General features: G+C 43.3%; 37 protein-coding genes (2 of these 37 cut by a window edge). 33 read left to right on the plus strand and 4 right to left on the minus strand.

Translation table 11 applies throughout. From position 1 onward, the window contains the following. The 8 genes from purL to ablB form a co-directional block, all read left to right on the plus strand. Positions 1–793, plus strand: partial view of a phosphoribosylformylglycinamidine synthase subunit PurL gene (gene purL / locus ASE42_RS14130; protein ID WP_025092621.1) — the final stretch only. The gene continues 1,439 nt to the left of window position 1, outside the view; only the last 793 of its 2,232 coding nucleotides appear in the window; its start codon lies beyond the left edge, outside the window; the stop codon is at positions 791–793. Beyond that, entirely contained in the window at positions 769–2,199 is a 1,431-nt protein-coding gene (purF, locus tag ASE42_RS14135; RefSeq protein WP_024424615.1) for an amidophosphoribosyltransferase, read from the plus strand. The genes purL and purF overlap by 25 nt, the downstream gene beginning before the upstream one ends. A 96-nt stretch (positions 2,200–2,295) precedes the next feature. Continuing rightward, positions 2,296–3,336, plus strand: coding sequence for a phosphoribosylformylglycinamidine cyclo-ligase (gene purM / locus ASE42_RS14140; RefSeq protein WP_024424511.1), 1,041 nt, complete (start codon positions 2,296–2,298; stop codon positions 3,334–3,336). Next, positions 3,333–3,902 (plus strand): phosphoribosylglycinamide formyltransferase, encoded by a 570-nt coding sequence (purN, locus tag ASE42_RS14145; protein WP_041108687.1) that lies wholly within the window; start codon positions 3,333–3,335, stop codon positions 3,900–3,902. Before purM ends, purN begins: the two co-directional genes overlap by 4 nt. Positions 3,903–3,917: 15 nt before the next feature. Next, positions 3,918–5,456, plus strand: a complete 1,539-nt coding sequence (gene purH, locus ASE42_RS14150) for a bifunctional phosphoribosylaminoimidazolecarboxamide formyltransferase/IMP cyclohydrolase (RefSeq protein ID WP_056767531.1) — start codon at positions 3,918–3,920, stop codon at positions 5,454–5,456. A 12-nt stretch (positions 5,457–5,468) separates the two neighbouring features. Beyond that, positions 5,469–6,743 carry a phosphoribosylamine--glycine ligase gene (gene purD, locus ASE42_RS14155; protein WP_025092625.1) on the plus strand — a complete coding sequence of 425 codons (1,275 nt, stop codon included), beginning with the start codon at positions 5,469–5,471 and terminating at the stop codon, positions 6,741–6,743. Positions 6,744–6,854: 111 nt separating this feature from the next. Continuing rightward, positions 6,855–7,049: a hypothetical protein gene (locus ASE42_RS14160; RefSeq protein WP_024424515.1), complete on the plus strand. Its 195-nt coding sequence runs from the start codon at positions 6,855–6,857 to the stop codon at positions 7,047–7,049. 21 nt (positions 7,050–7,070) lie between these two features. After that, on the plus strand, positions 7,071–7,916 hold the full coding sequence (gene ablB, locus ASE42_RS14165) for a putative beta-lysine N-acetyltransferase (RefSeq protein ID WP_056767534.1): 846 nt from the start codon (positions 7,071–7,073) through the stop codon (positions 7,914–7,916). On the opposite strand, the gene ASE42_RS14170 is transcribed toward ablB, so the two are convergent. After that, positions 7,911–9,569 (minus strand): PucR family transcriptional regulator, encoded by a 1,659-nt coding sequence (locus ASE42_RS14170; RefSeq protein WP_056767537.1) that lies wholly within the window; start codon positions 9,567–9,569, stop codon positions 7,911–7,913. The two genes, ablB and ASE42_RS14170, sit on opposite strands and share 6 nt — an antisense overlap. A gap of 191 nt (positions 9,570–9,760) precedes the next feature. Here ASE42_RS14170 and ASE42_RS14175 point away from each other — a divergent pair, with 191 nt between their 5' ends. The 4 genes from ASE42_RS14175 to ASE42_RS14190 are packed head-to-tail and all read left to right on the plus strand — an operon-like array spanning position 9,761 to position 13,745. After that, positions 9,761–11,125 (plus strand): aspartate aminotransferase family protein, encoded by a 1,365-nt coding sequence (locus tag ASE42_RS14175; RefSeq protein ID WP_056767540.1) that lies wholly within the window; start codon positions 9,761–9,763, stop codon positions 11,123–11,125. A 12-nt stretch (positions 11,126–11,137) separates the two neighbouring features. Then, a complete protein-coding gene (locus ASE42_RS14180) occupies positions 11,138–11,824 on the plus strand; it encodes a CoA transferase subunit A (protein ID WP_034282829.1) in 687 nt (228 codons plus the stop codon). Beyond that, complete coding sequence (locus ASE42_RS14185) at positions 11,800–12,465, plus strand: 3-oxoacid CoA-transferase subunit B (RefSeq protein WP_056767543.1); 666 nt, start codon at positions 11,800–11,802, stop codon at positions 12,463–12,465. The genes ASE42_RS14180 and ASE42_RS14185 overlap by 25 nt, the downstream gene beginning before the upstream one ends. 14 nt (positions 12,466–12,479) lie before the next feature. Then, complete coding sequence (locus tag ASE42_RS14190) at positions 12,480–13,745, plus strand: peptidase (protein ID WP_056767546.1); 1,266 nt, start codon at positions 12,480–12,482, stop codon at positions 13,743–13,745. A gap of 32 nt (positions 13,746–13,777) precedes the next feature. Here the strand turns inward: ASE42_RS14190 and ASE42_RS14195 are convergent, their stop codons facing one another. Further along, on the minus strand, positions 13,778–13,999 hold the full coding sequence (locus ASE42_RS14195; RefSeq protein ID WP_024426689.1) for a DUF2892 domain-containing protein: 222 nt from the start codon (positions 13,997–13,999) through the stop codon (positions 13,778–13,780). Between the two features lie 125 nt (positions 14,000–14,124). Here ASE42_RS14195 and ASE42_RS14200 point away from each other — a divergent pair, with 125 nt between their 5' ends. After that, positions 14,125–15,867 (plus strand): adenine deaminase C-terminal domain-containing protein, encoded by a 1,743-nt coding sequence (locus tag ASE42_RS14200; protein WP_024426688.1) that lies wholly within the window; start codon positions 14,125–14,127, stop codon positions 15,865–15,867. Positions 15,868–16,427: 560 nt separating this feature from the next. Further along, positions 16,428–16,742 (plus strand): YerC/YecD family TrpR-related protein, encoded by a 315-nt coding sequence (locus ASE42_RS14205; protein WP_024424524.1) that lies wholly within the window; start codon positions 16,428–16,430, stop codon positions 16,740–16,742. Positions 16,743–16,990: 248 nt separating this feature from the next. Here ASE42_RS14205 and ASE42_RS14210 read toward each other — a convergent pair whose 3' ends face one another. Next, a complete protein-coding gene (locus ASE42_RS14210; RefSeq protein WP_056767548.1) occupies positions 16,991–18,571 on the minus strand; it encodes an FMN-binding glutamate synthase family protein in 1,581 nt (526 codons plus the stop codon). Between the two features lie 139 nt (positions 18,572–18,710). Here ASE42_RS14210 and ASE42_RS14215 point away from each other — a divergent pair, with 139 nt between their 5' ends. After that, complete coding sequence (locus ASE42_RS14215; protein WP_039176971.1) at positions 18,711–18,941, plus strand: hypothetical protein; 231 nt, start codon at positions 18,711–18,713, stop codon at positions 18,939–18,941. 47 nt (positions 18,942–18,988) lie between these two features. On the opposite strand, the gene ASE42_RS14220 is transcribed toward ASE42_RS14215, so the two are convergent. Continuing rightward, complete coding sequence (locus ASE42_RS14220; RefSeq protein WP_235566806.1) at positions 18,989–19,348, minus strand: DUF2283 domain-containing protein; 360 nt, start codon at positions 19,346–19,348, stop codon at positions 18,989–18,991. A gap of 556 nt (positions 19,349–19,904) precedes the next feature. Here ASE42_RS14220 and ASE42_RS14230 point away from each other — a divergent pair. The 18 genes from ASE42_RS14230 to ASE42_RS14315 form a co-directional block, all read left to right on the plus strand. Beyond that, positions 19,905–20,420, plus strand: coding sequence for a hypothetical protein (locus ASE42_RS14230; protein ID WP_125587219.1), 516 nt, complete (start codon positions 19,905–19,907; stop codon positions 20,418–20,420). Positions 20,421–20,607: 187 nt separating this feature from the next. Next, positions 20,608–21,300, plus strand: coding sequence for a heptaprenylglyceryl phosphate synthase (locus ASE42_RS14235; protein ID WP_056767551.1), 693 nt, complete (start codon positions 20,608–20,610; stop codon positions 21,298–21,300). 57 nt (positions 21,301–21,357) lie between these two features. Beyond that, the gene (gene pcrA, locus ASE42_RS14240) at positions 21,358–23,580 is read left to right on the plus strand and encodes a DNA helicase PcrA (RefSeq protein ID WP_044335898.1); all 2,223 of its coding nucleotides are present in this window, start codon (positions 21,358–21,360) and stop codon (positions 23,578–23,580) included. A 40-nt stretch (positions 23,581–23,620) separates the two neighbouring features. Next, positions 23,621–25,627, plus strand: a complete 2,007-nt coding sequence (gene ligA / locus ASE42_RS14245; protein ID WP_034623048.1) for an NAD-dependent DNA ligase LigA — start codon at positions 23,621–23,623, stop codon at positions 25,625–25,627. 15 nt (positions 25,628–25,642) lie between these two features. Further along, positions 25,643–26,839 (plus strand): CamS family sex pheromone protein, encoded by a 1,197-nt coding sequence (locus ASE42_RS14250; RefSeq protein ID WP_024426681.1) that lies wholly within the window; start codon positions 25,643–25,645, stop codon positions 26,837–26,839. A 133-nt stretch (positions 26,840–26,972) separates the two neighbouring features. Beyond that, on the plus strand, positions 26,973–28,172 hold the full coding sequence (locus ASE42_RS14255; RefSeq protein WP_056767553.1) for an MFS transporter: 1,200 nt from the start codon (positions 26,973–26,975) through the stop codon (positions 28,170–28,172). A 91-nt stretch (positions 28,173–28,263) separates the two neighbouring features. Continuing rightward, positions 28,264–32,733, plus strand: a complete 4,470-nt coding sequence (locus tag ASE42_RS14260) for a non-ribosomal peptide synthetase (protein WP_156403029.1) — start codon at positions 28,264–28,266, stop codon at positions 32,731–32,733. Continuing rightward, positions 32,730–34,271, plus strand: a complete 1,542-nt coding sequence (locus tag ASE42_RS14265; protein ID WP_056767557.1) for a serine hydrolase domain-containing protein — start codon at positions 32,730–32,732, stop codon at positions 34,269–34,271. Before ASE42_RS14260 ends, ASE42_RS14265 begins: the two co-directional genes overlap by 4 nt. Then, the gene (locus ASE42_RS14270; RefSeq protein WP_025092639.1) at positions 34,234–35,214 is read left to right on the plus strand and encodes a C39 family peptidase; all 981 of its coding nucleotides are present in this window, start codon (positions 34,234–34,236) and stop codon (positions 35,212–35,214) included. The genes ASE42_RS14265 and ASE42_RS14270 overlap by 38 nt, the downstream gene beginning before the upstream one ends. Further along, a complete protein-coding gene (locus tag ASE42_RS14275) occupies positions 35,211–35,921 on the plus strand; it encodes a thioesterase II family protein (protein WP_056767853.1) in 711 nt (236 codons plus the stop codon). The genes ASE42_RS14270 and ASE42_RS14275 overlap by 4 nt, the downstream gene beginning before the upstream one ends. Then, positions 35,918–36,775 (plus strand): 3-hydroxyacyl-CoA dehydrogenase family protein, encoded by an 858-nt coding sequence (locus tag ASE42_RS14280; RefSeq protein WP_024424537.1) that lies wholly within the window; start codon positions 35,918–35,920, stop codon positions 36,773–36,775. Before ASE42_RS14275 ends, ASE42_RS14280 begins: the two co-directional genes overlap by 4 nt. A 14-nt stretch (positions 36,776–36,789) precedes the next feature. Beyond that, the gene (locus ASE42_RS14285; RefSeq protein WP_025092642.1) at positions 36,790–37,842 is read left to right on the plus strand and encodes an HAD-IIIC family phosphatase; all 1,053 of its coding nucleotides are present in this window, start codon (positions 36,790–36,792) and stop codon (positions 37,840–37,842) included. Positions 37,843–37,869: 27 nt separating this feature from the next. Continuing rightward, positions 37,870–38,139 carry an acyl carrier protein gene (locus tag ASE42_RS14290; protein WP_024424539.1) on the plus strand — a complete coding sequence of 90 codons (270 nt, stop codon included), beginning with the start codon at positions 37,870–37,872 and terminating at the stop codon, positions 38,137–38,139. Next, positions 38,126–39,268 carry an acyl-CoA dehydrogenase family protein gene (locus ASE42_RS14295; RefSeq protein ID WP_034623054.1) on the plus strand — a complete coding sequence of 381 codons (1,143 nt, stop codon included), beginning with the start codon at positions 38,126–38,128 and terminating at the stop codon, positions 39,266–39,268. Before ASE42_RS14290 ends, ASE42_RS14295 begins: the two co-directional genes overlap by 14 nt. A 19-nt stretch (positions 39,269–39,287) precedes the next feature. After that, positions 39,288–48,377 (plus strand): hybrid non-ribosomal peptide synthetase/type I polyketide synthase, encoded by a 9,090-nt coding sequence (locus tag ASE42_RS14300; RefSeq protein ID WP_056767560.1) that lies wholly within the window; start codon positions 39,288–39,290, stop codon positions 48,375–48,377. Positions 48,378–48,397: 20 nt separating this feature from the next. Next, entirely contained in the window at positions 48,398–51,067 is a 2,670-nt protein-coding gene (locus ASE42_RS14305; RefSeq protein ID WP_056767563.1) for a non-ribosomal peptide synthetase, read from the plus strand. Next, the gene (locus ASE42_RS14310) at positions 51,060–55,562 is read left to right on the plus strand and encodes a type I polyketide synthase (RefSeq protein ID WP_056767565.1); all 4,503 of its coding nucleotides are present in this window, start codon (positions 51,060–51,062) and stop codon (positions 55,560–55,562) included. The genes ASE42_RS14305 and ASE42_RS14310 overlap by 8 nt, the downstream gene beginning before the upstream one ends. 18 nt (positions 55,563–55,580) lie before the next feature. Next, positions 55,581–57,671: the beginning of a type I polyketide synthase gene (locus ASE42_RS14315; protein ID WP_056767856.1), read on the plus strand. It continues 5,142 nt past the right edge of the window; 2,091 of the gene's 7,233 nt are visible here — the first part of the coding sequence; its start codon is at positions 55,581–55,583; its stop codon lies off the right edge, out of view.

The following is a 57,671-nucleotide window of genomic DNA, read 5'->3' on the forward strand; positions in this document are numbered from 1 at the left end:
AGTCGCAGAAGCAGCACGTAACATTGTGTGCTCAGGCGCTCGTCCGCTTGCAGTAACAGATAACCTGAACTTCGGTAACCCAGAAAAACCAGAAATTTTCTGGCAAATTGAAAAATCTGCTGACGGTATTAGTGAAGCGTGCCGCAAGCTAAGCACACCAGTTATCGGTGGTAACGTCTCTTTATATAACGAATCAAATGGAACAGCCATTTACCCAACACCAGTTATTGGGATGGTTGGTTTGGTGGAAGATACAGCTCATATTACGACGCAGTCATTCCAGCAGGCTGGCGATGTGATTTTCGTCATTGGTGAGACGAAGGAAGAATTCGCAGGCAGTGAGCTTCAAAAGATGACAGAAGGCCGTATTTACGGAAAAGCACCAGAAATTGATTTGGATGTAGAGCTCACTCGTCAGGAAGCCCTTCTTGCTGCGATTCAAAACGGACTTGTTCAATCAGCTCACGATGTGTCTGAAGGCGGTCTTGGTGTTGCACTTGCTGAAAGTACATTTGGAACAGACGGTCTTGGCGCTCATATCCAAATTGATCTAAACAGCGAAGCTTCATTATTCAGTGAAACACAGTCACGTTTTGTCGTCACAGTGAAACCAGAGCACCGCGAAGCGTTTGCTGCGGCTGTCAAAGATGCGAAAGAAGTTGGAACGGTCACAAATGATGGGGTATTCACTGTCAAAAATCAAGAAGGACAACAATGGATTCATGCAGCGGTCAACGAGCTTGAACGCGCATGGAAAGGAGCGATCCCATGCTTGCTGAAATCAGAGGCTTAAACGAAGAGTGTGGCGTCTTTGGGGTTTGGGGACACGAAGAAGCCCCGCAAATCACATATTACGGATTGCATAGCCTTCAGCACCGAGGACAAGAGGGTGCGGGAATCATTGCAACAGATGGTGAAAACCTGACGGCACATAAAGGCCTTGGACTGATTACGGAAGTCTTTCAAAACGGTGAGCTAAAGGATTTGAAAGGAAAAGGTGCGATCGGACACGTTCGGTATGCGACAGCAGGCGGAGGCGGCTTTGAAAATGTGCAGCCCCTCTTCTTCCGCTCGCAAAACAACGGCAGTCTTGCCCTTGCTCATAATGGGAACTTAGTGAATGCAACGCAATTAAAGCAGCAGCTAGAGAACCAGGGGAGTATATTCCAAACATCTTCTGACACTGAGGTGCTCGCTCATTTAATTAAGCGCAGCGGCTATGTTGAATTGAAAGAGCAGATCAAAAATGCCCTGTCCATGCTTAAAGGCGCATATGCTTTCTTAATTATGACGGAAACAGAAATGATTGTGGCTCTTGATCCGAACGGCTTACGTCCGCTTTCACTTGGTATGCTTGGGGACGCATATGTTGTTGCTTCTGAAACATGTGCATTTGATGTTGTCGGTGCCACGTATTTACGAGATGTGGAGCCTGGAGAAATGCTGATCATTAATGATGAAGGCCTGAAATCTGAACGCTTCTCCATGAACATTAACCGAAGCATGTGCAGCATGGAATACATTTATTTCTCAAGACCTGACAGCAATATCAATGGCATCAACGTGCATAGTGCGAGAAAGAACCTTGGCAAAAAGCTTGCCGAGGAAGCGCATGTCGAAGCAGATGTCGTGACAGGTGTACCAGATTCGAGTATTTCTGCAGCGATTGGATATGCCGAAGCAACAGGTATTCCATATGAGCTCGGTTTAATTAAAAACCGTTATGTCGGACGGACCTTTATCCAGCCGTCTCAAGCATTGCGTGAGCAGGGCGTGCGCATGAAGCTGTCTGCTGTGCGCGGGGTCGTCGAAGGAAAACGTGTCGTGATGGTCGATGATTCCATCGTACGCGGAACTACGAGCCGCCGTATTGTGACGATGCTAAGAGAAGCGGGTGCGACGGAAGTCCATGTACGCATTAGTTCACCGCCTATCGCACATCCATGTTTTTATGGAATTGATACGTCCACACATGAAGAGCTGATTGCTTCTTCTCATTCAGTGGAAGAAATTAGACAGGAAATCGGTGCAGACTCCATTGCATTTTTATCCGTAGACGGTTTAATGGACGGGATTGGCAGGAAGTATGATGATCCGCAGCGCGGTCAATGTTTAGCATGCTTTACTGGGAAATATCCGACTGAAATTTATGAAGATACTGTTCTTCCGCATGTGAAGGAAACAGCACTGACGAAATAATCGAATAAAGGAGCAGCAGTCAAGATGATTTGATATGCTGCTCTTTCATTCTGCTGAAAATAAATGGAAGAGAAGCAGCTAAAAGGAGTGAATGGGATGTCAGAAGCATATAAAAACGCCGGTGTCGACATCGAAGCAGGATACGAAGCCGTCAAACGAATGAAAACACACGTGGAACGTACAAAAAGAGCAGGCGTCATGGGTGCTCTAGGCGGATTTGGCGGTATGTTTGATTTATCTGAGCTGCCATACAAAAAGCCCGTTCTTGTCTCAGGAACAGATGGTGTCGGAACAAAATTAAAGCTTGCCTTTTTAATGGATCAACACGATACGATCGGTGTTGATGCCGTGGCAATGTGTGTGAACGATGTGCTGGCACAAGGGGCAGAGCCGCTCTTTTTCTTAGATTACTTAGCAGTTGGTAAAGCAGATCCGATAAAAATTGAATCAATCGTCAAAGGTGTGGCTGACGGCTGTGAGCAGTCTGGTTCAGCGCTTGTCGGCGGAGAAACAGCAGAGATGCCGGGTCTTTACACAGAAGATGAATATGATATTGCTGGTTTTTCAGTAGGCGTCGTTGAAAAGGATGAAATTGTGACAGGAGAGAGCATCAAAGAGGGGCACTTGCTTATTGGACTCAGCTCAAGCGGAATTCATAGCAATGGGTACTCTCTTGTTCGTAAAGTATTGCTGGAAGACGCTGGTCTGGATCTGCATCAAACGTATGAACCTTTTACAAGACCGCTTGGAGAAGAGCTTCTTGAACCGACCAAAATTTATGTGAAGCCTGTTCTTAAACAAGTGAAAGCCGGCAAGATTGACGGCATGGCACATGTGACAGGCGGCGGCTTTATTGAAAATTTACCGCGTATGCTGCCTGAAGGGCTTGGCGTTGAGATTGATAACGGCTCATGGCCAGTACCGCCAATTTTCTCCTTTATTCAAGAAAAAGGACAGTTAAAGGCAGAAGAAATGTTCAACGTGTTTAATATGGGCATTGGTTTTGTCTTAGCGGTAAAAGAAGATGACCTTGTCGAAGTGATCAGAGGACTTGAAGAAGACGGAGAGAAAGCATTTCTCATCGGCCGTGTTCAAAAAGGAGAAGGTGTCACATTCGGCGGTGGAAGCCTCTCATGAAGAAGTTTGCGATCTTCGCCTCTGGAAGCGGGACGAATTTTCAAGCCATTATGGATACATTAAAAAAAGAACAGTGGCAGGCAGAGGCCGCCATTGTGATTTGTGATAAACCGGGTGCAAAGGTGCTGGAGCGTGCTGAGAAAGAGGGCATTCCCTCCTTTGCCTTTACCCCGAAGGCTTTTCCGAATAAAGCCGCTTTTGAACAAACGATCATTGAACAGCTTAGGCTGCATGAAGTGGAATGGATTTTCCTTGCTGGGTATATGAGACTGATTGGTCCAACATTACTTGAAGCATTCAGAGGGAAAATTGTCAATATCCACCCGTCCTTGCTGCCAGCCTTCCCAGGGCTGGATGCCATTGGACAAGCCTATCAAGCAGGCGTCAAAGTGGCGGGTATCACCGTCCATTTTGTCGATGAAGGCATGGATACAGGTCCGATCATTGACCAAGCGTCGATTTACATCGAACAAGGGGAAGAGCTTGAATCGATTGAAAAAAGAATGCATGAACTAGAACACACACTATATCCAAAAGTGATCAAATCACTTTTAGAATTATCTTAATGAGGTGACGAAGGCATGACGATCAAACGCGCATTAATCAGTGTTTCCGATAAAACGAATCTTGTACCTTTTGTGAAAGAATTAACAGAACTTGGCGTTGAAGTGATTTCAACTGGAGGTACACATAAGCTTCTTCAAGAGAACGGCATTGATGTCATTGGAATTTCAGAAGTCACTGGATTCCCTGAAATCATGGACGGACGACTCAAAACACTTCACCCGAACATTCATGGCGGGCTTTTAGCAGTGAGAGAAAACGATGAGCATATGGCACAGATTGAGAAGCATGGCATTCAGCCGATTGATCTTGTTGTCGTGAATCTCTATCCATTCAAAGAGACGATCTCAAAAGACGATGTGACGTATGAAGAAGCGATTGAAAACATTGATATTGGCGGACCGGGAATGCTTCGTGCAGCATCAAAAAACCACCAAGACGTCACAGTGATTGTCGATCCTCGTGACTATGATACAGTCATCCAGCAAATCAAAGAAGGCGGCGTGTCACTCGAGAAAAAACGTGAGCTCGCTGCAAAGGTATTCCGTCATACGGCTGCTTACGATGCTCTGATTGCGGATTACTTAACAAACTTTGTGGGCGAAACAGAGCCAGAACAGTTCACTGTCACGTTTGAGAAAAAACAATCCCTTCGTTATGGAGAAAACCCGCACCAAGCGGCGACTTTCTATGAAAATGCTCTTCCAGCCAAAGGTTCTTTGGCTACTGCAAAGCAATTACATGGAAAAGAACTTTCCTACAACAATATCAAAGATGCAGATGCCGCTCTTCAAATTGTACGTGAATTCACGGAGCCAGCAGCTGTTGCTGTGAAGCATATGAACCCGTGCGGCGTTGGTACAGGAGAAACGATTGCAGAAGCATTTGACCGAGCATTCAAAGCAGATGAGACGTCTATTTTTGGCGGCATTGTGGCACTTAACCGTGAAGTAGACAAACAAACGGCTGAGGTGCTGCATACGATTTTCTTAGAAATTGTCATCGCCCCATCGTTCAGCCAAGAAGCACTTGACGTGTTAACAGCGAAAAAGAATCTTCGTCTATTAACATTAGATGTAGAAGCAGATCTTGGGAAAAAAGAAAAACAGCTGACAAGTGTTCATGGCGGACTGCTTGTTCAGCATATTGACACGTACGGCTTAGAGGAAGCAACGATTTCTATTCCAACGAAAAGAGAACCAACAGAAGACGAATGGAAAGACTTAAAGCTTGCTTGGAAAGTAGTCAAGCATGTGAAATCAAATGCTATTGTCCTTGCGAAAGATCAAATGACAGCAGGAATCGGTGCTGGTCAAATGAACCGCGTGGGCTCAGCTAACATTGCAATTGAGCAAGCTGGTGAAAAGGCAAAAGGAAGCGCACTAGGCTCTGATGCATTCTTCCCAATGGGCGATACAGTGGAAGCTGCTGCAAAGGCAGGCGTCACAGCGATCATTCAGCCAGGCGGATCTATTCGTGATGAAGAATCGATTCAAAAAGCAGATGAATACGGCATCGCCATGGTCTTCACTGGCGTTAGACATTTCAAACATTAAGGGGATGACAGTGTGAACGTATTAATTATCGGCAGAGGCGGAAGAGAGCATACCATCGCATGGAAAGTGAATCAAAGTGAACTTGTCAGCCAAGTATTTGTCGCACCCGGCAATGATGGAATGACAGATGCTGCGAAGCTTGTACCAATCGACGAAGGCGATCATGAGGCGTTAATTCGTTTTGCAAAAGAAAACGAAATCGGCTTAACCATTGTCGGTCCAGAGGTCCCTTTAATCGCAGGTATCGTTGATGCATTTGAAGAAGCAGGTCTAAAAGTATTTGGACCGAATGCAAAAGCTGCGGTCATTGAAGGCTCAAAGGAATTTGCAAAAGACTTAATGAAGAACTACGATATCCCAACAGCCGCTTACGCTGCTTTTACATCGTTTGAAGAAGCAAAAGCATATGTAGAAGAAAAGGGTGCGCCGATTGTCATTAAAGCAGACGGGCTTGCCGCAGGAAAAGGCGTCACAGTGGCCATGACGCTGGAAGAGGCCGTCGATTGTCTGCATGATTTCTTAGAGGATGAAAAGTTTGGCGATGCAAGTGCATCTGTTGTCATCGAAGAATTTTTAACAGGCGAAGAATTTTCACTCATGGCCTTTGTCAACGGAGAAAAGGTGTACCCGATGGTGATTGCGCAGGATCACAAACGGGCCTTTGAAGATGACAAAGGGCCGAACACTGGCGGAATGGGCGCTTATTCACCAGTTCCGCAAATTTCAGATGAAGTGGTTCAGAAAGCCGTGGAAGATGTTGTGAAACCGGCAGCTCGCGCGATGGTGCAGGAAGGGCGTCCATTTACAGGCATTTTATATGCAGGTTTAATGCTGACACCAGAAGGCTCAAAGGTGATTGAATTTAATGCACGCTTTGGCGACCCTGAAACGCAGGTGGTTCTCCCTCGTCTTGAATCAGATTTAGTCCAAGTATTCCTCGATATTCTTGATGGAAAAGATGTGGACTTACAGTGGAAAGACACTGCGGCTGTCAGTGTGGTTCTTGCATCAGAAGGATACCCAGAAGACTATGCAAAAGGCACACCGATCGGTGCCTTGCAAACGACTGTCTCTGATGTCGTGACCTTCCATGCAGGAACAAAAAAAGAAAACGATCAATTCGTCACAAATGGCGGACGTGTAGCGAATGTGACCGCATTTGACGACACATTTGAAGCGGCAAGATCAAGAGTGTATGAAGCGGTTGAAGAAATCATACAGCCAGGTCTATTTTATCGCCGTGACATCGGTGCCCGTGCACTGAAGGCTGCGGGGAAAAACGTTTAATCAAAACACCTTTCTATCTGATGAGATGGAAAGGTGTTTTTTGTTCATGAGAAGGGATGCCGGCGGAATATGAAGAAGTAGTATGGGATGACGAGTTTATGAGGAGGCAGCATGGTCATTCAAGGAATTATTCTATTTGCAATCGTGTTACTTATTTTATTTATACTGTTCTCAAATCTCATCATGTATGAAGCGAGAAAGCAAAACAAAGCCAAAAAAGGCTCAGCCATTCGGTATATGATCATGTCGATTTTTTCTGGTATCGTCATTGTTTCATTTTCCATTTGGATTTTTTTTATTAGCTGATTTATAAGAGAGGATGAGTATATGGTGCAATTGAAGGAACTTGCGAACAAGCGTTTTTCTGCCTCGATCTGTATTGATTCATTTAATGAGCGAATCCGTTTGGATGACTACAGCGGCAGGGTGCGGGATGTGATTCAGTCGGTTCTTCAGGAAGCGGCAGACTCCAAGGCTTCTAAGGTCATTGTGAAAGTCAGGCGTGAGCATATGCCTCTTTTTTTAGAAAAAGGCTTTCGGCTTGAAGGCGTGTTTTCTCATTATTTTCTTGGAAGTGATGCGTACGGCATGTCGCTCTTTCTGACGGAGGATCGAATGAACAGCCCGTATTGGCTGAAGGAAGATGAAATTGTTGCGTCTATTCAGGAAAAGCCTCTCAAAAAAGACCAAGGCACGTGGCAGGATGAGTATGTGATGCGGAAAGCGGATACGCAGGATATTCACAAGCTGGCAAAGCTCTATGATGCCGTTTTTGAAACGTATCCTACGCCAATGAATGAGCCAGATTACATCCAAAAGGTGATGGAGGAAGGGACCGTCTTTTATGCCGTTGAACATGACGGTCACATTGTGAGTGCAGCATCCGCTGAAATCAATGCGCCGTATGGTCATGCGGAATTAACAGATTGTGCGACCCTTCCATCATACAGAAAACTAGGATTCATGCATCATTTGATTCTAGCACTCGAAAAAGAACTTCAATCCATGCACATCTATGTCTTTTATTCTCTCGCACGTGCACTGTCCTATGGAATGAACCAAGTGTTTTATCAGCTCGGCTATACGTATACCGGGCGTTTCCAAAACAACTGCTATATTTTTGACAAAATTGAAGATATGAATCTATGGGTGAAAACGCCGAATGAATCATGAAATGGTTCTCATCTGATCAAGCAGACCAGATAGGCGGTACGCCATGATACTGAGCTGCAGCTTCATCCGATCATCTGTTGATTTGAGGCTGCAGCCTGTTCTCGTTTCAATTTGTTTCAGCCGGTAGCTTAATGTATGCCTGTGAATAAACAATTCTCCCGCAGATTTTTGAATATTTTCATTGTGTGCCAAATACACTTCGAGTGTATGGATCAGGTCAGCGCCCTGTTTTTTCGTATAAAGCAAGGGACTTAACAGCTCCACGTAAAAGTCATGCAAATTCATACCGGCTTCATTCATTTCAAGCAGCATCCCGTATAAGCCGAGCTTTTGATAATGAATGATGCATTCGTCTGTCTTTAAAAGCGGAAGAAGCCTTGCTGCATACTGCGCTTCCTTCGCGCTTTTTGAAAAGAGACCGATCTGGTCATAGGCTCTCCCAATGCCAATCACAATCGGGTGGACGGGAAAAAAATAAGACCAAGTGCTCCGGCACTCTTCTGCTGCACGATACCACTCCGCTTCTTGAAACGCTTTTTTTCCTGCTGGTGTAAGAACAAAAATGGAATCGAGCCTTGTCTTAAGTAAAAAAGGAATATGTCTGCGTTCAAATATCGATGTGAGTAATTGAGATAGGCGCTGCATCATTTGGTGATCGAGCTGTGTGTGCTGATGCTGAAATTGAAAGTAGATGACCACCTGCTCATCGCTCATATCGTATTGCAACTTTGTTGCCTGTTCAACCACATAGCTTTCTTCTGTGTATTGCTGCTGCAAAATATCATCTAACAAATGACCTTGCATTTGGTTTTCTGTATCTTGAATGGCTTTTTGCTTCAGCCATTCAATCGCATACACCGCCCCAGCATGCTCGATGGCAATCGCGTCGAGATGATGCCACGCATCCTTTTTCTTTAAAGATACAATAAATCCGAAAATATCGCCCATCGCAATCACTGGACATGCAGCGAGGACAAACGCACCGCACGTGTCATAAACGAGCCTTCCTTTCTCCTCAGCCTGCTTGAGAAGAGGCGTCGTTTCGATTGGTTCATGATCTGTCAGAAAGCCAAAAGCAGGAGAGTACGTCACTTCATCTTTGATGAGATGAGCTGCTGTTTGATGTAAAAAAACATCAAGCACAACGATGTTCGCCGAAGTGAGATGTGCCAGCTCATCTGTAATTTGCGTGACATTTTTATTGCTGACATTTAAATGGGTCAGTCTTTGGTGAATGGCTGAAGAATATTTAAGCTGATGGAGCTGGCTGCTGACGATTTGCTCTAGGACGGCTTTTGTAATGTCTGAAAAGTTGACATGTGAAGGAATCTCGATGAGTGGAATGCCGCTGTTTTTAGCAGCTTCGATCAGTGATGCCGGAATTTCCGTTAAGTATACGCCTTTATAAATCGCAATGGCCGATAGACGTTGAGATTGAATCAGCTCCTCAAGCCGGGTGCGCCTTTCCTGATTGTCTGCAAGCCCAAAGCCGGTTGTGACGAGCAGTTCCCCTTCTGAAAGCCTTGAAGTATCTTCGATAATTTCCACGATGGTCACCCACTGAATGAGGCGGTCTAGTCCATTTTCCCCAGCAAGCAGCTTTGTTTCCTTCATGATATTGAGCGAGAGTGCATCTTTGACGAGAATCGCCATAGACTCATGACCTCCTTTTGAACACTCTTATACACGATGTATAAAAAATGCGTGTGAAATTCGGGCATGTGGCGAATGGAGGATGACTGCCCTCTTGATTAAGCTAATCTTATAACAAGTATACAAAATTTTCTTGCGATTCATGAAAAAAGAAAGATGCAGCTGCTGACGAGAGAGGGAGGAATGACAAAGTGGAGACCCGGGATTACTTAATCAAACCGATGTTGAATCAGCATTATCCTGTGGCTGTGAAAGGAGAGGGGATTTATTTATATGATCAGGACGGGAAAAAATATTTAGACGGCTCATCTGGTGCTGTCACGGCGAGTATTGGACATGGCATACGAGACATCATTGATGCCATGACAGAGCAAGCGGAAAAGGTGAGCTTTACGTACAGATCACAATTCACAAATGAACCAGCAGAAGAACTAGCCTATGAATTGAGTACGCTCTGCCCAGGGAACCTGAACTGGTCTTTTTTTGTCGGAAGCGGATCAGAGGCAACAGAGACCGCCATGAAAATTGCCATTCAGCATTGGCAGGAGCAGGGGAAGGGTGAGAAGAATCACATCATCTCAAGATGGATGAGTTATCACGGCATCACACTCGGTGCGCTGTCGATGTCAGGACATATTGCAAGGAGAGAGCGCTTTGAACCACTGCTCGAAAAACACCCGGTGCTGTCTCCGCCATACAGCTATCGTTCGTGGCTGCCAAAGGAAGAAAGCAAGCAGGTCGAATGGTATGTACAGGAATTTAAAACTGTCATTCAGCGTATAGGAAAAGAGAGGATTGCGGCTTTTATTGCAGAGCCGATTGTTGGAGCAGCGGGCGCGGCGCTTGTTCCGCCAGACGGATATTTTGCGGCGATGAAGCGAGTTTGTGAGGAAAACGATATTTTAATGATTGCAGATGAAGTCATGACAGGCTTTGGACGAACTGGGAAAATGTTTGCCATGGAACATTGGGGCGTCGTACCAGATATTATGGTACTCGGAAAAGGCATGAGCGCCGGCTATGCACCGATTGCGGCAGCTGTCTCAGCGGATCATGTGATGGCACCAATTCTCAGCGGTTCGGGCTCTGTGATGGCAGGCCACACTTATAGCGGCAATCCGCTTTCAGCAGCCGTCTCACTGGCTGTCATTCGATATATGAAAAAACACCAGCTTTCAGAACGGGCTGATCTGTCTGGCCGATATTTAATGAATGCTTTAAAGGATTTGCAAACAAAACATTCCATCATAGGAGATGTGAGAGGAAAGGGACTGCTCATTGGCATTGAGTTTGTCGCAGACCGATTATCGAAAACACCATTTCCTGCCCATGCTCAAATGACGCATTTAGTTGTGGAGACGGCCAAGCAAAATGGTTTGCTTGTTTACCCAGCAAGCGCTGGAGAGGATGGTGTGGGGGGTGCAGCGGTCATGATCGCACCGCCGCTTTCCATTACGCAGCAGGAGATGGATGAACTGATTCATTTATTCGGGCAGACAATGACGCAGGTCGAGCAAGAAGTCATCAATCGAGGGTTTTTCCCATCTGCCATGTAGGGAGGAAAGATGATGAACAAAACAGCGAACTTTGATCAAGTCATCACGCATTTTAGAGACGGAATGACCATCATGTTTGGCGGCTTTGGCGGTGTGGGGTCCCCGCCATCATTGATCGATGCCATCCTAGAAGCCAATATCAAAGACCTGACATTGATCGGAAACGATGCAGGCTTCCCGCAAATCGGTGTTGGCAGGCTGATCACAGAAGGAAGAGTGAAGAAAATCATTGCCTCTCATATTGGCTCAAATCCAATTGCCGGGCAGAAAATGCAGGCAGGTACACTAGACGTTCTTTTTTACCCGCAGGGCATCCTAGCAGAAAAGATCAGGGCAGGCGGGATGGGTTTAGCGGGCATTGTGACGGATGTCGGCATGGATAGCCTCAATCTTGATGAGAAACAATTGGTTCAGCTGGATGGAAAGAAGTATATCCTTGAGCCTGCACTGACTGCGGATATCGCGATTGTGAATGCCCTCAAAGCAGATGAAGCAGGCAACCTGATTTTTGATAAAAGTGCGCGGAATACAAACCCGATTGTGGCGATGGCAGGAGACTGGACCATTGCGGAAGTAGAAGAGATTGTGCCTGTGGGCGGGCTTCATCCAGAGGAAATCGTCACACCAGGCGTATTTGTGAACCAGATCGTGCAATCAAAAGGAGTGAACTGGACATGGGCATGGGAGACATCGATTTAAGACACCGCATAGCCAAACGCGCGGCACAGGAAATTAAAGATGGCATGATTGTGAATCTTGGGATCGGCATCCCGACCCTTGCAGCTGACTACATCCCAGCACATTACGAGGTGTGGCTGCATGCAGAAAACGGCATTATGGGGGCAGGCGCTTCACCAGCACGAGGGGAAGAAGATCCGAATTTGTGCAATGCCGGCGGTTTCCCCATTACGTTAACAAAAGGCGGCTCATATATGGACAGTACAACCGCTTTTGGCATCATTCGCAAAGGAATGCTGGATATGACCATTTTAGGTGCACTTGAAGTCAGCAGTCATGGGGATCTTGCCAATTGGATTGTGCCAGGGAAACGAGTGCCGGGTATGGGTGGGGCGATTGAGCTCGCTCAAAAAGCGAAAAAGGTGGTGGTTGTGATGAGCCACCTTGATAAACATGGGCAATCTAAGATAAAAGCAGCCTGCACGCTGCCCTTAACAGCTAAGTCTTGTGTGGACCTGATTATTACGGATATGGCAGTCATTGAGGTCAAGTCACAGCTGCTCATTTTGCGTGAAGTCATGCCGCCGTATCAGCCAGAAGATGTCATGAGGGCGACAGAGGCGCCGCTCATTTTAGCGCCTGATGTCAAATCTGTTGTGTAGAAAGGATGACCGACTTGCAGCCAATTACACGTATCAGAAGCTGGATGAAAGAGCATCAGGAGGAAGCCGTGACGCTTCTTCAGCAAATGGTGCAATGTGACAGCACACAAGGAAATGAGCAAGAAGTACAGCAAATCGTAGCAAATAAACTTTCTGCCATTGGTTTTGATGTTGACATGTGGGACATTGGCGGAGATGACTTGCTGAACCACCCGTATTTTTATTCCCCGAGACGTTCCTTTAAAGGAAGTCCTAATGTCGCCGGACGATTGAAAGGAAAAGGGGGCGGCAAATCTATTTTATTAAATGGGCATGTGGATGTTGTCCCGGCAGGAGATCACAAACAATGGACATATCCGCCCTACAGCGGGCATATCATAAACGGGAGACTTTATGGACGCGGGGCAACAGATATGAAAGGTGGAAACGTTTCTTTACTCTTTGCACTTGAGGCACTGCATGCGCTTCAGATTCCGCTGAAGGGAGATGTCGTGTTTCATAGTGTTGTCGAAGAAGAGAGCGGTGGTGCAGGCACCCTTGCAGCCATACTGAGAGGATATACAGCAGATGCAGCCATCATTCCAGAGCCAAGTCATATGAAAATCTTTCCGATTCAGCAAGGATCTAAATGGTTCAGACTGCATATTAAAGGAAGGGCTGCTCATGGCGGAACAAGATATCACGGCGTTTCTGCTATTGAAAAGAGCACGATTGTCCTTTCACATATAGCGGCACTTGAAGAAAAAAGAAATCAGCGAATCACTGAGCCATTGTTTCAGCATATCCCAATCCCGATCCCAATCAATATCGGGAAAATTCAAGGCGGCGATTGGCCATCCTCTGTAGCAGACCTTGTCACAATGGAAGGCAGGCTCGGGGTGATGCCAGGTGAAACGGTAGAACAGGCAGAGAAGGAATTAGAAAATTGGATGGCAGGACTCGGAGAAAAAGATGAATGGTTCCAAGAGCATCCTGTTGAGGTCGAATGGTTTGGTGCAAGATGGCTTCCGGGTTCAATCGATACAGATCATCCGCTTTTAGGTTTATTGAAGGAACAATATGAAGCGGTCATGAAGCAGCCGCCGAAAATCGAAGCCGCCCCTTGGGGAACGGACGGCGGATTACTGTCACAGGCAGCGGGTATTCCGATCATCGTGTTTGGACCGGGAACAACGGAGCTTGCCCATTTTCCGAATGAATCCATCGACATTGAGCATGTGATTGAAGCAGCAGAAATTATTGCAGGAACAATGGTCGAATGGTGTGAAGCAGCGGAATGAGATGAAAATGATCACAAAAAAAGAAGGCTGCCTTACTCAGCCTTCTCTTTATGTGTGTCCTGCTGCTCACACATATATGTCACTGGACAAAAACGAAGAATGCCAGATCCCAGTTTCATACCGCCAAACATGATGCTAAAAAGCAGCATTTTACTCCATGGTTTTCTAGCATATAAGGATCCAGCCACAGTACATATTGTCATTCCGCAGGCAATTCTAATGAGCGCTTCCATTAAGCCGAGATTAGGTTTCATTGAAGGTGAATCTCCTTTTTTAAATTATTTTAAGTGTGATTTCAAGAAATTGTAACGTTTCATTAATGCGTAACGTAGTTCGTTATGTTACGATAGGGCTAATACAAATGAAGGAGAGTATGTGAATGTCCGAACGTACTTTTAATTGGAGAAACAATGACATCCGCACACAAATCGATGTAGTCGACTCAAAAATAGTTCCAACACTCCTTTTAACGAATGGACTCGTGCTTAACCCGTTTTTGAAGCAATGGGTGAAGGCAAATATTTGGATACATGATGATCGAATTGTTTATGTCGGAGCAGAGCTTCCTCAAAATAAATCAGCTAAACGTGTGATTGATTGTGAAGGGAAATACATTGTGCCTGGGTATATAGAGCCTCACGCGCATCCGTTCCATATTTATAATCCCCAATCACTTGCAGAATATGTGTCTCAATTTGGCACAACAACAATGGTCAGCGATAACTTATTTCTTCTTTTGCAAAGCAATGAAAAGAAAGCGCTTTCCACTCTATGTGAATTAAAAAAGCAGCCATTTCAGTATTTCTGGTGGTCCAGATACGATCTTCAAACGGAAGTCAGATATGAAGATGAGATGCTGCCAGTCAACTACCGGAAGGAATGGATTGATCATCCTGACGTCCTCCAAGGCGGCGAATTAACAAGCTGGCCAAGATTGATGGACGGTGATGATCTCATTTTATATTGCATGCAAGAAACAAAGAAGCAGAGAAAACGAATTGAAGGGCATTTCCCTGGAGCTTCTGAGAAAACGCTAACAAAAATGAAGCTGTTTGGCGCGGACAGTGATCATGAAGCGATGAATGCGGACGATGTGTTAAAACGCTTGTCCCTTGGCTATCATGTTTCATTGCGGCATTCTTCCATCCGCCCAGATTTAGTGAACATTTTAAGAGAACTGCATGAGCGTGACTTTAGACACTATGATCACTTTTTCTATACAACAGATGGTGCTGCCCCTCACTTTTATGAGGAAGGCATGATTAACCGTTTGATTTCGATTGCCCTTGAAGAAGGCGTGCCGATCATTGATGCGTATAATATGGCGACATTTAACATTGCAAAATACTATCAAATTGATGATTTATTAGGCGTTGTTGGCCCAGGCCGGCTGGCTTCTTTAAATATTTTAGATGATCCAATGAACCCAAATCCCGAAACGGTGATATCTAAAGGGGTTATTCTCAAATTAGATGGCGAGAACCAGCATCAATTCCAAGAAACAAAATGGGAAAATGGCGGGCTTGCTCCATTAGATTTAAGCTACGACCTCACGATGAGTGATTTGCAATTCTCTATGCCGCTAGGTGTGAAGATGAGAAATGCTGTCATCATGGAGCCTTATACAGTGGAAATTGATAACTCAATCAACCAGCTGTCATGTGACCATGATCAAAGCTTCTTTAGCCTGATTGACCGAAAAGGCGAGTGGCGTGTGAATACGATGCTAAAAGGGTTCGCAAATAAAGTGCAGGGCTTTGTCAGCTCATTTTCGCTCACGGGTGACATTTTAGTGATCGGGAAAAATAAAGAAGATATGATGCTGGCACATAAGCGGATGAAAGAAATTGGCGGGGGGATCGTACTCACAGAGAACGGGAAAATTTTGCACGAAATCCCGCTGCAATTATCAGGCTGTGCATCGGCTGAACCGTTTGAGACTGTTCTTCAGCAGGAACAAACATTGCGTGAGCTGCTCATTGAGCGCGGCTATCCATTTGACTGCCCAATTGATACACTTGTCTTTTTCCAAAGTACACATTTGCCGTATATTCGAGTGACACCAAGAGGAATATTTGATGTCATGAAAAAAACTGTACTCTTTCCGTCTATAATGCGTTAAAATATAACAGAGTGGAGCTGTATCATCTTTGCCGCATTTTCTGACTGCTGTTATAGGGCAGAAGTGAGCCATGGTTCTCTTCACTGCCATGTAAGTGAAAATGATCTTATGTGGAGCTATTGACAAAGCAGAGGGCTTTGACATGACGAATGAAGTACTTTAATTGTAAAATGATTTTGCCGGTTACGCTGACCGGCCAACATATTTTGAATAACCTGAGCAAGGCGGGGCGCATATTTGTGGTCTCGCCGAGCTTTCTGCAAGCCTGTATATGAGGGCAGAAGACCTAACCAAGCAGAAGTCATCTTTATACCGGAAGCAAACAAGTTTGTCAGATTGTCATACAAGGAAAATGACAGAACTTGTCGAATTTGTTTACGATAAAGAAGCTTCGGCTTACGAAAGAACCTGACGGCATTTTCAGCGTGGAACCAAACCTGTCATGATCTGTTCAAAGCTCATTGCTGAGGTTTTAAAAAATTAGTCAGGAAAGATACCGCTTTCTTAGAAGAAGATCGTGCGAAGCGGTGTGGCAATAGTAAAGGAGAAGATGTATTAAGATGCAAATTGATAAATTAAGGGGCAAAAGCTTAGATCAGTTATTCAACTCCATCTTATCCCTTAAAGACCTGGAAGAATGTTATCGATTCTTTGATGATTTATGTACCATCAATGAAATCCAATCTTTATCACAGCGTCTTGAAGTAGCGCGTATGCTTCGCGAGGGAAACACGTATCATAAAATTGAGACGGAAACAGGTGCAAGCACTGCAACCATCTCACGTGTCAAACGCTGCTTGAACTACGGAAACGATGCCTATACGATGGCACTTGACCGCGTAGCAGAACAGCAGGAAAATAACGAAACAAAATAAAGCAGCTTTCACTGTAAACAATCCTTTTCACGAAAAATGGACTTGTTTGCAGTTTTTTTATGAAAAGGCGGGCAGGGGCTGATAAAGTGTCCCTGTTTTTTTACTTTAGCTCGCCTATAAACCATCTTTCTCCTTCATAGGAGATGCCATCTTCACTAGAGATGATTTCCTTAAACTCTACTGTTTGCAAACTTTATACGCGATTGAGTGAAAAGGTCAAAAAAGGCGCGTTTCCGCACCTTTTCGAGCTAGACAGATGGCTGTGTGCCTGAGAACATCGGCACTTCGCTTGTCTGGCCATTCTCTTGTCTAAAAATAATATGTTTTTCATTAAAATGAATAGGCGATTCTATTCCCGCAGCTGCGGATAAATTAAACAAACCTTCTCTAAGAGACAGGATATAATTGCACACTCGGTATTTTTTTTCTTCAATCGATAAACCCTTTTGCAGCTTTGGGTCAGTCGTGGCGACCCCGACTGGGCATTTATTCGTGTGGCAGACTTGGGCGCGAATGCATCCGACTGAAAACATGAGTCCTCTGGCAATATTCACAAAGTCAGCTCCCATTGAAAGGGCAATCGCAATTTTATCAGGCGAGAGAAGTTTGCCAGAAGCAAAGAGCTTCACTTGATCTCTGACACCGTATTCTTTCAATATTTGATGAACCATTGGGAGTGCCGTGAAAATCGGCAGCCCTGCGGAATCCGCCAATTCATGAAAGGACGCGCCTGTACCGCCTTCTCCGCCATCCACTGTAATGAAATCAGGGTGTTTCCCGCTTTTTTTCATATAGCTGGCAAGCTCTTCAATATTTTCTTTATGTCCGACAACAAGTTTGATTCCAACTGGCTTTCCGCCTATACTCCGCAGCTGATCAATGAAATCAAACATGTCAGGAATGGAGTGGAACATCTCAAAGCGGTTTGGGCTGTCAATGGATTGGTGAGGCGGTAATTTACGGATATTCGCAATTTCTTCCGTCACCTTTTCGCCGTCAATATGACCGCCGCGTGTTTTTGCTCCTTGTGCCAGCTTGAGTTCAAAGGCTTTGACTTCCTCGTGTTCGCTTTTTTTCTTGAATTCTTCAAAGGAAAATGCGCCATCCTCTGTTCTGACGCCAAATAAACCGGGCCCAATCTGGCAAATGATATCTGCACCGCCTTTGAGGTGATAAGGAGAAAGCCCGCCTTCACCTGTGTTCATCCACGTCCCGCCGGCCATTTTTAATCCTGAGGATAGAGCTGTAATCGCCCTGTCGCCTAAGGAGCCGTAGCTCATGGCAGATTGACCGATCAGTCCTTTCACACGGAAAGGCTTTTGACATGTGTGTTCGCCAATGACTTGTACATCCTCTTGATGGAGAAAGTAAGGATTTGCTTCGACTTCTTTGAAATGTTCACTTCTGCGCAGTAAATTGTCTTGATCAATCTGATATACTTTTGTTTTGATTTTTTCAGATTGATCGATTCGAAGTTCATTTCGCTGCTTTGGAAACAGGACGTTTCGAATGTAATAGCCTGGCTTGTCAAAATCACGTTTTGAGCCAAAGCCCATTGTCCGGCTTTTGTACTTCCCTGACATGACCGCCTGCTCGTATTCTCTTCTTGAGAAGGGCAGCTCCTCTCGGTCATTCAGAAACAGATATTGGCGAAGCTCAGGTCCTATTTTTTCAAAAATAAACCGCAGCTTTCCAATGACCGGATAATTTCGCAGAACTGAATGTTCTTCTTGTTTTTCATCCCTCATCCAAATCCAGATCAATAGAATGATTGGGATGATCAAACAAATGACTAGCAATGTGCCGATGACAATTAAAGTTGTTGTCATGAAGATCCCCTCTTTTCTCTTTCATTGCTGTTGATATTCCACTTTTTAATGAAAGAGAAACCACATCAGCATATTGTGACGTTTAGAAATGAAAAGGCGGGGTAACTTACAAATAAGATCATAAGGGGAGGGAACATACATGAATAAGCGTCCAAATGCGTATGTACTTGCAGGATTAGGGGTTGGAGGAGCTGTGTTATTAGCGGTAAAAAATAAACAGCATCTGAAAAAATGGGCAAGCATGTTCCGGTCAGATGAAAAGGTTCCTGAAAAAGCCGGCCACCCAGATCCATTAGATATCCAAGACAACAAAATGGTCGACGAAGGAGCCATGACATCCGTCCATTATTTTAATGAAGCGAGACAATAATTTGAAAAAACCCGTTTTGAAAGATCAAAACGGGTTTTTCTTGTTTTTCATTTGACGTTATAGCGAATTGGATCGACAATAGTAAAACCGATCAGCCCATTGTGATCAGGTGTCGAGAATTGAAATTCAACGCCTGACAGTTGATAGGTTGAGAGAATTTCCTGATCCGTCAAACGTAAAGAAAGCTCATCCTCATAAACCGGTACGTTCTGCAGGACCTTGGATTCTTCTGCAAATAACTCCAAGCCAGCCACTCGGCCCTCTTTGTCGATATCTACATTGACACATTCATTGACATCTAATTCAATGGTTTCTTTGATTTTCATATGCTCCGCTTGCGGGGTGATATAGATGTAACCGATGTCTATATTTTGTTCATATGTAATCGTTCTTTTCAATGGGGTCACCTGCTTCATTTTAATTTTAACTGTAGCTAATTAACGAGATTTGAAATTATGAATGGGTATCGAAGATAAATTAAAGAATATCAATTATTATAATAAACTAAAATTAAGAACATAGCAGGATGTGCAACGAATGTATATTTGTATATACTTTAAAGGGATAAATTAACTATATTGGAGATGAATTATAAATGGCGGATTTGTATTTTTTTGAAAAAATGTCTGAACTGAGCCATATAGTACTTGTGTTGTGCGCATATGCTTTTTATTGGAGACTTAAGAAAACTAGAAATGAGAGGAAGCTCACTAATTTTGAACTTTTTCTAAAATATTTTATTTTATTTGGAGTATTAACTTGGGGAATCTCATTTGTGGTTTTAACAGTCTCATAATTCTGCGAAAAAAGTCGAATTAGCACTATTTATGTAAAAACAAATTATTTCTACCTTAAAACGAAAACTAAACTAACACTATATGTTATTATCAAAAATAACCATAAAATCAAATTTATGGTTTTTTTTGTTAGGTTATTTTAAGAAAAAGGGGAGTTTATACACTGATGAAAAAATTATTTGTATTCACATTGGCTTTATTACTTTCTATTGCAACAATAGTGCCAGTAGCATCAGCTGAAAATTCAGTAAATCCTGAGGCTGGATTGAAAGGGTTAACAAAAGAACAAATTGAAAAATCTGTAGCTGAAATAGAGTATATCTTTACTAAAATTCTAGTTTTTGATGACGAAGTAGGTTATGTTGTTAACGAAAAGGAATTAGAAAAAGCTTCATACCCAGTTTATCAAAAAGAGGGCATGATCGCTTTTGCGAACTATATGAATCAACAAAAAGGTATTGCTACTACACAAAAAAACACTGTTCAACGTTGTCTTGAAGATGCTCTTGGTATAACCAAGGGAGCTTTAAATCAGGTTCAAAAGGCTATTGAAAAAGGTGAATGGTTAAGTGTTCTAGGGTTCCTAACTTTAACTGGAATTGCGGTATCACCTCCTGTATTATTTGGCTTTTTCTTGCTATGTGGTGCACCAACAGCACAAGTTGCTCCACTTGAAAAATAAAAAAACTGTGTTCATTTATTAAGAAAGCAGATGCTTAGCATCTGCTTTTTTGTTTCTAAATCTTTAAATCACGCCACCCATTTTCAAAAGAATGAAACTTTTAGCTAAAGGAGGTTACCCATTTTTTGCAGACACTGATTTTGTTATAATATTTAAATGGAATGAAACGAATGGAGGAACGTTTTTCATGTATGATGTTACCGAGTGGAAGCATGTCTTTAAACTCGATCCAAATAAAGAAATTTCCGATGAACAGCTAGAAGCGATTTGCGAATCTGGGACGGATGCCATATTGATTGGTGGAAGTGATCATGTGACAGAGGACAACGTGCTTCAATTGATGTCAAAGGTCCGCCGGTTTCTAGTGCCATGTGTGCTTGAAATCTCCACACATGAGATGATTGTGCCTGGCTTTGATCTGTATTTCATCCCGACCGTTTTAAACAGCTCTCACCCTGACTGGATTGTTGGGCTTCATAAAGACGCGATGAAGGAATTCGGTGATTTGATGTCAATGGAAGAGATTGTGCCTGAAGGTTATGTCATCTTAAATGAAGATTGTAAAGCGGCCAAGCTCACAGAGGCAAATACAGCGCTGGATATCGATGACGTCAGGGCATATGCAAGAGTGGCAGAGCATTTGATGAAGCTGCCCATTTTTTATCTGGAATACAGCGGAACGCTTGGAGACATAGAGCTTGTCAAAGAAACAAAAGCAGTGCTTGATGAAACAGTTCTTTTTTATGGCGGCGGCATCGAGAACGCTAAGCAGGCAAAAGACTTCTCCCAGCATGCAGACGTCGTGGTTGTAGGAAACGTCATTTATGACAATTTCAAAGAAGCATTAAAGACAGTGGATGCAGTCAAAAAGTCATCATAGTCAAATAAGACGAAACGGGTTAAAATAGAACGTAAGTTCGAATTGGCGGTGAATGGAATGAATGAAATATCGAATCATCTATTAGAAGGGCTGAATGACGCACAGAAAGAAGCAGTCAAAGCAACAGACGGTCCTTTATTGTTGATGGCAGGAGCAGGAAGCGGGAAGACACGGGTGCTCACACATCGAATTGCCTACTTAATGGCAGAAAAGCATGTGGCTCCGTGGAACATTTTAGCGATTACATTTACAAATAAAGCAGCACGTGAAATGCGTGAACGTGTCCAAGCTATTTTAGGGCCTGGCGCTGATGACATCTGGATCTCTACGTTCCACAGCATGTGTGTCCGCATTTTAAGACGTGATATTGACCGCATTGGTGTAAATCGCAACTTCTCTATTTTAGACACATCTGACCAGCTTTCAGTCATCAAAAACATTTTAAAAGAACGGAATATCGATCCTAAAAAGTTCGACCCGCGCAGTATTTTAGGATCAATCAGCAGTGCAAAAAACGAACTCATTGACGCAGAGGAATACACCAAAACAGCTGGTGATTTCTATGATCAAGTGGTCAGTGATGTCTATACAGATTATCAAAAGCGTTTACTCAAAAACCAATCACTCGACTTTGATGATTTAATTATGATGACAATTCGTCTGTTTGAGCGCATTCCTGAAGTATTAGAGCACTATCAGCGGAAATTCCAATACATTCATGTGGATGAGTATCAGGATACGAACAGAGCACAGTACATGCTTGTGAAACTGCTCGCGCAGCGCTTTCAAAATATATGTGTTGTCGGTGACTCGGATCAGTCTATTTATCGCTGGCGCGGAGCGGATATTACAAATATTCTCTCCTTTGAAAAAGATTATCCATCCAGTGAAGTGATTCTGCTTGAGCAAAATTACAGATCGACGAAACGCATTTTGCATGCCGCAAATACGGTCATTCAAAACAATGCAAACCGGAAGCCGAAAAATCTTTGGACAGAAAATGATGAAGGAGCGAAGATCGCCTATTACCGTGCAGATAATGAATTCGGTGAAGGACAATTTGTCGCAGGAAAGATTCGTCAGCTTCATCAGAGCGGAAAGCGCAAATTATCCGATTTTGCGATCCTTTACCGGACAAATGCCCAGTCTCGTGTCATAGAGGAAACGTTAATGAAAGCCAACATTCAATACAACATTGTCGGCGGCACGAAGTTCTATGACAGAAAAGAGATCAAGGACATTTTGGCATACTTACGCCTAGTGGCAAACCCAGATGACGATATTAGTTTTGCGCGAATTGTCAACGTACCAAAGCGCGGAATCGGTGCGACATCTGTTGATAAAATTGCAGCATATGCGGAGATGAATGACCTGTCTATGTTTGAAGCACTTGGTCAGGTGGATTTCATTGGACTGAGTGCACGGGCAGCCAATGCGCTTGATGAGTTCAAACAGCTCATTGATCAAATGACGAACATGCAGGACTATTTATCTGTCACTGAATTAACAGAAGAAATTCTAGAGAAAACAGGCTATCGTGAAGCGCTGAAGCTCGAAAAAACGATTGAAGCACAAAGCCGCTTAGAAAATATTGACGAGTTTCTATCCGTCACTAAGAACTTTGAAGAACAAAATGAAGACAAGTCACTTGTGACCTTCCTGACAGATCTCGCCCTCGTCGCAGACATTGATAAGCTGGATGAGAATGAAGAAGAAGATCAGGATGCCGTTATCTTAATGACACTTCACGCCGCAAAAGGTCTAGAATTCCCTGTTGTTTTCTTAATGGGAATGGAGGAAGGTGTCTTCCCGCACAGCCGTTCATTAATGGAAGATGCAGAGATGGAAGAAGAGCGCCGCCTCGCTTATGTTGGCATCACACGGGCTGAAGAAGAGCTTTATTTATCAAGTGCGAAAATGAGAACACTTTTCGGCCGGACGAACATGAACCTTGAATCTAGATTCATTCGAGAAATACCAGCCGATTTATTGGACAACCTAAATGAGAAAAAAGAAACAAAAACACCGTTTGGCCAAACAAGAGAAAGACCGCAAAGACGGGGACCTGTCTCACGTCCGCAAACACAAACGATTCAAAACACAGGCGGCGGCAGTATTGGCTGGGCTGTGGGCGATAAAGCGGCCCATAAAAAATGGGGCGTTGGTACGGTTGTCAGTGTGAAAGGCAGCGGAGACAGTACAGAGCTTGATATTGCGTTCCCAAGCCCTACAGGCATTAAGCGTCTTCTCGCAGCATTTGCACCAATCGAGAAGCAATAAACTGATAGGACAAAACGGATGAATTGAAAGGAAGAAGCAGATGGATAAAGAAGCAGCGAAACGCCGGATCGAGGAACTGCACCAGATTTTGAATCAATACAACTACGAATATCATACACTTGATCGTCCAAGTGTTCCTGACGCTGAATATGATGCGCGGATGCGTGAGCTGATCTCTCTGGAGGAAGAACACCCTGACTTAAAAGCAGCGGATTCACCTTCACAAAGAGTAGGCGGCGCTGTTTTAGACGCCTTCCAAAAAGTGCGTCACGGCACACCGATGCTCAGCCTTGGGAATGCGTTTAATGAACAGGACCTTCTTGATTTTGACCGCCGGGTTCGTCAAGCAGTCGGTGACGATATCGCATACAATGTCGAGCTGAAAATTGATGGACTCGCTGTTTCTCTCCGTTATGAAAATGGCGTGTTTGTCCGAGGAGCGACACGCGGAGATGGAACAACGGGGGAGGATATTACTGAAAACCTCAAAACGATTCGTTCCATCCCGCTTAAAATCAAACGCCCTCTGTCGATTGAAGTGAGAGGCGAGGCATTTATGCCAAAACCTTCTTTTGAAGCATTAAATGAAAAAAGAATACAAAACGAAGAAGAGCCGTTTGCAAACCCGCGTAATGCGGCTGCAGGTTCACTTCGTCAGCTTGATACGAAAATTGCAGCGAAACGAAACCTTGATATATTCGTCTACAGTATAGCGGAGCTTGATGAAATTGGTGTTGAAACGCAAAGCGCAGGACTTGATCTTCTCGACGAACTTGGCTTTAAAACAAACAAAGAAAGACGGATGTGCCAAACGATCGAAGAAGTCATCGACCTTATTGAAACATTAAAAGTAAAGCGTGCCGATTTTTCATATGAAATCGATGGAATTGTCATTAAAGTCGATTCACTGGCTCAGCAGGAAGAACTCGGCTTTACAGCAAAAAGCCCGCGCTGGGCGGTTGCGTACAAGTTTCCGGCTGAAGAGGTCGTAACGAAGCTGCTTGATATTGAACTAAGCGTCGGGCGAACAGGCGTGATTACACCAACAGCGATTCTTGAGCCTGTCAAAGTAGCAGGGACGACAGTGCAGCGTGCATCTCTTCATAATGAAGATTTGATCAAAGAAAAGGATATTCGCTTGTTTGATCAAGTGATTGTGAAAAAAGCCGGCGATATTATTCCTGAAGTCGCAGGTGTCCTTGTTGATCAGCGTACAGGCGAAGAAAAGCCGTTTCACATGCCAACTGAATGTCCAGAGTGTCATAGTGAGCTGGTGCGAATCGAAGGCGAAGTGGCCTTGCGATGCATCAATCCAGAATGTCCTGCCCAAATACGTGAGGGACTCATTCACTTCGTTTCCCGTAATGCAATGAATATTGATGGGCTTGGCGAGCGGGTCATTACACAGCTCTTCAAGGAACAGCTAGTCTCTCGTGTGTCCGACCTTTACCGTTTAACGAAAGAAGAGCTCATTCAGCTTGAACGAATGGGCGAAAAATCTGTCGACAATTTACTGCGTTCAATTGAGCAGTCGAAAGAAAACTCTCTTGAGCGTTTACTATTTGGACTCGGCATTCGATTTATTGGTTCAAAAGCGGCAAAGACCTTGGCGATGCATTTCGAAAACATCGATCTATTAAAGCAAGCAACGAAAGAACAATTACTTGAAGTCGACGAAATTGGTGAAAAAATGGCTGATGCCGTCGTCACGTACTTTGAGAAAGAAGAAATACTCGATCTGCTGAACGAACTAAAAGAGCTTGGAGTCAATATGACCTATACAGGACCGAAGCCGGTAAAAGCAGAAGAAAGTGATTCCTACTTTGCAGGAAAAACCATTGTGCTGACAGGAAAGTTAGAAGAAATGGCGCGAAACGATGCAAAAGCAGCGATCGAAGCGTTAGGCGGCAAGCTGGCAGGCAGTGTGAGTAAAAAAACAGATCTAGTCATTGCCGGAGAAGCAGCGGGGAGTAAGCTGACAAAGGCAGAAGAACTCAATATTGAAATTTGGGACGAAGCTAAAATGCTCGAGGAGCTAAAGAAATAAGAGGAGTGTTTTCTATTGAAAAAGTTGTTATTGCTGCTGACAATGCTCACACTGGTATTGTCAGCGTGTGCACCTTTTGGGGGAAAGGAAGAGGAAGAGGTCACACAAAAAACGGATGAAACGAAGGAAACAAAGGAAACAGCCATCATCCCGATGTACAATATCTCAGACTCCTATTACAAAATGGTGCTGCCGTTTAAACAAGGAGCTGCGAGAGGTTTAACAGCGGAGCGTCTCAACACACGCTTGGACATTGATGAATTTGAAACAGGACTCATGCGTCTTGCAACAGAGTCATTTAATACAAACGACTATCTTTTCCAAGAAGGACAGCATTTAGATGAGGACACCGTTCTGAGCTGGCTGGCACGCAAAAAAACAGGCAGTGATCTGAAAAAGGCAGAAAAAGATGATAAAGACTTTAAGAATCTAGGCTTAAATCCTGCTCTTCCAAACTCAGGTTCAACAAAGTCTAAAAATGAAAATAGTCCCATCTACTTAGCTTCGATGCTAGAGCATAATTACTTAATTCGAAAAGACAAAAACAGCTTACAGCTTGGCGGAGTTGTCATTGGTCTTGCACTGAACTCTGTTTATTATTACCGTGAAAAGATCGGTGACCCGCAGCAAGAGGTGACCATCGATTCATCGAAAAATTCAAAGAAACTTTTGGCAGAGGGTGAAAAAATCGCTGAACAAGTGATCAAGCGCATTCGTCAAATGGACGGACTGCAAAAAGTGCCTGTCATGATTGCCCTTTATAAGCAAGCACCAAAATCATCTATCGTTCCAGGTAACTTTATCGCCAAAACGGATGTAAAAGCAGGCTCCGCTGATATCGGAAATTGGGATACGATCGATGAGGAGAATGTATTCTTCCCTTCAGATAATGCGAAAAGCAGCTACAAAGATGATTCAGAGCGATTTGACCGCTTCAAGACAAAGGTCGAAGACTACTTCCCGAATTACACTGGTGTTGTAGGAAAAGGCTTTTACAAAAACGGCAACCTGCAAAAAATGAAAATCGAAATTCCAATGCAGTTCTATGGAAAAACGGAAGTCGTAGCCTTCACACAATATTTAACCGGTGAAGTCATGGATTACTACAAGAGTACCAATATCGAAATCAACATTACATCTTCTGATCAACAAGAAGCCTTGATTACGAAAAATGCTGAAGACAAAGAACCGACTGTTCATATATATGACTAAATAAAAACCGCCTTTTGGCGGTTTTTTAAATTAGTAAAAATGTATCAAATTATGAAAATATTGTTATAAAAAGTAGAAGTGTAGAAAATAATGTATTATTATGGGTGATAATGAAGAGAAAATGGAGATAAATATGAAAAACAAATCATTTTACTTTTTATTAGGGGGACAATCCCTAGCTAATTTCGGGGATTCACTATATGTCCTCGTTCTGACCATCCTGACATACCAATTAACAAATTCTACACTAATTGCTTCAATGGTGGCTGTCTCCCAGTTTGTTGGACAAGCACTTGGAGCGGTACTCATTCCTTTCTTTATGTATCAATTTAAGCTGAAAAGACTCATTATCTATTTGCAAATGTGTCAAATTGCTTTCTTCGGTTGCTTGATTTTCATTTATATTTTACAACTATCAACATTTACTATTCCTCTCTTTTTTATCATTGTATTTTTCCTTTCTTTGATAGATGGGGGAACCATTCCTGTTCGAAATTCGATGATCCCGCGTTTAGTAGAAAAGAACTTTTTACTAAAAGCCAATAGCTATATCTTAACTTCTGACCAAATTGTCCTTTTACTAGGATGGCTTTTAGGAGGGCTGTTTATTGGCATTCTTGGACCGCAGTTTCTCCTCATTACGACACTTGTTTTATATAGTTTGTCGCTCATATCTATGCTCTTTATCGTTGATACTGGGGCTGCAGCTAAACAAGAGCAACAGTCTGAATCATTTGGTACACGAATCTTTTCAGGCTGGAAGATCATGTATGAAAAGCCAACCATTCGAACATTAACGATTTTAGAAATGCTGTCCATGAGCGGCAGAAGTATCTGGACTGGTGCTATTATTCTTGTGTATGTCACTGAAGTCTTACACCAGCCTGAAACATGGTGGGGCTTTATTAACGCAAGCTATTTTGGCGGAACCATTCTAGGCGGTCTGCTCGTGCTGCGGTTCGCAAAGCATGTGGAACAGCGTTTGTTTGACCACATTTTTTACAGCTCGGTGATCGTAGCTCTGCTAACTCTGTGCTTAGGGTTGAATCATTCAGCATGGATGAGTTTATTGTTTGTCTTTTTATTAGGGCCGGCTTTTCAGCTTCGCAGTATTTCTATTCGTACCTATGTACAAGATACACTGAGTCAAATTGAATTGCCTAAAATACTATCAGCTCAACATACACTATCGACATTTATATATGGAATGTCCATCCTCGTTATGAGCACCATGACCGATCTCTTTGGGGCAAGAGTCGTCTTTTTTATCAACGTTGTCCTGTTTACTGTGTCGGCTTTCCTAGCGTCTAGATTAAAAAATGAACAAATTTAGACAGTTTATCTCAATTATTTACAAAAATACCATTATGTGATTTAATAAGTTCGTAGAAATGTTAACTATATGAAAAGTAGAGGTGGCGTAATTGACTAGTAGTTTAGTATATTGGCCATTAACACATCCGCAGCGGCGCGTGATGAACATGGAAACATTTTATCCAGAAACACCAATTAATCATATTGGCGGTATTATTTTCGTCAATGGGCCGTTGCAGCTCGATAAACTGAAGCAGGCCATTGCAACATGTATCATGACGACAGAATCTCTTCGTCTCAAGCTAGTAGAGAAAGATGATGAGATGCTTCAATACGTTGATCCAAACGCCGATCATCATATTCCTGCCTATGAGTTTTCCACACATAAAGACATGCTGGAATGGGCTGAAAAAGCCTTCAAAACACCATTTCAATTACTAGAAACCTCTCTCGCCGAATTTGCTGTATTAAAAGTCGGTGAACAACAATCCGGTTATTTCATCAAATGCCATCATACAGTAGCAGATGGATGGTCGATGAAAGTAATCATCGATAAAATTAGCCAGCTTTACACTGCTCTTACACAAAGCTCCTCTATCGAACAAGAAGCAGACAATCATTCTGTTTTTATTGATAAAGAATCAAAATATATGAACTCCCCAAGATTTAAAAAAGATCAGCAATTTTGGAAAGAAACATTATCTGATGTGTCTGACAGTTATTTGGTACAGGGAACTGACCAAATCAAAGGCCATCGGCAGAGCCATTACCTTGATCGACAACTCTCAGAACGAATCTATGAATTTATAGATACCCATCATTGTTCAATCAACTCTTTATTTACTTTAGGACTCTTCGTTTACTTGCATAAAAGATACCAGCAAAAAGATTTTATTATTGGGACGCCAGTTCTCAATCGTTCCGGGCAAAAGGAAAAAGCCACGTCCGGTATGACCGTTAGCACAATGCCATATCGAATGAAGATGAACCCTCATTTATCTCTATTAGAAAGTTTGTCAGACGTTCAAAAAAGCTATAAGACTTACTTCCTGCATCAGCGTTATCCCTATGACGCACTTGTCAAAGATTTAGAGCTTGCAAAGGCAGGATATGATCAGCTTTTTCAAATCTATATCAACTCCTACAGCACAAATATGGTGCAGGAGATGGAAGGATACAAAGTGGAATACATGGAGCTTTACAATGGATTCCAGCCATATGGCTTGCAAGTAGCTGTGAAAGAATGGGATGAAAAAGGGCAAATCGAGCTGCAATATGACTACAAAATCTCAGATTACAGCAATGAAGACATCAACTTTCTACATGAAAGGATGCTTCTCTTTGTCGAGAACATACTTACCCAGCCCAAGCAGCTCTTAAAAGACGTACTGCTTATGACAGAGGAAGAGGAACATCGAGAGCTATATCAATGGAACGACACAGGCGTGCTATTCCCACAAAAGCAAAAAATTCATGAATTAATCACAGACATGTCAAAGACTTCTCCTGATCGAATCGCGATTCAGGATGGCTCTCATATCATGACATACGGTGAACTTGAGAGAAAAACCAACCAAATGGCGCATTTCCTGCAAACACATGGCTTACAGAGACATGACTTTGTTGCAATATGTATGAATCATTCACCAGAACTGATTGTACTATTGCTGGGGATTTTAAAGGCTGGAGGTGCATATGTACCGATTGATCCTGAGTATCCGCAGGAACGCATTCAGTTTATTTTGGATGACAGTCAGGCAAAGCTGTTTTTTACAGATCATGCATCTGCATACCATTTTAATGGTGATATGTACAATATCTACAACGTGTGGAATCAGTTGGATCCGTATGATGCGGAACATTCATTCATTGGAGATGATGAAGACGTCGCATACATGATTTATACGTCTGGTTCTACAGGACAGCCAAAGGGAGTGATGATTGAGCATCAAAGCTTAGTGAACTATATCATGTCTGCCAAAACAAACTATACAGATTCAGAAGATGACCATTTTGCTCTGTATTCGTCCATTGCATTTGATCTAACCATTACCTCCATTTATACGCCATTGGTTATTGGCAGTACAGTAGTCATCTATCGTCAAGAGGATCAGCCAGGCTTTTTATTAGAACATATTTTGTTTGATCAAAAAGCAAAGGTGATCAAGCTGACACCAGCTCATATGGCACTGTTAACAGATGCTGCACTGTCTAAGTCAGTGGTTAAACGGATGATAGTAGGAGGAGAACAATTATCGACTTCTTTGGCTAAAAGAATTACTGAGGCAAGTGATGGAAGGATATCCATCTTTAATGAATATGGACCAACTGAAGCAACCGTTGGCTGTATGATCCATCAGTTCCATCAAGATGATGGCGGCACATCGGTGTCAATTGGAGTGCCGATGCCGAATACAGAGATTTACCTTTTAGATGAAAATCAGCAAGTGGTGTTGCCAGGGACGATAGGAGAAATATATATTTCAGGCGCGGGTGTTGGAAGAGGATACTGGCAAAGACCTGATTTGCAGAAATCACGCTTTCTGCCCAATCCATTTGTAAGTCATCGCCGCATGTACCGAACCGGTGACATTGCGAAACGTGCAAGTGATGGAAAGATTGAATACATTGGCCGGATTGACCATCAAATCAAGCTTCGGGGCTACCGGATAGAGCTGGGTGAAATCGAACTTGCGCTTATGGCAATCGATGAAGTGGATAAAGCAGCTGTCATTGATCTAACTGATGAATCTGGAGAAAAACAGCTGGCTGCTTATATTGAATTGAAAGATGAAAAGCTAACCTCCTTTTTACTAAGGAAGAAATTATCAGATCAGCTGCCAGCTTATATGGTACCTGCCTATTTTGTTGTATTAAAAGAACTCCCGCTTACCCAAAATGGAAAAATCAATCGGGCAGCACTGCCTGATCCATTGTTGTCTCAAGTGGAAACAGCTGTTGAATGGTCGAAGGAAACAGCGGACATTGAAGGGATCATAGTAGACACAGCAAAAGCCATCTTAGGGCATGAAAAGGTTGAACCGGCTGATCATTTTTATCAACTTGGCGGCGATTCCATAAAGGCGATTCAATTTATTGCGAAGTTAAAAGACAAAGGACTCTATTTAAAAACCAAAGATCTATTTACTTATCCCATTTTTAGAGAAATGGCACAAGTCGTTCAGCAGGAACCAGTCTTACATATCTCACAAGAACAGGCTGTGGGCGATGTGAAATCGATCCCAATCATCGAATGGTTTTGGTCCCAGCGGTTAAAAGATAAACATTTCTGGCATCAATCTATCATTGTTCATTCAAAGAAAAAGATGGATGAAAGAATCGTGCAGAGTGCTTTAAAAGAGCTGGTCATTCATCACGACGGATTAAGGTTAAAAGTACATGAGGCGACAAACACACTCTATTATGATGAAAACATTCAAAATATCCCGCTGACGATACACGATTTTACGGCATTGTCAGAAGAGAATGTGGAAGAAGCGCTGCAAGAAGTAGGATGTCAGATCAAGCAAAGGACTCATCTTTATCAAGGACCATTGATTCAGGCAGCGCTTTGTCAAACTGCTTCTCAATCACATCTCATTTTTACCGCCCATCATCTTTTAGTTGATGGTATGTCTTGGCAAATTCTTGTGGAGGATTTGATTCAATTATTTCATGCAGAGAAGGGTTCAGCAGAAGTGCTTCCGCCAAAAACTCATTCATATCAAACATTTACAGAGCGGGTTAACGAGTATGCAGTATCAGAAGATGTAAAAGAGGCGTTCAACTATTGGAAAAATGTGGTTCAGGGTATTCAGCCTCTGTATCAAGTTTCTTCTAATGAGGGATATGTCAAAGACGAAGTCAAATTAACGAAGGCTTTATCTGTGGAGCTCACGGATCAATTGACCAATCAAGCGAATAAAGCGTACCAAACGCAGCCTCACGAACTGTTAATTTCAGCCTTAACGCAAGCCTGTTATCAGCAAACGAATCAAAAACGGATTTCTTTGGAATTAGAAGGTCATGGCAGAGATGCTGTGGAGGAAAATATTGATGTATCTAGAACGTGCGGCTGGTTCACCACCATGTATCCTGTGAATGTTCATGTTTCTGAATCTCTCTCAGATCACATACGGGCTGTCAAAGAAACGATACGTGAGGTGCCGAATAAAGGTGCCGAATATGGGCTGTTGTCATTCATCAATAGGCAGCTTCCTGATCATTCAGCGCCGCAATTACGGTTTAATTATTTAGGTGAAATCGATCAGGTGCTTAAACAATCATCTGATTATGAGATGTCTTACTTTACATCGGGGATAGATTCGTCATTGGATAACCCGTTAACAACCGTCATCGATATGGTCGCTACCATCAAGGGCGGTCAGCTGATTTTCCATCTTTCTTTCAGCGAAAAACAGCTGTGTGAAACAGATATGATGCAGCTATTGCAAGAGATAGAACAGCAAATTGAGCGTATGGTACAGCATTGCTTAGAACAAGAAGGGATCGAATTTACACCGTCTGATTTTGAAACAGTTGATATGTCTCTTGAAGAAATGGATTCATTATTTACATGAGGAAAAATCAGCATGTTATCTACATTTCATTTTTGTTAGCTGTCTTATGGATAAGCGGCTTTGCCGGGGGGACACATGCAAAAGCAGTGATTTCATCTAAAGCCATTGATCAAGTGATAGAGGAACAGATGGAGCTTGGGCGCATTCCCGGCATGTCCGTTGTGGTTGTGAAAAAAGACGAAGTGGTGTACCAAAAAGGGTTTGGCTATGCGGATCAAAAGAAAATGAAGAAAGTGACAGCCAGTACTTTCTTTGAAATTGGTTCTACATCAAAGGCGTTTACCGCTCTTGCTATTGTGGAGTTAGAAAAGCAAGGGAAACTTCATTTGAAAGAACCGGTGAGCAGCTATATTCCAGGCTTTTTTCCAACATACCATGGAAAGTCTCAGCGTTTGACGGTGGAGCAATTAATGCATCACACAAGCGGCATTCCCTTTCAATCCATTGCACTTATCCAGCCAGATCATGCAAAAGATGCGCTAAAGAAAACAGTCCATCAACTGAAATCAATTGAGCTCCATCACAAGCCTGGCAGCTCCTTTGAATATGCCACCATCAACTATGATGTTCTTGGTCTCATCATTGAAAATGTGACAGGAACGTCATATGAGGCATATATGAAAGGACTGTTTAAAACGCATCATCTTAACCAAACAGAAGCTGGGCTAAAACGCATGAAATCTGGTGTTGTTTCAGAAGGATTTAAACTGCATTTCCTTGCTCCACATGCTTATGAAGCACCAGAATATCGAGGCAACACCCCTGCAGGCTATATTGTGATGAATAATCAGGATGTGGGGACTTGGCTGCAATATCAATTGACCGATTCAACTTGGTCTCGTTTTGTAAAAAATCCTGATCAGTTAACTGTGAAAGTCCCAGAAGAAGGGGAGCATGTCTATTACAATGCCGGCTGGTATATAGAAAAAACGCATGGGCAGGTGGAATCACTATTTCATGCTGGATCTAATCCGAATTATTCATCATTTTTTCTGATCCAGGCAAAAGAAGACGTTGCTATCGGAGTGTTAGCCAACATGAATAGCAGCTACACAGAGAAAACGGCACGTCTTATTGCCAAAACAATGACGGGTACAAATGAAGAAGCAGAGTCATCCATGGATCCATTTCAGCTCATTGATCAATTGAGTGTGGCAGCCACATGTCTTTTTATTTTGCTGCAAATAGTGTCAGTCGTTCGTTTTATCAAATGGAGGAAACGTGTAAGAAATGGCGTTCTGGTTCGCAGGCACATCTCACTTGGCGTATGGCTGAAAAGTATCGGCTGGGTACTGCTCCTAATTGGGATATTGCTTCTGCCAATGATTCTTTCGCAACTAGCCTTTAAGGGACTGCCTTGGAAAATGACTTTTGTATGGGGACCTTTCTCTCTTATTGAATTAGCGATTTCTTATTATTTGTTTTTCATTTGGTTTTGTACGATTGGTTTCATCAAAGGATTTATGGTGACATCTACTGCTGGAAAGAGAGGACAAGAAGATGACCGTCAAACAGATTTCAGGCATTCATCCTTATAATGATTTGTTTTATCGCAGCTGTTTCTTCAATTGCTTTTTTCCAATTGTGAAGCTGCATGGTCAAGAAGTCGCTCCATATTTATTAAATGATCAATTTGCATATGGACTTACAGAAGACGGTCTGCTGCAGATTGACTGGATGTCGGCACACGATCCAGAAAAGATTATGAATTTACAGGGCATTCAAGTTGAAAAAATGACGCATTGTACCCATCTCATTGAAAAGGTCAAACAAGATGTGAGGCGTGACCGCCCGGTGATTGTATGGGTAGACCCTTACGTACAGCGAGGTAGAAAAGAGTATTTGACAACACATAGCCGTCATTCGATTTTAATCACGGGTTTTCATGAAAATCAGCACACCTTTCAGGTATTAGAGAATCGTCATTTAGATAATTTGTCGTATGAGCATCAAGTGATGTCATATGGAGATGTGCAGAAAGGGTATGATACCTTTCATGATCATTTTCAGCCGAATGATCAATTCCATTCCTATGCGGCCTTCCACTTTGATCCGGTCAAGGTCTCGACTGAATTATTTGATCAAAAAACGGCTTATTTCCTGAGAAATATGCATGGTCAGATTGACGCAATCGAAAAAGGAATTACAGCTCTTGAAACATTTTATGAACAGTTTCCTCAATGGGATGATATCGAGAAGCTCGTAGCATCTTTCAATCAGATCATCAATACGAAGAAAGTAGAGATGTATCGACTGAGACTCATAAAAGGCGATCTACCTGAGCTGTTTCAATGGATGGAAAGTATTTTAGCAGAATGGGAGAAAGCGAGGCACCAGGCAGCAAAACTCTTTTTTTCAGGGGAAATGTCTAGTCGGTACCAAGCCAACATTAAAGCTTCCTTACTACAAATCATCCAAGATGAAAAAAAATGGCTGGAAATGTTGAAAATCAAATGCAAAAGGGAGTGTGGCGTGTCGTGAAGTTATTTTGCTTACCGTACGCAGGTGGAGCAAGTACCGTATTCAGTAAGTGGAAATCATATATAGACCGGTCTATAGAAATTCATGCCCTTGAACTCCCTGGGCACGGGACAAGAATGACAGAGCCTGTGCTGACAAATTTACAGCAGGTCGCAGATGATCTTTATCTACAGGCGTCCTCTTCCTTAAAAGAAGGAGAACCCTATGCCATTTTCGGTCATAGCATGGGAGCTGTACTTGCATACGAATTACAAAAAAGAATGAAAACAAGATTAAACAAAGAGCCTTGCCATGTCTTTTATTCTGGACGCTTTCCACCACATATTCCAGAGAAGAAAGTCTATCATCAGCTGTCAGATGCCAAATTAAAAGAGGCGATTATTGCGATGGGGGGCGTTCCTGAGGAACTTGCCGATAACCATGCAGTGCTTGATTTCTTTCTGCCGATTTTAAGAGCAGATTTTCAGCTTTTGGAGACTTATCAGTGTGATGAAGTCGTTCCAGCTGCTTGCCCAATTTCTATTTTTTATGGTACTCGTGATCTGCCTTCTGTGCTGTTTGATTTAGACGATTGGGATCAATATACAAGCAAAGATTGTGCGTTTTTTGAATTCGATGGAGATCACTTTTTTATTCATTCATTAACAAATGAAGTCGTAGAAAAAATCAATGTTATTTTAAAGCGAATTGGAGTGTTGGAGAAATGAACACGAAGCACGTAGGCGTGATTGGAGCAGGTGTGATGGGGGCTGATATGGCATTAGACCTTTCAGCAAATGGCTATCAAGTCACATTGGTTGATGTCACAGAAGAAAAACTAAACGAAGCACTAGAAAAGATCAAGAAAACCTATCAATTGGTGCAATTTGTGAGAAAAAAGAAAATCTCATTGTCCTTAGAAGACGTATTGTCTCAAATTCAGCTATCGACTTCATTTGAAGGCTTACATGACGCACATATCGTCATTGAAAATGTGACGGAAGATTGGGAGATAAAAAAACCCATTTATGAAGAGCTGCGAGATATCTGTTCGAAAGAAACCATCTATTTTGTAAACACGAGCTGCATTTCCATTACAAAGGTAGGGTCCCTTATGCATCATCCTGAAAAAGTTATTGGTGCACATTTTATGAACCCTGTTCCTCTTAAAGCGTTAGTTGAGGTGATTAGAGGAAAAGCAACTTCTGATGAAACAGTTGAAACGGCAAAAGGTTTCTTGAAATCCTTTGATAAAACACCTGTTGTGGTGCATGATCTTCCAGGGTTTGTTTCCAACCGTGTGCTCATGCTGACAATCAATGAAGCGATTTGGGCGGTGCAAGATCAAGTCGCGACACCAGCTGATGTCGATAAAATTTTCCGCGGGGGCTTCGGCCATAAAATGGGGCCGCTTGCGACAGGAGACTTAATTGGGCTTGATACGATTTTGAATTCATTGCTTGTTTTATACGAGAGCTACAAAGATCCGAAATTCCGCCCATGTCCTCTGCTTGTCAAAATGGTGGATGCTGGTGAGTATGGCAAAAAATCAGGTAAAGGCTTTTTCCAATATGACATGTGAGAGGAGAAAAACAAATGGCTAAACAAATCAAGTGTGTTGTCTGGGATTTAGATCATACATTATGGGATGGAATTTTACTTGAATCAGATGAAGTGACGTTAAAGCCATCGATGAAGGAAGTGCTAACAGAGCTAGATGAGCGCGGGATCCTTTTATCCATTGCAAGCCGGAATGATGAAGCTGCTGTGAGGGAAAAGCTCTCCGCCTTTGGGATCGAACATTTCTTTCTCTATCCAGAGATTCATTGGAATGCCAAATCTAGTTCATTAGAGAGAATCAGTGAGCGTTTAAATATTCATAAAGATACCATTCTCTTTATCGATGATCAGCCATTTGAACGAGAAGAAGTGAAGGCAGTTCATCCAGAGATTACTTGCTGGGATGCGGTCGATTATATGACATTGCTCACAGATGATCGACTGCGACCAGCTTTTATCACAGAGGATGCAAAACGGCGCAGAGAAATGTACATGGAAGCAGATCAAAGGCAGCAGGAAGAAGAGAAATATGAAGGGCCGCCTGAAAAATTTTTGGCCTCTTTAAATATGAAATTCGTTATATCAGAAGCAGGAGAACAAGATCTCCAGCGAGCCGAAGAACTTACCGTTCGAACCAATCAATTAAATGCAAGCGGGAAAACCTACGATTATGCAGAGCTTGATTATTTCCGTCAATCAGACAATCACTTGCTTCTCGTCTGTGAACTTGAAGATAAATTCGGTTCATATGGAAAAATAGGACTCTCTTTAATAGAAGAAACAGGTGATACATGGCATGTCAAACTACTGCTTATGTCTTGCCGTGTTATGTCACGTGGAGTCGGGACCATTTTACTGACAACGATTTTGCAAGAGGCAAAAAAGAGAGGAAAACGGCTTGTAGCTGATTTTAAACAAACCGATCGAAACCGCATGATGTATATCACTTATAAGTTTGCGAATTTCAAAGAAATCGAGAATGGGGAAGATGGCTATATTTTGTTCGAAAACGATTTAAGCATGATTCAGCCTTTCCCAGAATACGTAGATGTCAACATTGAGATAAAGCAGAAGGACCCTGCCAAATAAAAAAGCGAAAAGCGAGGAGATTGAATGATGAACCTACACGAACAAGTAAGAGCATATATCGAGCAAAACCTAGTGGTATTTGATGAGGAAATGGAGCTTGGAAATGATGATCATATTTTTGAACAAGGCTTTGTCAATTCACTATTTGCGATGAAACTAGTGAACTATATTGAACATGACTTTCACTTCCAATTAGACAATGAAGACCTCGACATTGCTAATTTTAGTACGGTCAACCGTATTGTCGCCTTAATTGAGAAAAAACAACAGGGGGCGGCTCTTCATGAAAACAGCTGAACAAACAATCGATGCTATTGAAGAAATACGACAATTTTGCAATGAACATATCCGGCCATTTGCCAATGAATTCGATGAGACAGAACATTTGCCGGAGTCGCTGATTCGAGATATGGCGAAAAGAGGCTATTTGGCGGCAGGTATCCCATCCGCCTATCAAGGATTGGGGCTTGATCCGATTGCATATGGACAGTTCACGGAACAAGTGGGGAAAGCTTGCTGTAACGTACGGACATTATTAACAGTGAATTCACTCGTAGGGGAAGCCATCCTTCGTTATGGAACAGAAGACCAAAAACAAGGCTGGCTCGTTGAATTAGCTAAAGGGGAAAAAATCGGTGCCTTTGCTTTGTCAGAGCCGAATATTGGCTCAGATGCCAATCATGTTGAAACTAGCTATCAAAAAAAAGGACAGTCCTATGTATTAAATGGGAAGAAAAAGTGGATTTCCTTCGGAGCGATTGCAGATTTCTTTATTGTGATTGCACGAGACGGCGAACAAGTCACGGCATTCCTTGTCGATCGAGATCAGACGGGTGTAGAGATTGAGAGAATTACTGGAATGATGGCAAATCGTGCATCTTATTTAGCAGAAATCACTCTTGATCATGTGCAGGTACACGAAGACTGTGTCTTAGGGCCAGTTGGGGGCGGTTTTAACCACGTAGTGTCTCTGGCTTTAGACCATGGACGATACAGTGTTGCCTGGGCAGGGCTTGCCATTGCACAAGAAGCCGTTGATTCTCTCGTTACGTATTCACGTAAAAGAACTCAGTTTAATGAAAAACTGTACAAGCATCAAATGATCAAAGGAATGATCGGAGATGCAGTCACTCAGCTCCATGCAGCGAGAGCTTTATGCCTAAAGGCTGGAGAAATGCGAGAAGCGAATCATCCTGATGCGATCACAGAAACATCCATTGCAAAATATTTTACCTCCAAAATTGCTGTCGACATTACAAATACAAATGTCCAAATCCATGGTGGGAGTGGATTTAGCCGGGAAAACTCAGCTTCAAGATTATATCGTGAAGCGAAGGTACTTGAAATTATTGAAGGGACTTCGCAAATTCAGCAGCAGGTCATTGCTAACTATGGTTTACGCCATTATTTCGTGAAACATTCTTAAAGAGAAAGGAGATGATCCCATGGCATTACAGCCAAAGAAGCTGGATAAACAGAACATTGAAAATATGTTAGGTATCACTACGATCCAAGAAGGACTTCTTTTTCATCATTTAATGCAACCGGACGGAACGGCTTATTTTGAACAACTGCTGATCCAAATAGACGGGCCGGTTGATCGAGATCTCTTTGCACATTCATGGATGCATGTCACCAAACAGCATGAAATGCTTAGAACATTGTTTAGATGGCAGGAACTCGCAAGGCCAGTACAAATTGTGCTGAAGCAGCATCAGCCTGACATTCGATACCGTGATTTGACCCAAGCTGAGGAGCCTCTTCATTTGCTGAAAGAGGAAATAACAGCACAGGATCGAGAGGAACGATTTGATCTACAGGAAGTTCCATTTCGCTTGACATTATGTGAAGTAAATGAAGAAGTCAGCTGGGTTCTCATTAGCTTTCATCACATTTTATTGGACGGGTGGAGTCTTGGGATTGTATTAAGTGATTGGATGAGTGCATATGAGCGCTTATCAAATGAAGACAAACCTCTTCTTGAAAAAAGACCGTCCTATCAATCATTTGTTAAATGGCAGCAGCAAAATCCTCAACAGACAGAAGCGCAAGCTGTCTACTGGAAAAATGTTTTCGATGGCTGGAGTTATGCAGAACTGCTTCCAAAGTCAGGCGGTGCATATGAAGATTCAGGTGCTTTTCATCAATATGAACATCAAGTGGATGCTTCTATTGCGGAGAGGCTGAGCAAATTCACGAATCAACATGATGTGACATTGGCATCTGTCATGTATACGCTGTGGGGAGTTTTGCTATCTAAGTACGCCAACCAAGATGATATTGTCTTTGGAACAACAGTATCAGGAAGAAATGCGGATGTTCCTCAAATTGAAAAGATGACAGGTTTGTTCATTAACACATTACCGCTGCGTGTCTCATTCGAACAGGATCGGCCGATTGTTGAACAGATGCAGGAAGTGAGCCGGGAAATCGCGGTGAGAAATGAATATGAACATACTCCGCTATCCGAATTAAAGAAATATGCAGGAATGACGGCTGAGCAATCATTATTTGATTCAATCGTCGTCATTGAAAACTATCCACTAGATCGAATGCTCACGAAAAGCGATCAGCCTGTGCGTATTCGCAGATTTGAGATGAAAGAACAGACGGAATTCGATCTCACGCTTAGTGTACAGGCGTTTGATGAACAGCTGCATTTTTCATTGGTGTATAACCCCGTCAGCTTTTCTGCTGAACAAATTGAAAAGTGGTGTCAGCATTTTCTTCATCTCCTGTCTGATGCTTGTGCTCACCCACAAAAATCTGCTGCTCAGTTACAGCTGCTATCAGAAGAAGAGATAGAAAAGCAGTTAACAGTTTTTCAGCAATATGGCGGGGCAACGTCTATCAATGAACCAACGGTGATTGACCTATTTGAAGAGCAAGTGGAGCGAACGCCAACGGCAGCTGCAGTTGAGTTTGGCGGTACGACGGTTACATATGAACAACTCAACAAGAGAGTGAATCAGCTCGCACGCTATTTACAAAATAAAGGGGTCAAACAGGAGCAGCGTGTCGGCATTTTAGCAGAGCATTCCATTGAAATGGTGATAGCATGCTTAGCTATTTTAAAAGCTGGCGGGGCTTACGTGCCAATTGATCCTGAATACCCGCAGGAACGAATAGAGTATTTACTAGAAGACAGCGGAGTAGAATGGCTCCTAACTCATCCGATTAAAGGACTCACCTATGCCTATAACGGGGAAAAAATTGATATCACACAGCCGGATCTATATACCGGATCATCAGATAACTTGGCAGAAGCCATCACCTCAGACCAAACAGCCTACTGCATTTATACATCAGGAACGACAGGAAGACCTAAAGGTGTACTCATTCATCATCTTGGTTTAGCCAACTATATTGATTGGGCGAAACAAGTATATGTTCGAGGAGAAACAAGGCATTTTGCTTTGTACACATCGTTGTCATTTGACCTGACAGTTACTTCAATTTTCACACCGCTCATTTCAGGAAATACCATCATGATTTATCACCATGAAAACCGGCAGCTGCTTGTCGAAGATATCATAAAAGACAATCGCGTACATGTGATGAAACTGACACCATCTCATTTACAGTTTATTAAGCACCTGTCTTTCCCGGAAAGCCAAATGAAATGTTTTATTTTAGGCGGAGAACAGCTGGAAACATCTTTAGCGAAATCCATTCAGCAGTCATTCCCGCAGCCTATAGAAATTGTGAATGAATATGGACCAACTGAAACAGTGGTTGGCTGCATGATTCATCGATATGACCAGGACCTTGATCAAGACGTGTATGTACCGATCGGAAAACCTGCACAGCATACAGATATTCTTCTTTTTGACAGACATATGAATCTTATGCCGGAAGGAACCATCGGTGAATTATATATTGGGGGGAAAGGTGTTGCAAAAGGGTATTTGAATCGCCCAGAGCTAACCGAAGAGCGGTTTGTCGATCATCCTTTCCAGCCAGGTGAAAAAATTTATAAAACAGGTGATGCAGCCCGCATTCTGCCTAATGGGCTCATTCAGTTTTTAGGCCGAAACGATGATCAAGTGAAGCTGAGAGGCTATCGTATTGAAACAGGTGAGATTGAATTTTGGCTGAATGAACAGCCAGGGGTCAAAGCAGCAGCTGTTGCTGTAAAGCCAGATGTTTCTGGTACACCATGTTTAGCCGCATATGTTGTCACGACAGCCATACTCGATCAAGCTGCAATGAAACAAGCACTAGCCGATCAGCTGCCAGATTATATGATTCCAACTCACTTTGTTCAATTGGATGATATGCCGCTGACTGCCAACGGCAAATTAGATAAACGGGCTTTACCTGCTTTGAAACAGGGGCAACAAATGAAAAAGCAGACGGGCTCTGACAATCTTTCTGATACTGAGAAAGTTATTCAAGACATCTGGAAAAAAGTCCTCGGCTTAGATGAGGTAAGTGTTCATGACAAATTCTTTGACATTGGCGGGCATTCTCTAAACCTGATTCATGTCAATCAACAGCTCGCTAAGCAATTGAATCAAAGCATTCCAATGGTCGAAATGTTCCGCCGTCCAACGATTAGAGAGCTAGCTACATATTTAAGCGGTGCAACAGAGCAGAAGGGATCTGGCACACAGCCTGCGAATCAAAAGAAAAGAAAAGCCAACGAGCCGATTGCGATTATTGGAATGGCAGGTAAATTCCCTGGTGCAGAAAATGTTGAGGCATTTTGGCGAAATTTGAAGAATGGAGAAGAATCGATTTCATTCTTTTCCGATGAAGAATTGCTAGAGGCTGGAATTGACCGCCAAACCTTTGAGCGTTCCGATTATGTAAGAGCAAAAGGTGTGATTGATGGACCTGATTTATTTGATGCATCCTTCTTCGGCTATTCACCAGGTCAGGCAGAAATGATGGATCCTCAAATACGGCTGCTGCATGAGTACGCCTATAAGGCGCTGGAAGATGCGGGGTATGTGCAGGAAGATTATCAAGGTAAGGTCGGTTTGTTTACTGGATCCACATCCAACTTTCAATGGATTCAGCGTTTTGCATCTTCGCTTGATAGCAGCATGTCAGAGCTGTTTGAAGTGGGCTCGCTCAATGATACGTATACCGTGAGTACAAGAATTGCCCATAAATTGAATTTGAAAGGACCAGCGCTTACATTGCAAACCGCTTGTTCGACTTCTTTGGTCGCCTTGCATTTGGCCTGTCAATCCATTGCAAATGGTGATTCAGATGTAGCGCTTGCGGGAGGCGTGTCGATTTTACACCCAGTGAAATCAGGCTACATTTATCAGCAGAACATGGTGAAATCAAGCGATGGTCATTGTCGTGCCTTTGACGATCAAGCAGATGGAACTGTTGGTGGAGATGGTGTGGGTCTTGTTGCTTTAAAAGCACTTAGTGAAGCCATAGAAGATGGTGACCATATTTATGCGGTCATTAAGGGCTCTGCTATCAACAATGATGGTGATCAAAAGGTTGGCTTCAATGCTCCAAGTGTTGAAGGTCAGACAAGGGTCATCCAGGATGCCTTACATCAAGCAGATGTTTCACCAGATACGATTGAATATATAGAAACACACGGAACTGGAACGTCACTTGGAGATCCGATTGAAATAGAGGCGCTCACAAAAGCTTTCGACACAGACAAAAAACAATTTTGCCGCATTGGGTCTGTGAAATCAAATATTGGACATTTGGATGCAGCGGCAGGAGCAGCTGGCTTGATTAAAGCTGTGCTTTCTCTTCAGCATCACACATTTGTGCCTAGTCTTCACTTCAAAAAAGCCAATGAAAACATTGCATTTGAGCATAGTCCTTTCTTTGTAAACACTGAGCTGACCGACTGGAAGCAGCCAGTATCACATTTGCGGAGGGCTGGTGTGAGCTCATTTGGAATGGGCGGAACCAATGCGCATGTCATATTAGAAGAAGCGCCGCAAAGAGATCGTCAGCAAATGCCTCGTTCGGCTGAGTTGCTTGTCCTTTCAGCAAAGAGCAAAACGAGTTTGGAACGAATGAAAGACAACCTTGTGAATCAGTTGGAAAACACGCCTTCTCTCAATTTGGCAGACGCAGCTTATACCTTGCAAACAGGCAGGCAGTCCTTTGGATTCCGTCAAGCCTTTGTTGCGGCCAGCAGAGAAGATGCATTGCGTGTATTAACAGAAAAGCAAGGCAAGGGTATTGGGAAGCTCATGCATTCGCATGTGGAGAAACAAAAGATTATTTTTATGTTTTCTGGACAAGGCAATCAATACCTCAATATGGGATTAGATTTGTACCGGGAGGAGCCTTACTTTAAGAAGCAAATGGATGCTTGTTTTGAAGCATATGAAGAAGCAACAGGGCAAAGTCTTGCCCGCATTCTTTATCCATTAGCGGCTGAAACAGAAAAGGCACGCGAAAAATTGGCAAGCACTCAATATGCACAGCCAGCCATTTTTGCCATTGAATATGCCCTTTCCATGCTCTTCATTGAATGGGGGATTCGTCCTGATGCAATGATCGGCTATAGCTTTGGCGAATTAACGGCAGCCGCTATATCAGGCCTTTTCAGCTTAAAGGAAGCGATGTCGATGGTCGCCTGCCGGGCGGATGCGATGCAGTCGTCGCCAGCTGGCATCATGATGAGTGTTCCATTACCTGAAGCAGAGTTAAAACCGATGCTTCCAAAAGATATTTCTCTCGCTGTTGTCAATGATTCCTCATGTATTGTGTCAGGTCTTGAAGCAGCGATAAGTGAATTTGAACAAGAGCTGAAGAATAACAGATTGATGTGTATGCGATTAGGTGGAACCATTGCTGCTCACTCACATGTCATGAAGGAAGCAGCGGAGCAATTTGGTGAAAAATTAAAGGATATTAAAGCCAAGCAGCTACGTATTCCATTCATTTCGAATTTGACAGGAGACTGGATGACAAATACGAGTGCTCAGGATATGTCCTATTGGAAAAGGCATATGACCGATACGGTTCGTTTTGCTGAAGGCATCACAAATATTTTACAGCAGGACAATATTCAATTAATTGAGATTGGACCAGGTCAAGATTTAAGCGTGATGGTCAACCGGTCACTGAACGGCATGAATCAGCATGTATGTCATGTGCTCAGACATGCAAAACAAGATGTGACGGATACTGAATTTTTACTTGGGCAGATTGGACGTCTCTGGACACACGGAATAACCATCGACTGGACTAGGTTCCATCTAAACCGTCAGCCGCAGAAAATGCCGCTGCCAACGTATGCGTTTGATCAAACCTCCTATTGGTATGATGCATCAGACCGTGTAAAACGCGATAAACCTAAGCAGTCTGGACGAAAGGAGCAAATGGATGAATGGTTCTATACCCCTTATTGGGAGGCGGACCTTTCCCCTTATGTGTCATCAGATGATTCCTCTGTTGGAGCCTTGCTTTTGTTTGCGGATTCATCTGCCTTCGGAGAGAAGGTTGCAGCCGAGCTTCTGACGAAACGGAACGAGTTCGTAGTGGTTCAGAAAGGAAATGAATTTACGAAGCATGATGAAAAAAGCTACACCATTCGGTCACATAAGCCTTCTGATTATGAAAAGCTCATATCAAATCTGGCAGATGACCAAATCAACGTGTCAGAAGTTTGTCATCTATGGGGGCTTTCAGAACGACAGCCGTCTCAATCGGAAGAAGAATGGGTGAAACAAACGCAGCAAGATGCTTATTACTCCTTGCTTTATATCGGACAGGCTTTGAAAAAATCTGTTTTGGACCAAAAAGTATCCATTACAGTTCTTTCCTCATTGACGTATGCCGTTGGCGGTGAGTCTATCCTTTATCCTGAAAAAGCAATCCATCTTGGACCTGCCATGGTTATTTCACAAGAAACACCGAACTTGCGTTACCGCATTCTTGATGTCGATCGCCCGGTGGCAAATGGGGTGCAGGAAAAGAGGTTGCTGAAACAAATTAGCGATGAGTTAGATCGAACATCTGGACAGCTTCTCACGGTCTATCGACGAAATAAGCGATATGTGAAAAAGTATGCCAAAGCTCTAGTTCCCGAAACAGGACATACTCAGTTGGCTAAAAAAGATGGTGTATACATTTTAATTGGCGGTCTTGGGTTTATTGGATTGAATATTGCACAGGCTTTGACCGAGCAAACGAAGGGAACGTTGATCTTAACTAGCAGGTCTGGACTGCCTGATAGAAGCAAGTGGCAAGAGTGGCTTGCTACGCACGATGAACAGGATCCAACTAAGAAAAAAATACAAAAGGTAATGGCACTTGAAGAGGCTGGTGCAGAAGTTCTCATAAAGAAAGTAGATGTTCGCCACAGGGAAGATATCCAGCAATTGATCAACACGGTGGATGCGGCCTATGGACAGATTGACGGTGTGATCTATGCAGCTGGAGTGACGGGTGATCAATCCTTCAGAGTGATGGAGCAAACAGATGTCACATTCTCAGAACCCCACTTTGAAGCGAAGATGAATGGTGTACTTCATCTTGATGCCGCCTTAGGTGACCGATCACTTGATTTCTGTTTTGTACTGTCATCTTTGTCACCGATCTTAGGCGGACTCGGTTTCACAGCCTATACAGCTGTGAATCATTTCATCGATGCGTACGTGTATGAACGAAATCTTCGTTCAGAAATGCAGTGGTCAGTCATTAGCTTTGACGGCTGGGAATTTGAGCAAGGAAAGCAGCTCGATCTTCCAATCGGAGATGATGTCACCGAAACGTTAATTACAGAAAAAGAAGGAAGAAGGATCTTTGAACGATTGCTTTCACTGGATCAAGTGGAACAAATGGTTATTTCAACAACGTCTTTACATGATCGAATTCACCGATATGTAGACCGTTTATCCCGTGAGGAAGAGAGTGCCGGAGAGCATGCACAAGATGGAAACTTATATTCTCGGCCAGCACTGTCAACGAATTATGTTGCACCTGAAACGGAGCTAGAGAAGGAACTAAGTCAGCATTGGCAAGCTTTCTTTAAAATTGATGAAATTGGCATAGATGATCATTTCTTTGAAATGGGTGGAGATTCTCTAAAGGCGATTACTTTCATTGGCATCATTCATCGCGCATTCAGTGTAGAGCTGACGCTGCCACAATTCTTCCAAATACCAACGATCCGATTAATGGCAGAATATATCGACCAAGCAGACACTGCTGCTTATCATGCGATTGAAAAAGCCGAAATGAAGGAGCATTATCCTCTGTCGTCTGCGCAAAAACGGTTGTATCTCATGCAGCAAATGGATGTAAGTAGCACAGGATACAACGAATTTAAAGCAGGACGAATTAAAGGAAGGCTCGATATCAACAGGTTGGAATGGGCATTTCAGCAGCTTATAAAGAGACACGAAAGTTTGCGGACAGCGTTTGTACTAGAGAATGGCGTCCCTTATCAAAAGATTGAAGAAGAGGTACCATTTGCAGTCACGTTGTTTGACCTCACAGAGGGATCGACACAAGGATCTGAGGAAGATCAAAAACAAGTGATTAAACAATTTTTGACTGCCTTTACGTTAAGTGAGGCTCCATTGATGAGAGTTGGTGTGATGAAGCTGGCAGAAGAGGAATTCGTGCTCATGCTGGACATGCATCACATTATCTCGGATGGTCTTTCTCAAGATATTTTGGTCAACGACTTTATGCAGTTATACGACGGCAGGACGCTTGAGCCTCTCGCTTTGCAATATAAAGATTTTTCAGAATGGCAAAATGACATACTTGCGTCTGAAGCATTGAAAGAATCGAGTGATTACTGGAAAAACCGGTTAGAAGGTGCCCCGCTGCTTGATCTGCCAACAGATTTCGATCGGCCAGAGGTGAGACAATTCCGCGGCGGACATTATACGTTCCGTATAGAAGAAGCGGAGCTGTACGCGTTTAAGCAGGTGATTTTAAAGGAAGACGCAACATTGTTTATGGGTCTGTTAAGTCTGTATCAGATTTTGCTTCATAAATTAAGCGGACAATCAGATATCACGGTTGGGGTTCCGGTAGCAGGTAGAAAACAAGAGGAGCTGCAGCAAGTCATTGGTATCTTTGTCAATATGCTGCCACTTCGTTTATATCCTAAAGCAGAGCTGACTTATCAGCAATTCCTTCAGGATGTAAAGGCGCATGTGATCGATGATTTCGGTCATCAAGAATATCAATATGAACAAATGGTGCAAGACCTCCAGCTGAGCCGGAGTGTCAGCCGGAATCTATTGTTTGATGCTGTGTTCGCCTTGCAAAATATGAATCAGCCAGAACTGAAAGTTGGCGGTTTAACCTTTAGTGATTATCCGTACGAGACAGGAACGTCGCGATTTGATTTACTCTGGATTGCGTATGAACAGGAAGACGGTCTTTCTTCAACGATTGAATATAATACTGAGCTTTTCACAGAGGAAACCATAGAGCGGATTGCAGGTTTGCTGAAAGACATCATGCGGGCTGTTTCAGTAGATGCGGTGAGAATAGAGGAAATTGAACTGACTTCTTCATTCAAGCAATTAGACGACGTATCTCTTTTCGAATTAGATGACTTAAAAATATAAGCAAAGAGGTGAATGGAAGAGTGATTGAACATGATGATTTTCAACTGAAAGCAGCGGCGAAGGAAAGAGTGAGGGAAAGAGCCTACTGGACATCTATATTATCAGATGTTCAGCTGGATGGCCGCATTCCTCATACGGTTTCACATGCCAAGCCTGCTGCTATGAACCGATCGCTTCATTCGTCCTTCCCGATGGCTGTAAACCATTCGTTAAAGCAATTATGTGGAGATTCTGATTTGCGCTTGTTTATCGTGCTGACCACAGCCGCTTTTGGCTTGCTTCAGCGTTATAGCGGAAAAACTGAGTTGATGGTGACTGTTCCTACAATGGAACAGTCCGCCAATCAATCCACCATTAATCATATGTTGCCGCTTAAGGCAGAGATTGATCCTCATATGAGCTTTAGCGCAGGGTTAGACGCAGTGAAACAATCGTTTCAGGAGGCAGTGCGTCATCAAAACTATCCTGTTCATATTTTAATGGATGAGCTTTGGCATTCAGTAGGAGATGACAAGAAGCGTGTCAATCTGGCATGTGCGTTTGAGACATTGCATGGGCATACGGACCGAGAGCAGCTGCACGCGGATGTGCTCATTGTTTGGAAGAAAGAACAAGATCACCTTCATGCTGAAGTTCACTGGGATGCTTCCATTTATGACGATCGAATAATGGAGCAGTTCTCTAGACATTTCATGACACTGACAGAGCAATTTCTTAAAACGCCTGAACAAGCGATGAGCACACACTCATTTTTATCTGATATCGAGAAAAGTCAGCTGTTTGATTCGTTTCAAGGTGAGTCGCTCGCTTATCCAGTGGATCGTGATATTGTGTCATTATTTCAACAGCAAGTCCAATTGCATTCAGCACGAACGGCCGTTGTGTTTGGCACCACCTCCTATACATATGAAGAGGTTGATGATTTATCGGATCGCATTGCGCTTAGACTGTCTCAAAGTCAGATGACACGTGAGACTCCAGTTGGTCTCAGAATGAATCGGTCTGCTGAACTGGTCATTGCCATTCTTGGCATTTTAAAGGCTGGCTATGCTTACTTACCGATTGATGTCCATCTGCCGATTGAAAGAATTCGGTATATGCTCAAAAACAGCGGCGCTACAGCCATAGTATCGGACGAAGACGGACACGAAGGTTTGGATGTCGAAGTTCATGTTATTCAAGACATGCTTCAAGAATCCCCCATTACAGAGAATCTCACTTGGTCTATTTCGCCTTCGGATATGGCGTATGTCTTGTATACATCGGGTACGACTGGGCATCCAAAAGGGGTCGTTATTGAACATCGTCATGTTATTAATTTGGTATACGGAATGAAAACACGCTTTTTTGATCTACTCCCTGGTGATTTGCAAGTAGGGATGCTCGCTTCTCATATTTTTGATGCATCTGTTCAAACCTTGTTCCCGGCATTGCTGCTAGGGCATACGCTGCATATTGCCAAAGATGAAGTCCGTATGGATGGGCATGCGTTATGGTCATTTTATCGAGACAACCACATTCAGCTGTCAGATGTGACCCCCTCTCATTTAAAGCTGATGAACAAGGCAGCAGCGCAATCGAAACAAGACTTGCCTGCTTTGAACATGCTGCTTGTGGGCGGAGAAGTGTTCACAAAAGAGCTGATGGATCAATTTTTACAGCATGTATCAGGTGAAAAACTCATGATGATTAATGCATATGGGCCTACTGAATGTACGGTTCAGTCGTCATCCTTTTTGATTCCTCATGACTGGGATGAGCAAGTCATCCCTATTGGGCAGCCGATGCCAAATGAGCATATTTTCATATGTGACAAGCAAGGTGAGCCGGTGCCGATTGGTGTTTTTGGCGAATTGTATATAGCAGGTGCTGGTGTAGGCCGTGGGTACATCAATCATCCTGATCTCAACAAGGAGAAGTTTATCAAAAAAACAGAGCTGAGCAGCGGGATGTTATACGGTACGGGAGACCTTGCAAGATGGCGGTTTGATGGTTTATTAGAATTTGCTAAAAGAAACGACGGCCAAGTGAAAATCAGAGGATATCGAATTGAGCTCGAGGAAATCCGCAGAGCCCTTCTTGATGATCCAAACATACAAGGACTGGTCCAAGATGTCATTGTCATTCCTAAGGAAACGAAGGATCAGGACCAATATATTTGCGCATATATCATGGCAAAACAAGTGATAGATCAGCGCGCACTTCGACAATCTTTAAGTGAAAGATTACCAGGTTATATGGTGCCGAGGCATGTCATTCAAGTAGAGCAATTTCCTCTGAATCTATCAGGGAAATTGGATATTCAAGCACTGCCGAATCCAGAAGATCAGTTGGAAGGCAAAGCAGATCCGGTAACCATTCAAGTTCACAATGAAACAGAGCAGAAGCTTGTTCGTATTTTCGCGTCTATATTACAAGTCCCTGCTTCACAGATTCGTATAGATGAACCGTTTTTTGATTTAGGCGGGAACTCTTTTAATATCGTTGAGCTGTCCAATAGAGTGAAAGAGGAATTTCAGCAGGAGCTGACTGTGATGGAGCTGTTCCAATATACGACGGTTTCACAAATAGCTGCTCAATTAAAACACAAAGCATCAGGGCAAGAGCAACAAACAGAGGATGATGGAGAAAATGAAGCGGATGACTTAGAAAGTGCCGCACAACTGTTAGGCGGGATGATAGATGAGTAAGTTCACAGGATTAGAGGTTGCAGTGGTTGGGATGGCATGCCGTTTTCCGGGAGCGAAAAATATTCATCACTTCTGGGACAACCTTGCAAATGGGAGAGAGTCCATTACGTTCTTTTCTAAAGAAGAGCTGCTTGAGGCAGGAGTTGAACAAGAAGCATTAGAACATGATCAATATGTACGTGCCAAAGGAGCAGTCGATCAGCATGATCACTTTGATGCAGATTTCTTTGGTTATTCACAGCGTGAAGCAGAAGTAATGGACCCGCAAATCCGCATGTTTCATGAGGTCGCATGGGAATCCCTAGAAGATGCAGGCTATAACCCTGAAACGTATCAGGAGCCGATCGGTTTATTTGGAGCTGCTTCTGCTAATTTATACTGGCAAGCTGCTTCCATGCTGATGAGATCCAATCACTCATCTGAACAATTTGCGGCTGTTCAATTAACGGATAAAGATTTCATGAACACAAAGGTATCCTACAAATTGAATTTGAAGGGACCGAGCGTAGCTATTGATACAGCTTGTTCTTCCTCTTTGACTGCAATTCATATGGCGGCCCGCGCCCTGATTACTGGAGAATGTAAAATGGCACTCGCAGGCGGCGTCACCATTACGACCCCTCACAAAAAAGGATACATGTATCAAGAGGGCATGATCATGTCGCCGGATGGGCACTGCCGGGCTTTTGATGAACAGGCGGAAGGAACCGTTGGCGGTGAGGGCTGTGGAGTTGTTGTGCTCAAATCATTAAAGCAGGCACTAAAAGATAAGGACCATATCTATGGCGTGATTAAAGGGTCAGCCTATAACAATGACGGCGGGCGGAAGGTTGGCTACACAGCGCCAAGCATAGAAGGACAAAGCGAAGTGATTAAAAAGGCGCTCAACATCAGTCGTGTAGAAGCCGAAAGTATTTCTTATATAGAAGCACATGGCACAGGGACGACTCTTGGAGATCCGGTTGAAATTGAGTCGCTGAAGCAAGCCTTTCAAACAGATAAAAAACAGTTTTGTGCGATTGGGTCTGTGAAAACCAATATTGGTCATCTTGACTCAGCCGCAGGGATTGCAGGTTTTATCAAAACAACACTTAGTCTGTACCATCAGATGCTGCCGCCAAGCCTTCATTATAAAAAACCTAATCCGAAAATTGATTTTGAATCAAGCCCATTTTATGTGAATACAACACCTGTACCATGGAAGAACTCAGAGACCCCACTTCGTGCCGGTGTCAGCTCATTTGGAGTGGGCGGAACGAATGTGCACCTGATCATGGAAGAGGCACCCGCCGCCGATAAGCCGTCAGCAGACAGAGGTCATGAACTAATGGTGATTTCGGCAAGATCGAAGCAGGCGGTTCAAAAATCTGCTAAACAAATCACATCTTATTTAACAGAACAAACGAGCGTCTCACTATCCGATGCAGCATTTACGCTGCAAGAGGGACGAAAACATTTTCCTTATCGCCAAGCTTTTCTTGCAGGTCCTGACCGCACATTCCAGTCAGCCGGCCAGCCGCAAAAGGCCTTTCAGCAGCCTGCGGTCGTTTGGATGTTCTCTGGACAAGGTGCTCAGTATGTGAATATGGGCAAGGATTTATATGAGAAAGACCCTGTATTTAAACAAACGCTTCAGAAATGTTTTGCCATCATTTTATCCTTATCAGGTGTTGAGATCGAGAACGTGTTATATCCAACAACCGAAGAAGAGTTTATAGAAGCTGAACAACTCATGCAGCAAACGTCATATACACAAATCATCTTGTTTAGTTTTGAGTATGCGCTTGCGTCGAAGCTGATGGGACTAGGCATACGTCCGCATTATTTCATTGGTCATAGTATTGGAGAAATCACGGCTGCCTGTGTGGCTGGTATGATCCATCTTGAAGATGCAATCCGTATCGTTTTAAAAAGAGGCAGTTTGATGCAAAAAATGCCCCCAGGTGAAATGGCCGGTGTGTCACTCCCTGCCGAAGAGATTAAACATGATCTTCCAGAAGGTGTCGAGCTTTCTGCTGTGAATAGCTCACAATTATCCGTTGTTTCCGGTCCGTCAGATCGGTTACAGGGATATATCAAACAAGCTGAAAAAAGAGGAGCTTCTGTCCAAATATTGAAAACCTCTCACGCCTTTCATACGAGTATGATGGCTGAAGCGTCCGAACAGTTGAAGAACGTTCTCTCAGAGATCACCTATCAGCAGGGAGAGGTACCGATCCTTTCGAATGTGACAGGGAGCTGGTTAACGAATGAACAAGCCGCATCACCTGATTACTGGGCATCTCATATCAGGCAGCCTGTTTTGTTTAGTCAAGGATTAGAGACATTACTTGGACTCGGAGAGATGGTTTTCATTGAAGTGGGGCCAGGTCATACGTTAACTCAATTCGTGAGACGCCATGATCACTATGATGTGAACAAAGCAGCAGCCGTTTCATTGGTGAGACATCCAAAAGAACAAGCAGCTGATGATGAATATATGGAAAAGGCCATAGGGAAACTGTGGAGTTACGGAGTGGAGCTAAACTGGAGCGCTGTCAGAAAAGAAAAGGCACCATATCGAGTTTCACTGCCAACGTATCCATTTGAGCATCAAATATTCCCTTCACCGCAGTTTAAAGCAGATCAGATGATGTCTGCTTTAACGCCAGAAAAGATGGAGAAACGATCAGCTGATTTTCAAGACTGGTTTTACATTCCGGTATGGGAGCGCTCTTCACCTGTACTAAAGGAGCAACATCATCAAGGAAAACGCATCTTGGTATTTGAAAAAAATGGTCATATTGGCGCCTATTTGAAAGAACGGCATGCAGAAGTGATCAGCGTATGTCAAAGTGATCATACGATGAAAGAAAATGACCATTTGCTGAAGGCTGACGTTTATATGCTGTCACACTTAGAGTGGGTTATGGCTGAATTGCAGCAAGCTGGATTTATACCTGAAGAGATCATCTGGATGCATGATGAACTGACGAAAGATACCGATGATCAGCCAAACTACTTATCTGTGCTCGATCTCGTCAGACTAATCAGCCAGTATCATAACACAAGCATACGTCTTCACCTCGTGACAAGCCAAGCACATGATGTGATCGGCATGGAGAAGGTCAATCCACTTCAAGCAACATTTACAGGGCTAGCTTTGACCATTCCTCAAGAATATCAGCATATTGAGTGTCAGCATATTGATGTATGTGAGGATACAAAGGCGAATTGGCCGCTATTCCTTTCATACGAGATTGCAATGCACGATCAAGAAGCAGTCGTTGCGTATCGCGTGAACAGCAGATGGATTCGAAAAGCTTCGAGAACACCTTTAAGAAAAGAGGGATCGTCCAAGCAGCCTTTCAGGTCTAATGGCGTTTACCTCATTACTGGCGGTATGGGCGGTATTGGCTTCACACTAGCTCAACATTTAGCAGAAACGTATCAAGCAAAACTTGTGATCATGAGCCGTTCGCAAATACGTGAACGCGCTGCCTGGCATGAGCTGCGTGATGCGAATGGGAAAGAAGCTGAGATCGTGAAAAAGCTGATGACTCTTGAAGAGTTAGGAGCTGATGTACAAGCTGTACAAGGTGATGTGTCAGATAAAGATGCTGTGCAGAAAGCGGTTCAGCTGGCTCATACGGCATTTGGTCATTTGCATGGTGTCATTCATGCGGCAGGAGAGGCAGATGGGAAAATCATTCAAGCAAGAACAGCAGACGATGAAATTCGCATGTGTCAGGCAAAAATCAATGGGACCTATGTGCTGAATGAAGCACTCAAGGATGAAACGCTCGACTTCTTTTTACTTTGTTCCTCTCTTGTTTCCTTTCTTGGAGCGGCTGGACAAGTGGCTTATGCAGCTTCAAATGCTTTTCTGGACAGCTTTGCTCATGCCAAAAGGCAGGAAGGGAAGCCGGTTATCTCCTTAAATTGGGATCGGTGGGAGAAAGTCGGCATGGCACACGACTCGGCATTAGCGGCCAAAGTCAATGACATGATGGCGCTCGAGGAACAGGATGGAATTTCACCAGAACAAGGAATAAGAGCCGTCCAGGAAGTGCTGTGTCTAGATTATCCGCAAATTCTTGTATCCGTTCAAGATATAGGCGAGAGAATGAAACAACGCTTAACCTCTCTGCAGCAAGAAGAAGAGCCGTCTCAAGAGATATCTCAGATCATAGATGATCGTCTAGAAGCATCCTTAAGTGATGTACTCAGCTCCTTTTTTCCTCATGAGCCGGATGTGAATGAGAATTTCTTTGAAATGGGTGCGACATCCCTTGATTTACTGCAGATGAGCGGTCAAATCAAATCAATTTATGGCATAGAGGTTCCGGTGGTCATGATGTACAGCCATCCGACCATCGCGGCATTGGCAGCAGAACTAAAGAAGATTCATGGAGTAAAGGAAGAAAAGCAAGCTGTTACTGAATCAACCAATCTCCGAAAACAGGCGATGGCAGAAGGAAAAAATCGACGTAAACAGAGATTAAAACGAAAATAGATGGGAGAAATGCAGCGTATGTCTGATCAAGAGCAATGGATCGAATCTGGACTTGAAATTGCAGTCGTAGGATTAGCAGGTACGTTTCCCGGAGCACCGAATGTCCAATCGTTTTGGGAAAATATATCGCAAGGGAAAGAATCCGTTACGTTTTTCACTGATGAAGAATTAAAGGCAGCGGGTGTAGATGAGACGCTGTTAAAACGGTCTGATTATGTGAAGGCGAAGCCATATTTAGAAAATGCATCTTCTTTTGATGCAGACTTTTTTGGCTACTCTCCGCGAGAGGCATCCATTATGGACCCGCAAATTCGATTGATGCACGAATGCACATGGCATGCGCTAGAGGACGCTGGCTATGAGCCTGAGCAATACGAAGGGTTAATTGGCCTTTATGCCGGGGCATCTAGCAATTTATCGTGGATGGGGCAGCATATGTCGTCTCTTGAAAAGAATGAAGATGTGTTTCAAATCATGCATCTCAATGACCCGTCCTTCGCTTCCCGGGTTGCCTATAAATTAAATCTAAAAGGACCAAGTGTATCAGTGCAAACGGCTTGCTCCACGTCGCTTGTTGCTATCCATATGGCCTGCCAAGGATTAATCGGCGGCGAATGTGATCTTGCACTAGCGGGGGGCGTCACACTCCATCAGCCACAGATCACAGGATATCAATACCAGGAAGGAATGATTTATTCCCCTGATGGACATTGCCGTCCGTTTGATGAAAAAGCAAAAGGAACCATTTTTGGTGAAGGTGCAGGCGTTGTTGCACTAAAACGGTTAAAAGATGCGATAGAAGACGGAGATTTTATTTATGCCGTTGTAAAAGGATCTGCAACGAACAATGATGGAAGCAACAAAGTCGGCTATACAGCCCCAAGTGTCAGTGGACAGGCAAGTGTCATTGAATCTGCTTTAGAAATGGCCGAAACAGAGCCAGAGACAATTTCATATATCGAAGCACATGGAACAGGTACGCCTGTTGGAGATCCGATTGAGATTGAGGCACTTACTCGTGCTTTTCAAACAGAGCAAAAAGGCTTTTGCCGACTTGGGTCAGTCAAAGCCAATATTGGGCATTTAGATGCCGCCAGCGGTGTCGCTGGTTTTATCAAAACAGTCATGATGCTGCATCATCGACAATTTGCTCCAATGCCGCACTTTGAGAAGCCGAATCACCGTATTCCATTTGATCAAACGCCATTTTATGTTGGAACAGATAAAGAGGAGTGGAAGACGTCTCATTTGCCAAGGAGAGCTGGAGTCAGTGCCTTTGGTATAGGGGGAGCAAATGCCCATGTCATCTTAGAAGAGGCAAAGCCGAGAGAAGCAAACAGCACGACCTTGTCCAAAGAATTAATCGTGCTGTCAGCCAGATCAACGCATGATTTGAAGAACATGACAAAAAACTTGAAGGAATATGTCTCCTCACATCATGAACTCTCACTTGGTCAAGCAGCTTATACCTTACAAAGGGGAAGAAAAGCCTTCAAATATCGAAAAACGCTTGTATGTTCCACACGTGATGAATTATTAGAACAGCTACATGTGCTAAACGAAGAGACGCCAGGCAGAGAAAGTCTTCTTTATAAGCAGATAAACATGAGGCTGACTGGTTTTCATGAAGCAGGATTACGTGATTACATCAAGCTGTATGAGAAAGATCTTTCATTTAAAACAGAAGTGGATCGTTTAATGAGCCTCGTCCAATCCGTGATACCTATTAAAAAAGACAATCTGTTCCATTTCAAACAAAACGGTCACGCAGAAGTGGCTATGCTTATCATGACATTGGCTTTTGCCAGCCAGCTAAGATCACTCGGAATTGAACCAGACGTATGGATTGGAGAGGGCAGCGGGGTGTGGACAGCTTTATGTGCAGCAGATGGGCTTGAGCTAACAGAGGCGGTATCTATTGTATACCGCCTTCATGACAACCAGATGATCAATCAAAAGTTGGCTGCATTGCCTCAGAAGACACTCCAACAGCCTGTTTACATTGCGCAGACAGGGGAGGAACTAACTGCTTTCGATCCATCGTCTGCAATGCGTTTTCTTGATATAGAACAGCCTGTAAAATCGCCTTTGTTCAAGCAAGAATCAACA

This window comes from Bacillus sp. Root920, assembly GCF_001429445.1.
GTDB classification, from domain to species: domain Bacteria; phylum Bacillota; class Bacilli; order Bacillales; family Bacillaceae; genus Bacillus; species Bacillus safensis.

Bases quoted from the DNA above. Each gene is read 5' to 3' on its own strand.
- ASE42_RS14310 (WP_056767565.1), top strand. From the start codon at position 51,060: ATGAGTAAGTTCACAGGATTAGAGGTTGCAGTGGTTGGGATGGCATGC.
- ASE42_RS14215 (WP_039176971.1), top strand. From the start codon at position 18,711: ATGAATAAGCGTCCAAATGCGTATGTACTTGCAGGATTAGGGGTTGGA.
- purF (WP_024424615.1), top strand. From the start codon at position 769: ATGCTTGCTGAAATCAGAGGCTTAAACGAAGAGTGTGGCGTCTTTGGG.
- ASE42_RS14300 (WP_056767560.1), top strand. From the start codon at position 39,288: ATGGCATTACAGCCAAAGAAGCTGGATAAACAGAACATTGAAAATATG.
- ablB (WP_056767534.1), top strand. From the start codon at position 7,071: ATGGTGCAATTGAAGGAACTTGCGAACAAGCGTTTTTCTGCCTCGATC.
- ASE42_RS14200 (WP_024426688.1), top strand. From the start codon at position 14,125: ATGTCCGAACGTACTTTTAATTGGAGAAACAATGACATCCGCACACAA.
- ASE42_RS14265 (WP_056767557.1), top strand. From the start codon at position 32,730: ATGAGGAAAAATCAGCATGTTATCTACATTTCATTTTTGTTAGCTGTC.
- ASE42_RS14160 (WP_024424515.1), top strand. From the start codon at position 6,855: ATGGTCATTCAAGGAATTATTCTATTTGCAATCGTGTTACTTATTTTA.
- ASE42_RS14210 (WP_056767548.1), bottom strand. From the start codon at position 18,571: ATGACAACAACTTTAATTGTCATCGGCACATTGCTAGTCATTTGTTTG.
- ASE42_RS14205 (WP_024424524.1), top strand. From the start codon at position 16,428: ATGCAAATTGATAAATTAAGGGGCAAAAGCTTAGATCAGTTATTCAAC.
- ASE42_RS14270 (WP_025092639.1), top strand. From the start codon at position 34,234: ATGACCGTCAAACAGATTTCAGGCATTCATCCTTATAATGATTTGTTT.
- pcrA (WP_044335898.1), top strand. From the start codon at position 21,358: ATGAATGAAATATCGAATCATCTATTAGAAGGGCTGAATGACGCACAG.
- ASE42_RS14230 (WP_125587219.1), top strand. From the start codon at position 19,905: ATGAAAAAATTATTTGTATTCACATTGGCTTTATTACTTTCTATTGCA.
- ASE42_RS14235 (WP_056767551.1), top strand. From the start codon at position 20,608: ATGTATGATGTTACCGAGTGGAAGCATGTCTTTAAACTCGATCCAAAT.
- ligA (WP_034623048.1), top strand. From the start codon at position 23,621: ATGGATAAAGAAGCAGCGAAACGCCGGATCGAGGAACTGCACCAGATT.
- ASE42_RS14280 (WP_024424537.1), top strand. From the start codon at position 35,918: ATGAACACGAAGCACGTAGGCGTGATTGGAGCAGGTGTGATGGGGGCT.
- ASE42_RS14195 (WP_024426689.1), bottom strand. From the start codon at position 13,999: ATGAAACCTAATCTCGGCTTAATGGAAGCGCTCATTAGAATTGCCTGC.
- ASE42_RS14170 (WP_056767537.1), bottom strand. From the start codon at position 9,569: ATGGCGATTCTCGTCAAAGATGCACTCTCGCTCAATATCATGAAGGAA.
- ASE42_RS14255 (WP_056767553.1), top strand. From the start codon at position 26,973: ATGAAAAACAAATCATTTTACTTTTTATTAGGGGGACAATCCCTAGCT.
- ASE42_RS14185 (WP_056767543.1), top strand. From the start codon at position 11,800: ATGGGCATGGGAGACATCGATTTAAGACACCGCATAGCCAAACGCGCG.
- ASE42_RS14180 (WP_034282829.1), top strand. From the start codon at position 11,138: ATGAACAAAACAGCGAACTTTGATCAAGTCATCACGCATTTTAGAGAC.
- ASE42_RS14290 (WP_024424539.1), top strand. From the start codon at position 37,870: ATGAACCTACACGAACAAGTAAGAGCATATATCGAGCAAAACCTAGTG.
- ASE42_RS14285 (WP_025092642.1), top strand. From the start codon at position 36,790: ATGGCTAAACAAATCAAGTGTGTTGTCTGGGATTTAGATCATACATTA.
- purM (WP_024424511.1), top strand. From the start codon at position 2,296: ATGTCAGAAGCATATAAAAACGCCGGTGTCGACATCGAAGCAGGATAC.
- ASE42_RS14295 (WP_034623054.1), top strand. From the start codon at position 38,126: ATGAAAACAGCTGAACAAACAATCGATGCTATTGAAGAAATACGACAA.
- purH (WP_056767531.1), top strand. From the start codon at position 3,918: ATGACGATCAAACGCGCATTAATCAGTGTTTCCGATAAAACGAATCTT.
- purN (WP_041108687.1), top strand. From the start codon at position 3,333: ATGAAGAAGTTTGCGATCTTCGCCTCTGGAAGCGGGACGAATTTTCAA.